This is a genomic window from Pantoea sp. At-9b (genome assembly GCF_000175935.2).
In the GTDB taxonomy this organism is placed as follows: Bacteria; Pseudomonadota; Gammaproteobacteria; order Enterobacterales; family Enterobacteriaceae; genus Pantoea.
On the sequence record NC_014838.1, the window covers coordinates 620,942 to 678,612 of the forward strand.

Genomic DNA, 57,671 nt, shown 5'->3' on the forward strand with positions numbered 1-57,671 from the left:
ATTCGCACCCCGGGTTTAGGTGGACTGGTGAGCGAAGATCAACGCCAGGGACTGTTTGATGCTCTGGCCGCGCAGGTGCCATTGGGCCGTCTCGGTGAGCCAGAAGAGATTGGTAAAGTGGTGGCGTTCCTGGCCTCCGACGACGCCAGCTTCATCAACGCCACCGAACTGTTTGTTGATGGCGGTATGGCGCAGATCTAGTCACTGACTGCGGGCTATGCGGTGAGGTACCCGCCGTCTACCGGTAAAATAATCCCGGTAATAAATGATGCCGCCGGACTGCACAGGAAAGTCACCGCCTGTGCCACATCGTCCGGCTGGCCCCAGCGTTTTAGCGGTGTGCGTGACAAAATCGGTTGGGCGCGTTGGGGATCATCCTGCAACGCCTGGGTCAACGCCGTCGCGATCCAGCCCGGCGCAACGGCATTCACACGAATCCCCTGCTCCGCCCAGGCAATTGCCAGCGATTTGGTGAGCTGCATGATCCCTCCTTTACTGGCGCTGTATCCCGGCACCAGACCGCCACCAAAGAAACTCAGCATTGACGCGGTATTCACGATACAGCCCTTGCTCTGCGCCAGCTTTTCACGGGCAGCGCGACAGCAACGCATCGTGCCGGTAAGGTTAATATCCAGCACTTTTTCAAACACATCCACGTCGTGCTCCGCACCCCGGCTAATGATTCCGGCACAATTCACCAGCAAATCGAGCTGCGGCAAGGTGTTGATCAGCGCCATAATCGCCTGATTGTCCTGCACATCCAGTTCCTGCACGCGGATACGTGTGTTGACGGGGAACTGATGCGGGTCACTGCCGACGCCAGCCGCGATCACCTGCGCACCGAGACGGGCAAGCTGGTTGACGATACCCGCACCGATGCCACTGGTGCCACCGGTGACCAGCGCGGTTTTCCCGGCGAACAGCGCCGGATGAAAAGTCATCATGCTGCTTCTCCCTGCCTAGCGAATAAACTGGTCGACAAAATCGCTGCCCAGCCCTACCGCGGCATAATGCTTGCGGCACATCTCAATCTTGGTAAACACATCTTCGAACCCGATATGCTCGCCCCAGGGATCGACGTAATACATACAGCCGTGCACCTGGAACAGGGTAATCATCTCCTCGACATCCGGGTCGACCACCAGCGTATGCGTCTCACCCGGTGGTTCAAAAACATAGCCCCCTTCCACCGCCTCCCAGTCATGTTCGAGATAGCGCCAGCGACCTTTCAGTACAAAGGCATGAACCGGTGCCGGATGGCGATGACGGCTCAATACACCGGACTTGCGCACTTTCAATAAATTCATCCAGTAACCAGCAGAACGGTTGAGACAGAGCGGGCGAAACCACACGTTTTCCGCCTGGGGTACCCAAATCCGATCGTCGAGTGGCACCGCATTGGCGACCACCAGGTCCGGCACCATTTCGGCGGGCTGACTGAACTGATACGGCATCCGACGCAGGGTTTCTGCATCGGGTGGGTTGTGATGCTGGCTCATCGTGGACCTCATCAGTAATTAACAATTGAGTAACCTTGATGTAGTCCAGACACCCCTGATCTGACAACTACTCAGCGCCTTAAATGTGGTCAATATCACGAAATCTGACATGTTATAATTAAAAATCAAATTCAAGATAGCCGACCAACCCACACGTGAACCACTGCGACAAATCCGGCATTTGTGATCGATATCTAAACAATGCAAGCGACCTGTTGCTGATTTTTATCTGATCATGCCTATTATTCTGACATGTCAGTTAATCACATTTCAGGATATCACTATGCCATCGCATCAGGTTGTGGGTAAGCAACGTTGGTTTGTTGCATTCGTGTTACTTATAGGCGGTTTTATCAACTATCTCGATCGTGCCAGTCTGGCCGTGGCAGCGCCCTCAATGATGAGTGACCTGCATCTCACCAATACCGATATCGGCCTGATGGGATCGGTTTTTTCGCTGTTTTTTGCCTTTAGCCAGTTCCCGGCGGGTTGGCTGGCGGATCGTTTTGGCCCACGGAAGGTTTACGCTTCTGCCGCGTCTTTGTGGGGCGTGTCGACGATGATCACCGGGCTGTGCAGCACCCTGCCCGCTCTGCTGTGCGCCCGCGCCTTATTGGGCATGACCGAAGCCCCCGGCTGGCCGACCTCTGCCAAAATCACCTCGATTTGGTTTCCGCGTAAAGAGCGGGCGCTGGCCAGCTCCATCTGGGATGCTTCGTCACGCTGGGGGCTGGCATTCGCTCCGCCGTTGCTGGTGTTGATGAGCGTGCATTTTGGCTGGGGGGCGTTGTTTTATCTGGCAGGTAGCCTCGGGGTGATTTTCGGCCTGATTTTCTTCTGCATCTATCGCCATCCGGAACAACACCAAGGTCTGGGTGAGGCAGAGAAGCAATACATTCTCGCCGGTGGCGGTGGCAGCATTTCCGCTATACCCAGCGGTAAACGGGTCAAGTGGCGCGAGCTGTTTCGCTATCAATCCATGTGGGGCATGATGCTCGGCTGGTTCTGCTACATCTGGCTGTTCAACATTTTTGTCACCTTTCTGCCGCTGTATCTGATGAAAACCCAACATCTGTCGTTGAGCAGCATGGGGGTCTACGCCAGCATTCCTTATCTCGCGGGCATCGTCGGCGCAGCACTCGGCGGCTATGCGGTCAAATGGTTGATCGATCAACGCCAGGTGGCAGAACCGCTGCAAGCGAAAAAAGTGGTGATTATGGTGGCGGCCCTGATCAGCGGTGCGACCACCATCGCCGTGCCGTTTTGTGATTCGCTGATTGGCGCACTGAGCATGATGACAGTGGCGATGTTCTTCCTTTCGACCGTTTCCTGCACCTGTTGGGCCATTCCCGGTGATGTCGCCAGCAATGATATTGTCGGTTCCGTATGCGGCATCCAGAACTTCGGCGGCTTCTTTGCCGGGGCGCTGTCACCGCTGGTCACTGGTTATATTGCCGATGTCACCGGTTCTTACGCGCTGGCCTTTATCAGTGGCGGCGTCATCGCCGCCCTGACTGGCTTGTGCTACTGGTTGCTGGTACGGAAACCGATTGAACATCGCGATGCGCCTGTCGCACGGGACAGCGTGCCTGCGCGAGGTTAGGGCTGGCCTGTCCCCTTCACCTCATGCACCAGGCCGGGATGCAGATCGCTGATCGCTCGGCATCCCAGTTGCGCCAGGGTACGATCGATTTCGGCGATCATCCCCTGCAACGTCGCGTTGACCAAGGCTTCCCCTCCCGCCGCCACTGCGTACAGCAATGGCCGTCCGAGCAACACCGCATTGGCACCGAGCGCCAGCGCTTTCACCACATCGGTGCCACGGCGGAAACCGCTGTCGATCAGCAGCGAGAAATCTGGCCCTACCGCGGCGCGAATCGCTGGCAGCACTTGCATTGGGCTGAATGTGCCATCCAGTTGACGTCCACCGTGATTGGACAACACGATACCGTCGAAGCCCAGTTGGCGGGCAATCAGCGCATCCTGTTCGGTCATAATGCCTTTGATATACAACGGCCCCGACCATAATTCACGCAACCAGCGCAGCGTTTCCCAGTTGAGGGTGGGATCCATCTGCTGAGCGAAATAGGTGGCGGCGTTCAGCCCTTGCTGATATTCCGGCGGTAAATAGGGTTTGAGGTTACCAAAGCCCGGCATCCCGGCAGGACGCAGCGTGCGCCATACCCAGCCTGGATGGCTGGCGACATCGGCCAGGGCTTTTACTGAAAGTTTCAGCGGTCGCCGATAGTGTGATTTATCACGTTCGCGGTTGCCGAAATGCACCGCATCCACCGATACCACCAGCGCGGAACATCCTGCTGCCTGCGCGCGTTCAATCAGGCTGGCAGTGACCTGACGATCTTTCAGTACGTACAACTGAAACCAGCGTGGCCCCTGACTCACCGCCGCACTCTCTTCCAGCGACGCGGTGGAAACCGTGCTTTGAATATACCCGATGCCCTGTTGTGCTGCGGCACGAGCCAGCATCAGATCGGCCTGATAACGCAACATGCCGTTGTAGCCTGTCGGTGCCACCAGTAACGGTGCCGCCAGTAGGTCATTGGCGAGCGACGTTTGCAGGCTACGTTGGCTGGCATCCTGCAACACCGGTGGTTTAAACATCCAACGGGCGAAGACCTCACGATTGTGGCGCAGCGTCAGCTCATCATCGGCACCACCATCAACATAATCAAAGGCAAATCCCGGCAATGCACGTTGTGCTGCCCGGCGTAAATTTTCCCAGTTAATCACCATATTGGCGGGTTATTCCCTGTTGGTTAGGTGGATGAGACAGAGTAGATGGGGGGTGACGGTTTTGTCGATAGTTTCGATCATCGCACGCCATTGCGTTGCCATCCGGGTCGCACCCGAGTTGACACGCGTGTTAACGCTGGCGCTTACAAATTTTAACAATTCGCCTGAACCTGCTTTCCTGTCGGAAAAAAATCACCCTAACAAGTTGATTCTCATAGCTTAACCACAAAGACGTGATGGACTTCAAAGTTCTGCGCTTCTTGCCAACGTTGGCAAAGAAAAACATAATCGCAACATCTTGTTATCAGTAACGTTGATGTGGGAATGATTTCAGCCAGCAACAATCCGATTACGATTTGGGGATAATCCGTGGCTGCTTTATGCTGTGAGGTTCGATGCTTCTGAACCCTGCGTAATGTGCCCCATGAAAAAAAATAACGACGACAAAAAACCACAGAAAGCCACGGCGGATGACGTTGCCCGCCTGGCCGATGTCTCCAAATGGACGGTGTTGCGAGCCTTTAAAACCGGGGCATCCATCTCCCCCGAGGCACGCGAGAAAGTGATGGCAGCAGCAAATACCCTTGGATTCAGGCCGAATCTGCTGGCGCGTGGTCTGAAACAAAGCAAAACCAATATTATTGGTATCGTGGCCGACGAGTTCAGTAATCCGCATACCCTGCGGATGCTGAAAGAAGCGACCCAGCAGCTTAATGAACGTGGGTATATGTCACTGCTGCTGAATATTGAATCGGCGGAGAACTATCAGTCGGTATTACAGATGGCCGGGCAGTTGCAGGTGGATGGCATCATCTATCTTGCCACCATCGTCAGTGACGAGTTGCTGGTGATCGCCAAATCGCTGCATCACATCCGTGCGGTGCATGTGTTCCGTAACACCGATACCGCCGATGTCGAGGTGGTCAACGTCGATGGCTTCGCGGCCGGACAGACGCTGGGGCAGTTGCTGCTTGATCAGGGCTATCAGCGCTATGGCTATATGAAAGGCCCGGACACCGCATCCAGCCATTTGCTGCGCATGGAAGGTTATGCCACCAGCCTTGACCGTGCCGGACAGTCACTCGACACGCTGCTGATCGCGGGCAGCTATGATCGCGATCTGGCGTATCGCACGATGCGGGATTATCTGCGCAGCACTCCGCCCAGTGCGCGCATCGACGCCCTGTTCTGTGAAAACGATGTGCTCGCGTTTGGCGCGATTGAGGCGATGCGGGATTTTGACCCGCAGCTCCATATCGGGGTGGTTGGCTTCGATGATATCGATGAGGCGCATGCTTCAACCTGGCAGTTAACCAGCTGGGACCAACGCGCCGATCGACAAATTGCCGAAGCCATCAGTCGGCTGCTGGATAATGAGACCCATGAAGAGGGTGACTGGAAATACGGTGAATTGCGTCTGCGCCAGTCACATATAAAACCCGCGTAAGCGATCCGGTCGTCATTAAATCAATGACGACCTTTATTTAAGGAGAATTATTAATCCCAGTCTCGTCATATTCGCATCACATCAAAACCTATAAATAACACTGTCTATTCGATAAACTCGGCTGAATTATTTTCAGTGAGCGTGTTTTCATGTAGTCGGTGACTCTTATTCTATGGAGCATCGTATGGAACGTCGGCATTTTATTAAAGCAGGATTAGTTCTGGCTGCAACAGGGACGGCTGCGTCGGTATTTAAACCCGCAGGCGCAGCAGATAATGTATTAAAAGGTGGCAAATTATGGCGCGCGAAAGAAACCCCGCCGCCCACGCCCGCAGACCCCAGCAAAAGATTATTCCTGACCCAGCGCGAATCTGAGCTGGTCAGCGCGATTTTCGATCGGTTAATTCCAGCAGATGAACTGAGTATCAGCGCATCGCAGGCCGGTTGCGTGGTGTTCCTTGATAACCAACTGGCCGGTCCATACGGCAAAGGCAGTTGGCGTTACAGCGCAGGGCCATTCGAAAAGGGCAGCGCCGCGCAGGGTAATCAGTCTCCGCTCACGCCAGCAGAGATCTATCGCACCGGTCTGGCTGACATCGATAGCCATTGCCAAAAACTGTTCGGCAAATTGTTTACCGATCTGGATGAACATGCGCAGGACAGTTATCTGGAAAAGATGGAAGCCGACCAATTTAATTATCCCTCCATCGCCGCCAGGGATTTATTTAATCAGTTTTTAGCCAATGTTCAGGAAGGTTTTCTCGCTGACCCGATCTATGGTGGCAACCGTAACATGGTTGGCTGGAAAATGATTGGCTTCCCGGGTGCACGTTACGATTATCGTGATTATGCGCAGCTCAAGGGGCAAAAATTAAATATTGAACCCATCAGCATTATTGACCTCCTGAAAGCATAAAAAAGGCAAAAAATGAATTACACCAGACCTAAGGCTGATGCCGTTATTATTGGCCTCGGCTGGGCCGGTTCGCTTATGGCTGAGGAACTGACCCGTGCCGGATTAAATGTGGTGGCGATTGAGCGTGGCCCATGGGAGCAAACACAAAGTAACTTTTCACCGGCGATTGCCGCTGACGAATTGCGCTATGGCGTGCGCCGCGAAATCCTCAAACCGCCGAGTGTGGAAACCCTGACCTTCCGCAACGACAGCAGCCAGAAGGCGTTACCCGCGCGTGACTGGAACGCCTTCCAGATGGGTTTCAGCGTCGGCGGAGCCGGTAAGCACTGGGCAGCCAATGCCTGGCGTTTCAACCCTTCCGATTTTGAGATGGCGACTCGCCTGCGCGACCGCTATCACAACATGAAGCTGGCCGATGGTTTGATCGTGCAGGATTGGGGCATCAGCTATGCCGAGCTGGAGCCGTTCTATGATCGCATCGAAAAAATTGCCGGTATCTCCGGTAAAGCCGGGGTGATCAACGGTGAAAAACAGCCAGGCGGTAACCCGTTTGAGGGCAGCCGATCCGCTGAATACCCCACCCCGCCGCTGATCCGCTCGCACTGGAACGATAAGTTTCATCAAATCACCGAGAAGATGGGTTACCACCCCTTCCCGATCCCGGCGGGTACCATTGGCGCAGCTTACACCAACCCACTGGGTATCAATCTCGCCCCTTGTACCTATTGCGGCTACTGTGGTTTTTACGGTTGCGGCAACTGGTCAAAATCATCCCCCAATATCTGTGTCGTCCCGGCGTTGATGGATCGCACCAACTTCACGCTGTTGACCGAATGCACCGCGCTGTATATCGACAAAGCCGCCGACGGCAAAACCGTCACCGGCGTGACTTTCCGCGACTCGGACGGCAACACCGGTTTTCAGCCGGCTGATATCGTCTGCCTGTCGGCTTACCAACTGGATAACGTGCGCCTGCTGCTGCTGTCGAAAATCGGTAAAGCCTACGACCACGCGACAGGTGAAGGCACGCTGGGCCGCGCCTACAACTATCAAACCATGTCGATGGGTTATCTCTACTACGAAAATGAACAGATGAACCCGTTCATTTCGACCGGTGCGCTGTCGACGCAGATTGATGACTTTAACGGCGACAACTTTGATCACAGCGGACTGGGTTTCCTTGGCGGTGCCGGTATTCAGGCGCTGTCGGACCAGGGAACGCCGCTCAGCATGACCGATCGCCTGCCGCCAGGCAGCAAAATGTGGGGTTCGGCGTGGAAGAAGACGTTCCAGAAAAGTTACCAGAACTACGCCAAAATCCAGGGCCAGGGTACGTCGTACTCACATCGCGACTCTTACCTGTCACTGGACCCGAACTACACCGACGCCAACGGCCAGCCGCTGCTGCGTCTGACGTTTGACTACAACCAGAACGACCGTCTGATGGCCCGCTTTATCCGCGATCGTATCGACGATATCTGTCGTGTTTCGGGTGCCAGTTCGTGGGAAACCGAAGCCTTCCCGGACAAACACAACTCGCCGTTCCGCGCCTATGACAGTTCGCACACCATCGGCGGTGCGGTAATGGGCAACGATCCGGCAACCTCAGTACTGAACCGTTATCAACAGCACTGGGATGCGCACAACCTGTTTGTGCTGGGTGCCTCCTCGTACCCCAACAATGGCGGCTATAACCCGACGATCACGCTCAGCGCGCTGACGTTGTGGACAGCGCACGCCATCGTCAATGACTACCTGAAAAATCCAGGTTCACTGGTACGTTAAGGAGAACATGATGGCTAAAACAGTAAAACGCGTAGCACTGGCGGTCGGCGCAGTGGTGGTCGCGGGTGCGCTGGGCTATGGCGCGCTGGTGGAGTACGGGCTGCATAAAAGCTATCCGCAATCGATGCAACCCGAATCCGGTAGCGCGCTACAGGCACAAATCAAGCGGGGTGAATATGTCGCGCGGTTATCCGACTGTACCGCCTGCCATACCAAAGAGGGGGGGCAACCCTTTGCCGGTGGCTATCAGTTGAATACCCCATTTGGCGCGATCCTGTCGTCAAATATCACCTCCGACAAAGAGACCGGGATTGGCGGCTGGACCCAAGAGCAGTTTGATCGTGCGGTACGCCACGGGGTTGGTTCACACGGTTACCTGTATGCGGCGATGCCCTACAACGCCTATGCAAAGCTGACCGATCAGGATCTGACCGATCTTTGGGCCTATATTCGCACCATTCCGGCGGTGAACAACAAGGTGGTAGAAAACCAACTGCCCTTCCCGTTTAACCAGCGCTGGACGTTGGCAGGCTGGAACCTGCTGTTCTTCCACGATCAGGTGTTCCAGCCATCTGCCCAGCACAGCGCGGAGATCAATCGCGGTGCGTATCTGGTTGATGGGCCAGGCCACTGTGCCTCCTGTCATACGGCCAAAAATCTGCTGGGTGGCGATAGCGCGGCGTACCTGCAAGGCGGCGCATTGCAGGGCTGGTATGCTCCGGACCTGACCCCCAACCCCCATTCCGGGCTGGGCAACTGGAACAAAGAGGATATCGTCAGCTATCTGCGCTCAGGTACGAATCGTGAAACCGCCTCTTCCGGGCCAATGACCGAAGCGATTGAGAACTCGACGCAATATATGAATGATGCCGACCTGCATGCGATTGCCAGCTACCTGCAATCCTTACCGGCCTCTGACAGCCATAAACCTGCGCCAGTAGCCAGCAGCGCTACCGCGATGCTGACAGGTAAAAAGGTCTTTGAATCGCAATGCGGTGCCTGCCACGTCTCCGACGGTTCGGGTATTCGTCAGATGATCCCCCGCTTAGCCGGTAACGCCCAGGTCAATTCCGCGGACCCGTCGAGCCTGCTTAATGTGGTGCTGAATGGCAGCCAGGGGCCGTTTACCCATGCCAATCCCACGGCGGCAGGTATGCCTGCTTTTGACTGGAAATTGTCGGACAGCAATATCGCCGACGTGATGACCTATATCCGCAACAGCTGGGGCAACGCCGCCTCACCGGTATCGGCAGATGATGTCAGCAAGGCCCGCGCGTCCTCTGGCGCGAAACCCTGGTTAGGAGGCGCTGAAAAGTAACCGCGTCCCCGTTCGTATGAACGGGGATTTTTTAGCTGATGGGTAAAAGTATGATCTTTTGTTAGCACCGGTACGTTTTAAGATTTCTTTAAGAACTTCATGGCTTACTGCTGCTGTTATTTAACAGGAGCAGATAATGATGACGTATCCCTTTGTGGCGCTAATTAAAGATAAGACCCGTTATTTGCAGGAATTTATTCACCATCCCCGGGCGACAGGCACCATCGCGCCGTCCTCACACCATCTGTGTCGGGTCATGTCGGATGCGGTTGACTGGCAACATGTCAGCAGGATTGCTGAACTCGGTGCCGGAGACGGGGTGTTGACCCGCTACTTGCTCACACGGATGATGGATCACGCCTCACTAACTGCCTGGGAAACCAACCCACGTCTGGTGAGAAAATTGGCAGCGTTGGATGATCATCGCCTGACGGTCCTTGCTGACTCGGCGGAAAAAATTGAACCCGGCTATGACGCGATTTTTTCTGGTCTGCCCTTGCTGTCGCTGCCGGAATCGGTGCGTCATGGCGTGCTAGAACGTGCCGCTGCGGCGCTGAATCCCGGCGGCGTTTTTATTCAGTTCCAGTACACGTCACTGTCTGAACCTTTGTTATCGCGCTACTTCCGCTGGACGCGCGCCAGGGTGCTCTGCAACCTGCCACCCGCGCTGGTTTACCGCTGTTACAACGATGCCATCTATACCGCATAAGCTCAGCTTCCCTCGTGTAGCGGCGTGATGTATCGCACCGCTACACATGGACAGGATCAGAACCTCAGTTGCACCCGATCATTGTAAAAGCGCCGATAGGCCAGATACACCGCAATGATGGTGGAGAGGCTGGCGGTACCGATCAGCATAAAGGTCACCATAATTTGGTACTTGATGGCTTTCACCGGATCGATACCGGCGAAGATTAAACCCGACATCATCCCGGGCAAGCTCACCAGCCCCACGGTTTTTGCCGCATCCACCGTCGGGATCATCGCGGCACGGATGCTATCGCGAATCAGTGATGCCGAGGCCAATTTCACCGAAGCGCCCAAGCTCAACATCTCCAGAATTTTTTGCCGGTTGTCGGCAAAGCGCTGGTTCAGGTTGCTGTAGCATAAGCCCACCGCCACCATGGCATTGCCAGCAATCATCCCGGAAATCGGGATCACCTGCATGGGCATAAATTCGATCGCCCCACTCAGCACCAGAATCACTAATGTCAGCGCCGTGCCGCTGGTAATGGCGATAAACGAAATCACAAAAGCATGATCGATATTGCGGCTGCGTTTGCGGGCGTTCGCGGCAGCATTAACGCAGATAAACAGCACCATCAACACCGTCAGCCAGTCATTATTGACGTCAAAAATCGATTTCAATACATAACCGACGATGACGAGCTGCACAATGGCGCGGCACACACTCCAGATGATGTCTTTACTCAGGCCCAACTTCTCTTTCTGGCTAATCAGCAGCGCGATCAGCACCAGAACCAGCGCCATAACCAGCGACGAGTTGGTAATATTATGCTGGCTCATGGTCGTTCCTCTCTGGGGCGTGCAGCTTCAGCACGCGTGAAGCCTGGCGGATTTCCTCCGCGTCATGACTAATCCAGATCACCGCGACTCCCTTGTCAGTGACCATCTCGCTGATCAGGCGATGAATCAGCGCCTTATTGTCTTCATCGAGTGCGCTGGTGACTTCATCCAACAACAATACATCCGGCAGAAACTGCAAATTGCGCAGCAAGCCCACTCGCTGCTTTTCACCACCGGAAAGTTGATCGATTTTTTTATCCAGCGTGTCAGCGGGCAAATTGACTTTTGCCAGGTCAGCAATGAAAGCATCACGGTTGGGTTTCTTCAGTCGCACCTGCCACGGCAATGCCAGATTGTCATAAACCGTGTTGCCAAACAGCACCGGGGTCTGGAAGCAGTACGACACCTGTTGCCGATACGCTTCGGCTTGAAGCTGCGTGATATCCTGGTTTTGCCATCGAATCTGCCCGCCGCTGGGGGCCAGTAACGAGGCGATGATTTTCAGCAACGTGCTTTTTCCACTGCCCGACGGACCGGTCAGCAGCAAAAAGTCGCCGGGGTTGAGTTGCAATGATACAGGCGCCAGTAACTCGCAACCGTCCTGAGAAAACGTAACCCCTTGCACATCAAGCAAGGGAAAATCGGTGGCCATAGTAATCCATCCCTAACAGTAAGCATTCGCCAGCATTGGCCGCCGATCTCTGGTCAGCGGCCCTGCGCATGTTAGCAGAAAGGTGATGAAGATAAGCTTAAGGTTAACTTAACCCTAATCAGTGAGCATAGACGCATCTGATCAAGAGGCTCGCTATGAAATCCATGTTTACCCGTCCTGCCAGCGAATACGCTGCTGTGTTACTCAGCGTGTTCAGTGTGGTTAGTTTTCTGCTTATCTGGTTTACGCACTAATCAGCCAGCAACGTGCCTGGCGTGATCATTAAGCTGCGCGCCAGCTCGCTCCCGCTTACCCGTCCCCCCTCACCGGTTTGACCCGCGAGGATTTCCAGCTGTCCGCTGCCACAGGCAATAATGAAAGGCATTACGCTGAGCACCGTTCCCGGTTTAACCTCGGCGCGATCGACGCTGAAACGACTGTGCCATACCACAAAGCGTTGCCCCTGCACCGTGCTGTACGCACCCGGCCAGGGGCTGGCGAGGCCCCGTACCAGATTGTGAACTTCCTGCGCGGATCGCTGCCAGTCAATCGCGCCATCCTCCGGCTTACGACGACCAAAGGAGCTGGCCTGCGTCTCATCCTGTGTACGCTCCCGCAGTTGGTTGGCCATCAGTGCCGGTAACCATACGGCCAGCATCCTGCCACTGGTTTGTACCAGTTTGTTATGCAGACTGAACGCATCGTCTTCGGGCAAGATGCTGACTTTTTCCTGTGCGAGGATCGGGCCACAATCGGGCCGCGTGGTCATTCGGAACAGGGTAACCCCGGTTTCCGTCTCACCTTTAATTAAGACCCAATTCAGGTGCGCACGGCCACGATGCGCTGGCAACAGCGACGCCTGCACGCCAAAAGCCCCGAGGCGGGCGCAAGCCAGGATGTCGCGACTCAGTATCTGGCGGAAAGAGAGGCTGAACAGCATATCGGGAGCCAGTGCGGTGAGCCGCTCAACCCATGTCGGCTGGTTGATATCTTCCGGCATAAATACCGGGATATTGTGGGCTTGTGCCAACTGCGCGACGGAACCGTGGAAATGGTTTTCCCCCGCCGCATCGGCGTGGGTAAAGACGGCACCGATGTCAAAACCGGCATTGAGCAATGCGTTCAGACCGGTGCAGCCCATATCGTGATAAGCAAAGATGACCGCTTTCATTATTTTCCTTTGAATCGATGGCTACAGATGAGTGATTGGATTCCTGTGACGCTTTATACCATCTCTGCGTCCCGAAGATCGCAGATGACAAATTTGTCATCTTTCACCCGCCCTTTTTGTTCGGTGTGCTCAGATAAACTGGCAAAAATTTCCGCACTTACTGAGGCTACATGTTTTTTCATCGCAAAGGCGTATGGCTGGCAACATGCACAATTCTGGCTGGCTGCGGCATTGGGTACTTTTGGCCAAAACCGGCCGCCGAAGCGGCACTGAAGCCGCTACCGGCACCTGCTCTGGTAAGCATGGTCACCGCCACGGTACAGGCATTGCCCGTGGTACTGACCACCCAGGGTCATGTGGTACCGCTGAACCAGGTTGATATCCAGTCGCAAATCACCGGCACAGTGAAAACTGTCGCATTCAAAGAGGGTGATTTTGTGAAAAAAGGGCAATTGCTGTTTACCCTTGACGACGCCAGCCAACGCGCGGCTTATAACCACGCGCTGGCGGCGGTCGGGGAGTCGCAAGCCTTATTGGTCAAGGCACAACACGACCTGGACCGCTCACGCGCACTGAAAGCGAAAAATTACATCTCGATGTCCGATTGGGACACCCTGCAAAGTGCTCTCCAGCAGTACCAGGCGCAGCTCAAGGCGGCGCAGGAAGATGTGCGAACGGCTGACGTTAACCTGGGTTATACCCGTATCTACGCCCCGGTGGATGGCAAAACCGGCGCGCTGAATATTCACCCGGGCAGTCTGGTGCAGCCGGGTAGCACCCTGCCCCTGGTCACGCTGATCCAGTTTGATCCCATCGGTATGTCATTCACATTACCGGAGCAAGATCTCAGTCCGGTACTCCGTGCTCAGATGAAAAGTCAGGTCACGATCTGGGTGCAGAATGCCAGCGGTAAGCGCGTTGCCGGAACGCTCGATTTCATCGACAACAGCGTCAGCACGGATAGCGGGACCATTGCGTTAAAAGCCCGCTTCAATAATGTCGACATGCAGCTGTGGCCGGGTATGTATCAGTCAATTACCGTGGACGCAGGCACCACCCCCGATGCGGTGGTATTGCCGCCCCAGGCGGTGCAGAACGGGCCAGACGGACATTTTGTTTATGTGATCGGGTCACAAAACCACGCCAGCGTACAGCCGGTGAATTTGTTACGCGTGCAACAGCAACTGGCGGTGGTCAGCGGCCTGCAACAGGGTACTCAGGTGATCAATGAGGGTGCCAACAATCTGCGTCCCGGTATGACGGTCAAAATCGCCAACCACTCGCCGACCGGGGTGGCGCACTGATGAATCTCGCTGAACGCTGTATACAACGCCCGATTGCCGTGATGTTGCTATGGCTGGCGGTCATGGTGACCGGCTTCGTCTGCTGGAAAAATTTGCCAGTGGCCGCACTGCCAACCTTCGACACCCCCACCATCAAGGTCAATGCGTCGCTGTCCGGTGCCAGTCCGGAAACCATGGCGTCGTCCGTTGCTACGCCACTGGAGAAGAACCTTTCCACCATTCCCGGCGTTGCCACTATGACCTCCACCAGTCTGGAGGGCGCGACCACCATCGTGCTGGAATTCGACCCGTCGGTGAATATTGATTCCGCCTCGGTCGATGTACAATCCGCGCTGTACCAAACGCTGAAAAAATTACCGGCGCAGATGACCACCCCGCCAACCTTCAAAAAGGTCAACCCGGCGGACGCCCCGATTGCGCAAATCAGTCTCGACTCACCGTCGATGACCCTGTCCGACCTGAACCGCTTCTCCGATGATCTGATCTCACCGGCGCTGTCGATGCTGAACGGGGTAGCCGAGGTGGATGTCATCGGTCAGAAACGTTATGCCGTGCGGATTGAGGTCGACCCGGCCAAACTGGCGGCAACCAATATGACGCTGGAGGAGCTGCAAACTGCCCTCAAAGCGGCCAATGATAATTCGCCGGTTGGTGAACTGGACGGTAAACGTCAGATGATGATGTTGCAAACCGGTGGCGATCTGCGCAATGCCGCTGACTTCAAAAACGTCGTCATTGCCAGCCGCAACGGCCAACCGGTACGCTTATCCGACGTCGCCACGGTGCAGGACAGTATCGAAAACACGCTCAGCCATAGCGCCGTCAACAATCACACCGCCATCGTGCTCAGTATCAGCCGCCAACCCGGCGCGAATCTGGTTGCCACGCTGGATGCCATCAAACAGTTATTACCGCAGTTGCAGCAACAGATGCCCGCCTCGGTACATATGCAACTGTTGAATGACCGATCCATTTCCGTGCGCAATGCGATTCATGACGTCAACCTCACCTTGCTGCTCACCATTGCGCTGGTGATTATGGTGATCCTGCTGTTTTTGCGCCATGTGCGTGCCACCCTGATCCCCGCTCTTAGCGTGCCGATCTCGCTGTTGGGTTCGTTCGCGCTGATGTACGCCTTTGGCCTGAGTCTCGATAACATTTCACTGATGGGACTGACCATCGCCGTCGGGTTAGTGGTGGATGATGCCATTGTGGTGCTGGAAAACATCATGCGCTATATCGAGCAAGGGATGGCCCCCAGACAGGCGGCGGTAAAAGGGGCTAAAGAGGTCGGTTTTACCGTCATCTCCATCTCCCTGTCGCTGGTGGCCGTGTTTATCCCGATCTTTTTTATGCCCGGCACCATGGGCTTGCTGTTTCACGAATTTGCCTGGGTGGTTTCCCTTGCTATCGCGGTATCCGCCGCGGCCTCTCTGACCCTGATTCCCTTGCTGGTGCCGATGCTGATTCGTCATGACAACGATCCTGCACAGCCCGATCCCGCCTGGAATCGCATGTTTGAACGTCTGTTCGAGGCGCTGCGTCAGCGCTATGGCCAGGCATTACATTGGGCCGTTGAACATCAGGCGGTCACCTTATCCGTGGCCCTCGCGACGGTGGCGCTGACCGGTTATCTCTACACCTCCGCCCCCAAGGGGTTCTTTCCCCAGGAAGATACCGGCCAGGTAACGGCCAATATCGATACGCCGCAGGACATGTCGTTTGCGGCGCGAAAACAGGTGGCGTATCAACTGGCCGCTACCTTGCTCAACGATCCGGCCGTCACCACCATCGTGACCAAGGTTGACCACGACACCACGCAACTCAACTTGACCTTGCAGGATCAGACACAGCGCCCGTCCATGTCACAGGTATTAACCCAAATGCGTGCCGAAACGCATTATCTGCCCGGTATCAGCGTTTACTTCAGTCCGGTGCAGAATTTCAAAGTCGGCGGGCGCAGCGCCAAAAGTAGCTGGCAATATACGCTGCAATCCGTGAGCAGCAACGGTGGCCCCAGCCTGAATGATTACGCCAATCAGTTGATGGATGAGATGAAAAAAAGCGGCGTGTTCGTGGGGGTGAACAGCGATGCGCAACTGAATGGCTTGCAGGCCGAGCTGACTATCGACCGCAACAAAGCCTCCTTATTAGGGGTGGACCTCGATCAAATCCGCAGCAACCTGTATGCGGCCTATGGCACGTTACAGGCCTCGACCATTTATGCGCCGGAAGACAGCTATGAAGTCATCATGGAGGTGCAACAGCCGTTCCGCCAGAATGAGAGCGATTTGTCGCAAATCTATGTCCGTTCTGCGTCAAATACGCTGCTGCCTCTGTCGACGTTTACCCATATCAGCCGGGTGCAGGGCGTTACCGCCGTCAATCACCAGGGTCAATTACCGGCAATCACGATTTCCTTTGACCTTGCGCCGGGGAAATCGCTATCTGATGCCACGCAGGCTATTCAGCAGGCTGGGCAGGCGATACATTTGCCCCCTACCGTCTTCGGCACTTACGCGGGACAGGCCGCATTGTATCAACAATCACAATCCACCCAGGTCTGGTTAATCGTGCTGGCGCTGGCGGTCATTTATGTGATTTTGGGTATGTTGTATGAAAGCTGGATTCACCCGATTACCATCCTGCTGGGCCTGCCATCGGCTGCCGTCGGTGCGCTGTTGGCGCTACGTCTGCTGGGGCTGGACCTGACCTTTATCGCCATGATTGGCATACTTTTACTGATCGGCATTGTCAAAAAGAATGCCATTATGATGATTGATTTTGCGCTGTCTGCGCAGCGGGAACAGGGCATGAGCGCGCATGACGCGATCATTCAGGCCTGTCTGCAACGTTTTCGCCCCATCATGATGACCACATTATGCGCCATCATGGGGGCGTTACCGATTGCCTGCGGTTGGGGCGCGGGAGCAGAACTGCGGCAACCGATGGGCGTCGCGGTGGTCGGTGGCCTGGTGTTTTCACAATTTATTACCCTGTTTATTACCCCGGTGCTGTATCTGCTGTTTGATCGCGCCAGTGGGCGACTGGATACCCTGACTCACGCCCTGGAGGAATCATGAGATTATTGTTGGTGGAAGATCAAACCACGGCGGCGGACTACATCGCCAAAGGCTTGCGGGAGAATGATTTTGTCGTCGACGTTGCCGCGAATGGCGTCGATGGACTGCATTTGTTGCTGACTCATGAGTATGATCTGGCGATTCTCGACGTGATGTTACCCGGCATTAATGGCTGGAAACTGCTGGAAATGGCCCGCCAGGCGGACAGAAAAACCCCGGTGATGTTTTTAACCGCGCGCGATGATGTTGAGGACCGCGTGCGTGGGCTGGAACTGGGTGCCGAAGATTACCTGATCAAACCCTTTTCCTTCAGCGAGCTGCTGGCGCGAACCCGGGTTATTTTACGTCGTCAGACGCCGGGAAATGTCACTGTCAGCGACGAATCCCAGTTGCAGATTGGCGATCTGTTGCTGGACTTCGTCAAGCATAAAGTCACCCGTGCGGGTAACCGTATCGACCTGACACAAAAAGAGTTTCTGCTGCTGAGCCTGCTGATGCGCCGTAGCGGCGAAGTGCTGTCGCGCACCGTGATTGCGGAACAGGTGTGGGACATGAATTTCGACCCGGAAACCAATGTGATCGATGTCGCCATCCGCCGTCTGCGCAGTAAAATTGATGACAACTACGAGATGAAACTGCTGCACACCATTCGGGGTGCCGGATATGTGCTGGAAGAAAAAGAGCATGCTGATACCCCGTAATGTACCGATAACTGTCCGACTCACGCTGTTTTTTTCCGTGGTGATGGCCGTGGTGTTATACAGCGTCTCCGGGCTGTTATATCAGACCTTACGCGACCAACTGAACGCCAAAGATGTCGACGAACTGCGTAACACGCTGCAATTTCAGAAAGAGATCGCCAGCACCATCAGTGAGCGTCAGGGGCCGGATGAGCAGTGGCAAAATGAATTATTTGAATTTATTGCCGAACAGGATCGGCTATCGCTGCGCATTATCAGCCCGGATGGCAAAATCTGGTCGCAGTCTAAAAACATGCGCGTACCGCAAAAAGATTACCCTGCCCCTGGCGCCAGCTTTAACTACACCAGCTGGCGCAATCAGGAGGGGGACGACCATGAAAAATATCTGATCACCGCCACCACCTTTGCCATGAAAGACCACCAGCTCTGGTCGGTACAGGCAGCGTTGAACGTCTCACGCAACAATGAAATCATTGAAAACTATTGGGCGCGGATGCAGATCGCCGCCGCACTGGCGATGTTACTGTTTGCAGGTTGTGGTTTCTGGCTGGCACGGCGAGGTCTGCGCCCTTTACGTCATATGAGCCAGCAAATCGAAAAAATTAATGTGGAAGAGTTACATACCCGACTCACCGTCGAGCGCTGGCCATCAGAACTGATCGCGTTGGCCTCCTCCTTCGATACCATGATGCATCGGCTGGAAACCTCTTTTACCCAATTGACGCGCTTCTCCTCCGATCTGGCACATGAGTTAAGAGGTCCGATTAATAACCTGATCTCTGCCGCCAGCGTGACGCTCAACCAACAACGTAGCGTGGCGGAGTACCGTGAAACTCTGGCGGTGATTGTGGAGGAAGGCGAGCAACTGTCACGCACCATTTCTTCCATGTTATTTCTGGCCCGGGCCGATAATAGCCGTGAACCTTTGCACCTTGAAACGCTGGACAGCGAAACCGAATTTCGCCGCCTGCTGGGGTTTTACGAAATCCTCGCGGAGGAGAAAAACATCACGCTCACGCAGCAGGGTAAATTTCACTTCACAGCCGATCCCCTGCATTTCCAACGCGCGCTCTCCAATCTGTTAGCTAACGCCATTCGCTATACGCCTGCTGGCGGCCATATTACCCTCAGTGCCAGTCGGCAACAGCAGATGCTGCATTTTAGCGTTGCCGACGATGGCGAAGGCATCAGTGCTGAACATGTGCCGCACTTATTTGAACGCTTCTATCGCGCGGATGCGGCACGCACTAACCTGGAAAACACCGGTCTGGGATTGGCAATTGTTAAAACCATCGCGGAATTACATGGCGGAAAAGTGACGGTGGTCAGTACACCGGGTAAAGGCAGTATATTTACCCTCGTCCTTCCCTGTCAGAATTGTAATCTGTAGGTTTGCGTCTGGTCACCGTCAGAATGAGAAAATAACCCGGTCGAAATGACAATATTATTTACTCACAAGGTGACCAGCATGAATAAAAAACTGATTCTGACCCTGTTAGGCGCGATTTCACTGTTTGCCATGACGCAATTTGAAGCCAAAGCCGAAAATGGTGTGGAGCGCACTGCAAATACCTGGATGTTGACGCCAGCGAGCTGGCATCCTAATCCATCCAAAACCCATGAGAATTATCCCTTCGATCTCAATGAAGGCCGAATTAATACTGACTCAACCGATAATGACCCACAGATAAATGCAATAAAAAACCACCTGCAAAGCAATGAGGCAACGGAGTCCTCTCCTGTTTATCATCAACAACCGTAATCAGCTTGCCATTACCTGCCATACGATATGGCAGGTAATTTTATGCCCCTCACTGCTTTAAACGACGCCCTTTCATCACACCCAACACATAATCATTCAGTCGCAAGATGCGCTGAAAGAGCGGAGTCAGACGGGCCTCGGACTTTTTCACCGCCCAGGCGCAGAAAAGCGCCACCAGCATTGAACCCACCATATCCGCCGGGAAGTGAACCCCCATATAGATTCGCCCCCACGCAATTGCCAGGCCGATGATCAACAGCCCCACACCCACACGCATCTTCTGCCCGAGGATCAGGCTAAAACTGATGGCACACGCCAGCGTCATATGGTCGCTGGGGAACGATGAGTCAGCGACATGGCTGAGAAAAGTATGACCGATCGGCACCACAAACGGACGTGGGTGTTGCCACAGCAGACCGATGATCACATTCACCGTCAGCGCCAGCAACGATGTGGTGGTCGCCAGCAACACCTGGTGCTGATTTCTACGGTTAAACGAGAACCAATAGCCGACCAACAGCAGCGGGAAAAGAACAATTAAATACGATGCGCACCCTTTACCGATCTCCAGCATCAGTGGCGAGGCCTGTGCGGGCGCGTTAAGTAAGAGAAACAGCTGGTTATTGATATTATCCGCTGCATTGGCCGTCAAAAACATGGCGTAATCCTCATTAATAATTTGGCTGGCTTTTGCCTGAACGCAGGCTGGCTACGGTGACCAGCACCGCCATGGTGAATAAAAAGCTGACATTGACCGGCGTGGTGCCATAGCCCAGCCCGCCCTGTTGCAAAGGTTGTGAGAAGAGATCGGCCATTGCCGCACCTAATGGTCGGGTCAGCACATAAGTGAGCCAAAAACCGGTCACGCTACTTAACCAGGCGACACGCCAGAACAGCCCGGTCAGGAGAATCAACCCGGCAAACAAGGCGGTGGTGGCGACATACCCCAGCCCCAGTCTCTCTGCGAGGGCATCGCCGAGCGCGGTGCCAAACGCAAAGGTCAGCATGATCGCCAGCCAGTAAAACAGCTCACGTCCGCGGGTATTGATGGTACTGAATTCCAACGTTCCTTCCGTGCGATGCCAGAACATCAGCACCATCACCAGTGCCGAACCAAACATCGCGACCGAATAAAGCAGCGGGACCTGGAGTTGGTCGGTGAGATAATCAGTCAGCAGCGTGCCGGAAATACTGACGAGCAGAACCGTTAGCCAGTAGAGCCACGGAATATAGCGTGACGATTTCAATTGAAAAAATAGCGTTAGCAGAAATAATGCCGCAGCAAATAGCGACGTTTTGGTCAGACCCAGACCCAGATCGAAATTAATCCAGTCAGCACTGGTTTCGCCGACCGTGGTCGACATCATTTTCAGCAGCCAAAATAATAGCGTCGCCTGGGGAACTTTGGTTTTGTCTAAAGCCAGCATATCAGTCATCGTCGTCTTCCTCAGCGGAATAATGCAGACATGATGACGAGGAAAACTTAAAATATGCTTAAATCCTGCAAAAGATAGCCACAATTAATGGTTGATGACAAATTTGTCATCTTCGTGAAAGGTTGAATAGCGTTTTCTATTATTATCGGCAGAATATGATTAAAATGACCTGCGATGGCCGCAATTAAATTATGATGCGCTGTCAGCGCCAGGTGACATGCTTAATCTAAACACCACAATCGCCACCACCACGCCAATCAGCGTGTCCAGTGCTCTGGCCGCGAACAGGGAACTCACCGCGCTAAAATCCCGACCTCCGGCAGCAATCGTCAAGGCATTGGCGGTGATAAACACGGTGGCAGCGGCGTATTGCAGCACCACCCCGATCTCAATGGCAAACTGCAGCATCCCGACCGTCAAGGCGATCCATAATCCTTGCGGATTGAGCGTCAGAATGCTCCACGCCAGCACCAGTCCAACCAGCGTGCCCAACAGCCGATTAAAGGCACGTCGTGTCGTGCCCGGCAAACCGTCCGGCTGGTTAAGTACCACCACCACGGCCGCCATCCCCCAATACGCATGTTCCAGTCCAAGGATGACCCCGATCGTTCCGGCCACCAGCGTGCCAAACGCCACCCGTGCAGCGGTGCGTCTGGCGTGCTCTTTGATCACCCGATCCGCTACCGTGCGAGGTTTGGCGGCGGTCCGTTCAAACAGGCATCCCAGCATATGCGCCAGCCACGAGATCGCGCCACCGCACAACACCCATAACCCACTTTGCCAGGGATCAACGCTGCTGGCCGCCATCCCGGTGCCGCTGGCACAGGCCAACGCAAACATATACGCTCCGGGCGGTCCCAGCTGCTGTCTGTTACAGATCAAGGTGGCAAGCGAGGCGATGCAGGTCACGGTCACCACGCCAAGCCACGGATAAGGCGCGACGAGAATGCCGAGGGTGACGATCACCGCCAATGTCACCGCGATGATGGCCAGCAAACGCGCACGTCTGCCAACGGGCAGACCATCACCGTACAACGCCGTAAACGCCCCAATGGTTGCCAGCAGACCCGACTGTATATGCCCGGCATAGAAACCCAGCACCACTGGTAAACCGCAGCACAGACCCGCGCGCACCGCAAACGGCAGACGTTGCCGCACGGCAGCTGGGATTGATGTATTCATCCTTTTCTCCGCGAACCCGCGATTCTAACCTGTTGATTAATGGTAGCCCGTTGCACTTTACCTGCCATGTTAATTTTTTGTTGTTATTCTTGTTACCCGTATCACATAAAGTAAAAAACATAAAACCTGAAACAGATCCCGCAATTGTCTCATCCCGGCCCGCTTCCTATAACTAACCGTCGATTGACCCTTAGCGATACCCAGACAGGCGGGAGTCTTTATGCAAACAAGCTTAACGATAAAAGAAAAAATCAGTTACGGACTGGGCGATATGGCCAGTCATATCGCCATCGATAACGTGATTATTTTTCTCACGTTTTATTACACCGATGTCGTGGGGCTACCGGCGATATTTGTCGGAACGCTCTTTTTGCTGGCGCGCGTCGCCGATGCGGTGATCGACCCGGCAATGGGCATGGTGGCAGATCGCACGCGTTCGCGCTGGGGGCGTTTTCGTCCGTGGCTGCTGATGCTGGCCGTGCCGTTTGGCGTGAGCTGCATGTTGATTTATGCCGTCCCGGAAAGCCTGTCGCTGACCGGAAAAATGATCTATGCGGCAGCCACCTACAGCCTGATGATGCTGATGTACACCGCCATCAATATTCCCTACTGCTCAATGGGCGCAATTATCACCGCCGATGATACCCAGCGTATCTCGTTGCAGTCGTGGCGCTTCTTTCTTGCAACGCTGGGAGGGGCGATGTCCACCTTCCTGATGATACCGCTGGCGACCTGGCTCGGGGGTGGTAACAAGCTGGAAGGGTATTTCGCCGCCATGTCGATTATGGCGACGCTGGCGACCCTGATGTTTTTTATCTGCTTCCTCAATACGCGCGAACGTGTGAATGCCCCTGCCAGCCACGGCCACTTTCTGGCCGATCTGCGTGATTTGTTATGTAACGATCAGTGGCGCATCGTGGCGCTATTGGTGTTCTGCAACATCTCATTTGGGGTGGTACGACTGGGTGCCATGATGTACTACGTCACCTATTTCCTTGGCAATGCCAGCCTGTTTATGTGGCTGTTGGCCGCGCATATCGTCGGCAAAAGCGTGGGCAGTGTGCTGGCGAAATTGCTGACGCTTCACTTAAGCAAAATCACCGCTTTCACTCTCAGCGCTATCGTTACCGGCGTGTTGAGTATCAGCATCGTGTTTCTCCCCGGTAACCTCGTGTTGCTGGTGGGGATGACCTTTATCGTCTCCAGTTTCTATCAGGTCACCACCACGCTGATGTGGGTGATGATGTCGGACGTGGTCGATTACGGTGAATATCGCCAGGGCAAACGCCTCGATGGCACCGTGTTCTCCACGCTGCTGGCCGTGTTGAAAATGGGTATGGCGATCAGTGGTGCCATTGTCGGCTGGACCCTCGGTCTGAGCGGCTATGTTGCCCAGGCGGCACACCAGCAGCCCGCCGCCATGATGGCTATCGTTGCGCTGTTTTCGGTGATCCCCGGCGTGCTGGCGCTGCTCAGTGCGCTGGCGATGCGTGGTTACAAACTTAACGACGCCACCATGCGTACCATCAATCAAAACAAACTGGCGGCACAGCCTGCCACCACTGGCCCCACCGTATTACAACCACAGGAGTTGTCATGAGCGAATTACGCGCCGAATCCCAGCGTATCGTCTGGACCTTTGACCGTCAGACCCTGGTTATCGAACCCTGGGGGGCGAACAGCCTGCGGGTGCGCGCCACCTGCCAGACGGCACTGATTGACAGCGATTGGGCGCTGTTACCGCCAACGCCTTGTGAAGTCGATATCCAACGTGAGCCTGAACTGCTGCGCATACGCAACGGCAACATCACCGCGACGCTGAATATGCGTGGACAACTGGCCTTCTACAACCAACACGGTGAATTGTTGCTTGAGGAGTTCTGGCGGCAACGCAGCACAGTCGGTATTGGTGCCACAGAAAAGAGCCAGGATAAGTACATCAGCGCGCTGAAACTGGATGCCCGCACCTTTCGCCCGATTCCCGGCGGGAAATATCAGCTCAGCGTGCGTTTTGAAGCGCGACGCGAAGAGAAAATTTATGGCATGGGGCAATACCAGCAGGATTGCCTCGATTTGAAAGGCTGTACGCTGGAACTGGCGCAGCGAAATTCGCAAGCCAGCGTGCCGTTTATGGTGTCCAGTCTCGGTTACGGTCTGCTGTGGCACAACCCGGCAATCGGTGAAGTGACCTTCGGTAAGAACGGCACGCGCTGGCAGGCCGAGGTCACCGACCAGATGGATTACTGGATCACTGCGGGCGACACCCCGGCGGAGATCGTGCGCCAGTATGGCCGCGCCACCGGCACTGCGCCGATGATGCCTGCCTTCGCCACCGGTTTTTGGCAATGCAAACTGCGCTATCGTACCCAGCAGGAGGTGCTGGAAGTGGCACGCGAGTATCGCCGTCGGCAATTGCCTCTCTCGGTGATTGTCATCGACTTTTTCCACTGGCCGAATCAGGGAACCTGGTGCTTTGATGCCCGTGACTGGCCCGATCCCAAAGCCATGGTCGAGGAACTGAAAGCGATGGGGATTGAAACCATGGTCTCGGTCTGGCCGACCGTGGATAGCCGCAGCGATAACTATCGGCTGATGAAATCCAAAGGGTTGCTGGTCAACAGCGAGCGCGGCGTCTCGGTCAATCTGGACTTTATGGGCAACACCACCTTCTTTGATGCCACCCATCCTGCGGCACGCGAGTTTGTCTGGCAGGAGGTGAAGCGCAATTATTATGACCACGGCATTCGCACCTTCTGGCTGGATGAAGCCGAGCCGGAGTATCGCGCCTACGATTTTGATAACTACCGCTATCATCTTGGCCCGGTGCAGGAAGTGGGTAACATTTATCCACAACTGTTTGCCCGTGGCTTTTATGAAGGGCTGCAACAACAGGGCGAAAGCGACATCGTCAATCTGGTGCGATGCGCCTGGGCGGGCAGCCAGCGTTACGGCGTGCTGGCCTGGTCGGGCGATGTGCACTCCTCCTTCCACGCGCTGCGCAACCAGTTCACCGCCGGGCTGAATATGGCGATGGCCGGGATTCCGTGGTGGACCACCGATATCGGTGGTTTCCAGGGTGGCAACATCCATGATCCGGCGTTTCATGAATTGCTGATCCGCTGGTTCCAGTGGGCGGTGTTCTGCCCGGTGATGCGATTACATGGCTACCGGGAACCGCAGATTGAGCCGACAGAAGCCTGGCGCGATGGTATTGCGCAATGCAATAGCGGCTCGCCCAATGAAGTGTGGAGCTATGGCGAGGAGAATTTTGCCTTGATGAAAAGTTGCCTGCTGCAACGTGAACGGCTGCGTCCCTACATTGACGGGCTGATGCGCGAGGCACATGAGCTGGGCGATCCGGTGATGCGACCGCTGTTTTATCACTACCCCGAGCAAACTGAAAGCTGGCAGGTGGAAGATCAGTATCTGCTGGGGCGCGACCTGTTGGTCGCCCCGGTACTGCACGCCGGTCAGCGTGAACGGGAGGTGTGGTTACCGGCGGGTGATCAGTGGCTGGCACGTAATGGCGAGTGCTACCAGGGCGGACAACGCCTCGTTGTCGCGGCCCCGCTGAGTGCCATTCCGGTGTTCAGCCGTGTCGGCGGCAGTGCCGAGGTGCTCGACAGTTAATCATTGCCTCTTCTTGCGCGATAAATCGCGCCGCTACGTTTAGGAACAGATTTGTAGCGGCGTGATTTATCACGCAGGTTTTACCAGCATCGTGTAGCGAAGAAAGCAGAATATGTGGTGATCCACAAAAATGATTTGCTAAAAAGTTATCTTCTTAACAGAGGAAAGCCCCAGCAGATAAGGCCGAGGCCTTCACTTTTGAATCGTGCATCTGTCAAAAGTTGACAGATACGCGGCTAATTAATAACCTCTTGTTATTAAAAATTATCAGCAACGCATATATGGGGTTCACGCCATGCCGGAAAGAGTTCAGGCAATCCATTGATATTCAATGTAAAACCTGCATCCAGATACCCCCATCGCCTGAAATGGGTCCGGGTTCTAAGTCTCGTGCATTCCAGATAACATGGATAATTATCTTCATCAGCCATAGAGTGCAGTGCATTAAATAAATTCGTCATCACACTGCCGCCTCGAGATGAATGTTGTATTGCAATAAGAGGAATGTAATAGTGTGGTGGCGTTCGGGGATGATAATACTCAAGACCGTGCGTATATGCAGCAACAACCGCAGAATATGAACCGCAAACTTTACGTATATGCGCATCGATTATGGCGACATCTTCGTCAGCTGTATCTATAGCTTCTGGACGAAAATAAACCAATGCGCCAGCATTATTTTCGGCGATCAGCGTACCCCCACGTTTTTTCGCAAGTTCAATGTAAATATAAAAATATTCATATAGCATATGTATTCTTACCTCTGGGTCAGGGATCAGAACCTCATGTAAAGGATCTTCATTAAAAGCTTCAGCCATAAGAATACATACTGCATCCAGCTCTGAGTCTTTAGCATGTCTACATTTCATATATATGTCCTTTTATTTTACAAATAAAAATCCGTATGCATTGCGTACACCTTCCGCGCCTTAATATTTTTTAAAGGTGAAAGGTGAATTGCAAATATATATGGCGGATATTAATTAACAAGCCAACCTTACCGGCAAAGATAACCAAATATCACCGCAGACTAGTATAATCACTCTGTTTTATCAGAAAAAATTATTTTATTATTATTTTTTATAATCAATCTTAACATCAATAAATTATATATGTATTACAAGAGATTGTTTTTTAATGTTCAGGAAATCATCACAAGAAACCTAAGATAAACCTTTATTCTTGCCAGGCAACGAGATCATTTTTAGTTCAATGCCTAGACTAATGGCATGTTTTGCATTTTTTACACCCATTTTTTTAACAACTTTTCCCATATGGAATTTTATCGTGCTAACAGTAATGTTCAGCATCTCCGCCACTTGAGAATAAGTATATCCTTTGCTACACCAGTAAAGTATTTCAGACTCACGGGCAGAAAATACATCTTCCTTAACTTCTTCACCTTCGCTATATACACTGAGCAACATTTCGTGCGTGTCAATTAACACCCCCTGTAACTCATCTCTATTTTTATTGAAAACATCATCAATATCAGATGTTAAAAACTTATCTATGTAAAATAATAACATTGCCAGATTATTGTTATTCTCATGAAGTACAAAAGCGTGTCCTCGTATAATGTTATGGCTTTTTATTTTTTCGAATATCCTTTTCACTGTCCACATGGAGTTTATTTTTAAATTTTCATCCCAGGAGAAATGCGTAAATCTACTTAGGGCATTTATAATCACAGGATCTACATATTGATATTTATTATTTAGATAGTTATCAGATATTTCATCTGGAAAATCGCTTATAAATATCATGTCATCCATGTTATTTTTATTCATTACCAAATAGATATAATTCAGATCAGAGTATTTCCCCAACCGATTATCCAAGTATTTCTTTATGTATTCATTTTTATCATGATTTGAAAAAAAACCTTTTTTCATTGAATCTTTTCCTCAACTTGTCACATCAAACATTACTGAAGTTTTAAGTAACTTATAACTTATTGATATTAAAAATATAGCATAGCTTCTTCATTGTGTATTTTTATCGAATGCACAATACTATACTTTAGAATAGCCAACAAGGTTATTGAGAAAGGTCTTTTATATCAGTTAAATGTACGGTCTGAGTGCAAGAAGCACAGCCCGCTTTTTTTGCTTGAGAAACATCGTCATGAGGAAAGGAATTTGATTTTGAAGCCGGCGGTTAAAAGCGCCATCCTAGTGTTTTTGCGTGTCGGCGGCAGCGCTGACGTGCTCGACAGTTAATCATTGCCTCTTCTTGCGCGATAAATCGCGTCGCTACGTTTAGGAACAGATTTGTAGCGGCGTGATTTATCACGCAGGGTCAGTCGCAACGTTACGGTTTTTTTGCCAGCGTCGCCAGCACGGCACGCCAGCGAAACGGCAGCACATCCTGGTAACGCAGCTGATGGAGGCGTAGCTGGGCCGGTAAATCCGCCTGCACATGGTGGATGGCCTGGCTGAGCGTGCCATCCAGCCCGACATCCTGCAGCGTCTTCACCACTTCCTGCATCTCTTCAGCACGACGCACGCCGTGTTCCGCCACCCGGCTGATCAGATAATCGGGCAGTTCGGCCTGCCATCCCAACGACGGGAAACTGGCATGCAACGATTCCAGCACCGCGTCTTCCACCCCATAACGCTGCGCCGCCCCCAGACACTCGGTGGTGAGCGCCTCCAGCCCTTTAATCATGACGCTGCGACACATTTTGATGGCGGAGACGGCACCAATTTCGCTGCTGGCGGCACGCGCCTGGCATCCCAATCCGCACAGTTGTGCGGCAACCCGTTCAGCCTGCTCACCGCCGAGTAACAACGGCGTTCCCAACCGTTTTGGTGGCACCGGAGCCATTACCGCCACATCGAGATAATGTCCGACCCCGTGTGCCACCACACGTGCCGCCGCGCGTTTGGTCTCCGGGGCCACTGAATTGAAATCCAGCAAGGTCTGGTTCGGGCCTAACAGCGGGGCTAGCTGTTCCGCCACCGACAACGCATTACCCGCTGTGACCAGCGACAGTATCAACGTCGCCCCGTCCAGTGCCTGTGCAAGGTTGGCGGCGGGCTGGACGCCCGCCTGTGCTATCCGCGCCTGTAACGCATCGCCCTCGCGGGTAAGAAACTTTTTATCCCACACCCTCACCCGTGCACCTTGGCTGACCAGATCCTGCGCGTAAATCCCTCCGGCTTCACCGCAGCCGATAATCGCAATGTTAATCATGGCCGTTTCCTCGCCACAGCGAACCGGGTACCGCCACGGCGCCGATAAACAGCAGTCGCGCCGTGCGAACCAACCCGCTCTGGATCACGTTGCCCGCCGGATCACGCTGCAACATCACGCTGAACTCGCCGCTCGGATGTTCCACCACCAGCCGTTGTTCAGCCCCCGCATCCACCCGGGCGATTCCTTCGGTGACTGAACCGGGGATCAGGCAGGCGGTGGCGACACTGACCGCGCCCAGCACCCCGATTGAGGCATGGCAGCGATGGGGGATAAAGGTGCGCGTGGAGAGGGTGCCGCCCTGGGTCGGCTCAGCAATCAACGTCATCTTTGGCACGGTGCGCTGGGCTACATCGCCCAGATTCATGCGCGGTCCGGCCAGCAAGCGGATCGCTTCCAGCCGCGCTTTGAGTTCTTCATCATTATCCAGTTGTTCCCGGCTCTCACGCCCGCTACGTCCGAGGTCGGCCGCGCGCACCACCACCACCGGCATCCCGTTATCGATGCAGGTTACCGCTACGCCAGCAAAACGGTCCTGTGCCTGGCCGGTGGGCAGCAATGCGCCACAACTGGAACCGGCGATATCAGCAAAATTCAACACCTGTTGCGCCGCGTAACCTGGCACACCGTCAATGCGCACATCGCCCTCATACTCCACCGCACCGTCTGGCGTCGGCAACTGCGCCTCGGCAATCTGCCCGGTATTCACCATAAAAATGCGTACCCGCGTCACCGCCCCCTGAATCGCCACCAACCCTTTTTCGATGGCAAAAGGGGCAACCGCCGCCAGAATGTTGCCGCAATTCTGCCCATAATCGACCAGCGCTTTGTCGACATTCACCTGAGCAAACAGGTAATCCACATCGGCATCCGCCCGGTTGGAAGGCGCAATGATCGCCACCTTACTGGTCAGCGGATCGGCACCGCCAATACCATCAATCTGGCGGGCATCGGGTGAGCCCATCACCGCCAGCAACACCCGATCGCGCAGCGCCGGATCAACGGGTAGATCCTGCGCCAGAAAGCAGGCCGCTTTAGAGGTGCCGCCACGCATTAACACACAGGGGATCAGCGTCTGTTTCATCGTTAGCTATTCTTCAGTTCTGCCAGAGAATCGACATAGCGCAGCCCTTTCGCTGCCAGCTTCTGCCGCATCTGATAAATATCCAGCCCCAGTTCACCGGCGGCCAGTCGCTGGCGTTTGCTCTCTTCCAGCTCGACACGCTGTGCCGCCGCCTGCGCCACTGTCCGCACCTCAGTACGCGGCACAATCACCACGCCATCGTCATCCGCCACCACCAGATCGCCAGGATTGATTAACTGACCGGCACAGATCACCGGGACATTCACCGAACCCAGCGTCTCTTTGACCGTACCCTGGGCGTAAACCGCGCGCGACCAAACCGGGAACGACATTTCACGCAAGGTTTGGCTGTCGCGGATTCCGATATCGCCCACCAGGGCCACCACGCCGCGTGCCTGCAACGAGGTCGCCAGCAGATCGCCAAAGAAGCCGTCATGACAATCCGACGTGGGTGCCACCAGCAGAACATCACCGGGCTGACACTGCTCGACTGCCACGTGGAACATCCAGTTATCGCCCGGCGACACCAGCACCGTCACCGCGCTGCCAGCAATCGTCGTACCCTGCTGCACCGGACGAATGCGCGCATCCAGTAATCCCTGACGCTGCTGCGCTTCATGCACCGTCGCCACGCCGAAGCGGGCGAACTGCGCGATCAACGCCGCATCGGCACGCTCGATGTGCCGCACCACCACCCCTTTCTGATTGACATGGCTCATGACAGATCCTCCGTCACCCGGGGGAACAGGCTTTGATAACCTTCACCGTGGCTGAGTAGCCGGGAGGTGGCGATACCCACATTGCGTTTCGCCTGCACACCACGTTGCAACGCCACGCGGGTGTAGTACTCCCACAGATGCTCTTGCCCGGCCATGCACTGAATGGCGGCGTATTTCTTTTCCCACACCGAGGTGATATCCAGCAGTACATCAGGTTTCCACTGGCATTGTTCCGGCTGATGCGGTTCAAAGCAGTACACCGGCGGAGCACCAATGATCGGTTCACCCGGACGGTAACCCTCAGCCTGGGCGATGATGCGCGCTTCCTGAGTGAGGTTGGCGGCCAGTGGGTGATCATAGTTGTAGGGATCGGCAATCGAATGGGTGAGCACAAAGTGCGGCTGCACCTTGCGGAAGACATCAGCGAGGCGGAAAAGGGTTTCTTTGTCGGCACGCAGCGGGTAATCACCAAGGTCAAAAAACTCAATTGAAGCACCGAGGATCTCAGCGGCTGACTGTGCCTCGCTGCGACGGTTGGCTTTGACGATCTCCTCGGTCATATTGCCTTTGCGCCACAGCTTGGCAGATTCGCCACGCTCGCCAAAGGAGAGGCACACCACGTGGACGTCATAGCCACGTTCAGCATGTAAGGCGATCGCACCACCCGCCCGCCAGACGAAATCGGCGGAATGAGCACTCACGACCAGGGCACTTTTTTTAGCGGTGTTTTCCATCTTGTATTCCTGCTGTTGCGTTTTTTTTCATCCTGACATGTCGCCCGCCAGGCGAATAATGCCTTTCATTGCGCGAGCTATGATTTTTATTTATGTTGTGATTTTGATCGCCGATAGACACGGAGCTGAGCCGGAAATAATGCAAGAAGATAATGATATTAAAATCATGCAACTACGTGCTTTTTGCATGATTGCAGAGCGCGGTACAGTTTCTGAGGCTGCGGAGAAATTATTTCGTACCCAGTCGGCGATCACCCGTTCCATTCGTGATCTTGAGCACACTTTGGCCACGCCGTTGTTTGAACGCCATGCCAGCGGTATGTTGCTGACCGAAATGGGAAAATGCGTGTTGCCGCGCGCCAGACGCGCGATCAACGAATTGCAGCACATACCGGCGACGCTGGCGCGCTTAAAGCAGCGCGATCACCACCGGGAAGAGGCCGAACCGATCTGGTTGTTTAACGTGCGACGGCTACAGGTTTTTCTCCGGCTGTATCGCCTGCACCACACGCAAAGCGTGGCGAACTCACTCAACATCAGCCAGCCTGCGGTGAGCGCCGCCCTTAAGGTGCTGGAAAAAGGGGCCGGACTGGCGCTGTTTCAACGCACGCCCAAAGGGATGATGCCTTCAGCGGCAGCCCGAGAGATGGCCCCGTTTATCAGCCGCGCCCTGAATGAGATCCGCCATATCCCGGAAGATCTCGCGGCGGCAACCGGCATCGTGCACGGCACCGTGCACGTTGGCGCGCTGCCGCTGTGTCGCAGCAGCCTGTTGCCGCTGGCGATAACCAAACTGGTGGCGGCACATCCGGGGATTAAAGTGGTGACCAATGAAAGTGCCTTCGACGCCTTAATTACCGAGCTGCGAGCCGGAGATATTGATTTCATCCTTGGGGCGTTGCGTCAGGGCGAGCAGGTGCTGGATATCCACAATCAGGTGTTGTTTGCCGAATCGCTGGTGTTGTTGGTACGGCCACAGCATCCCCTTGCCGGACGCAGATTGACAGCCAGCGATTTAGCGCACGTGCAGTGGATATTGCCGCGCGATAACACCCCTTCGCGTCATCTGCTGGATGCCGCCTTTCATAAGCTGGGGATGACGGCGCCCACCCCGGTTGTGGAGAGCGGCGATTTGGCGATTGTGCGTGGCCTGCTGCTGAATTCGGACATGGTTGCTGCGGTCTCCTCGCACCAACTGGAGTACGAACTGCGCGCGGGTATCCTGCAACCGCTGGAGCTGACCTTGCCGGACACCCGTCGTGAGATTGGCTTAACCCTGCGGCAGGGGGCGCTGCATGCACCCGCTGCCGAGGCTTTACTGCGCTACATTGTTGAGGTTGCAGCGCACGCCGCGTAGCGTTACGACTCCACCTTATTAATCCCCAGACGCTTCATGCGCGAGAGCAAGGTGGTGCGCTTGATACCAAGACGCTGAGCCGCACCGCGCGGCCCGGCCACCACACCGTTGGTCTCACGCAGTACCCGCATAATCAGCTGGTACTCGTCCTCGCCGGCGCGCGGTTCCGTAACCGGTGCTGCAACTTTCCTGACAGGCGACGCGTCCGCCATTTCCGGCAAGGAAAGATGCAGCACGTTGCCACGCGTCATCAGCACCGCCCTCTCAATCACATTCTCCAGCTCACGCACGTTGCCCGGCCACTCCATGCGCCGCAGCATGCTCAGCGTTTCAGCGGGAATGCTGTCGATCTTCCGATTCAGACGGTGGGCGATTTTAAAGGTCAGCGCTTTCACTAACAGCGGAATATCTTCGGGACGTTCGCGCAGCGGGGGTAGCCGGATAGGAAACACATTCAGACGGTAATACAGATCATTACGAAATTCCCGGTCGGCCACCATTTGCCGTAGGTCGCGGTTCGTGGCGGCAATTAAGCGCACATCGACAGTTTGTAATTTGTTGCTGCCAAGGCGTTCAAACTCCTTTTCCTGTAACACGCGCAGCAGTTTAGGCTGCAACTCCAGCGGCATATCCCCCACTTCATCCAGGAACAGCGAGCTTTTATCTGCCAGTTCAAAACGGCCAATGCGCTGGGTGTTGGCACCGGTAAAGGCCCCCCGTTCATGACCAAACAGATCGCTTTCCAGCAACCCGGCAGGCATGGCGGCGCAGTTCATTTTTACCATGCGGTGACGATTACGCTGGCTCTGGCTGTGAATGGCGCGGGCAATCAACTCTTTTCCCGTGCCGGTTTCGCCAAGGATCAACACGGTGCTGTCACTGGCGGCCACAATGTCGACCTGTTTCAGCACATTCATCATCACTTCGCTGCGGCCAATAATCTCCCCCGCCTCACTGCCTCCGGCGTTGATCGACTCCGTCACCCACGGATTTCTGTCGGTCAGGCTTTCCTTCAGCCGGTTGATCTCCTGCCATGCCAGCGCGTTATCCAGCGCAATCGCAATGCGTTCGGCAATTTGTTGCAGCAGTTCAAGATTGGCCGCGCTGAATCCCCGTTCCCCGCACTGCGCCAGTTTCATCACCCCCAACATATTGTCACCAAATTTCAGCGGCATCAGGCACAGCGTCTGAATTTGATTATCCCAAAGCTCCAGTAACCGGCGCTCATAGGAGGCCGCCTGAGCGTCGGGATACAGATTAAGCAACAGCGTTTCGCCACTGGCAAAAACCTGTTCAGACAGCGTGCCTGCTTCGGGCACGTCACTCAGATCATGGATCGGCGACGTTTCATCAACAAAATGGGTTGAGTAGATCGTCAGCCACGCTTTACGGCTGCTGCGCACCACAATGCTGATAGAATCGATGGCAAAATGGCGGTGGATTTCCCGCGCCGTTTCCTGCATCACCTCGTCGAGATCGAGTTTTGACAGCACCGCATTGGTTACCGCCACCAGAATGCGAAAATCATCGCGCTCACGGCTCAGCACCTGACAGTGGTGATCGATATCTTGCGTGCTGCGAATCTGCTGCGCGCACAACCCCGCCACCTGGGTCAGCGTATGCAGACGCTCCAGCTCTTGCTCGCTCCAGCCCGTATCGCGGTTGCGAATGAACTCACAGCCGCCGAAAATCTCGCCACTGACAACCAGCGGCAGCAGACAGTAACGACCAAAAGCGGGGTAAAGCGGCAGTCTGGCCACCTGCGGCCAGCTCTCTCCGAACTCATGCCACTGACAAATCAGCGCCTCTGGACGGGAAAGAATACGTTGCATTGGCCCGGTGGCCAGTATCTTCTCCTGTTCCAGGTTCTGCTCATTTGCCGGATTATCCATGCCATAAAAACTGACCTGCGTATGCAATGGATGATAAAGCAGTACATTTACGCGATCCGCTAATGCCCCTTGTTTGGCCAGTTTTGTCAGGCAATTAGCGAGCGCACCTAAATCGGGCTGTTGCAGCAGTGTTTGTGTTATTTCAAACAATCCCTGCTGCCCGATATCGCTCATCGGGGTATATGCCATTTTTGTCGTCCATTGAAAGACCTCCAGCTAAATATGGAGGCGGTAACATCGTCCAATATTGATGAGAATTAAAGTTTATGTGGTTTTCTTTCGGGGAGACCAGGCATAGATCAACAAATACGCGGTAGCGGTTCCGCGTGCGGGAGTTCCAGGCGACGTTTGATGCCATAGAGTCCGGTGATGCTGACGCCGGGCTTCTCCGTTACCACGCCGATTATCGCAGCCTGTTTTCCCAAAGGATGCTGCTGCAACGCCGCGACGACGGTAGCGGCGGCTGCCGCTGCAACCGCGATCACCACCTTTCCTTCATTAGCAAAATTTAGCACGTCCAGCCCCAATAGCTCGCAGACGCCCCGTACTGCCGGATTCAGCGGTAGCTGGCTTTCCATGATTTCCATACCACAGCGGCTGGCGGCGGCAAATTCATGCAGTACCGCATTCACGCCGCCGCGCGTGGCATCACGCAACGCCTTCACGCCGTGGATGCCGACCAGCGGTGCGATAAGCGACGTCAGTGGCGCGCAATCGCTGGTCAAATCACCGTCCAGCCCCAGTTGTTCGCGCATATTGAGGATGGTCGCACCATGGTCACCGAGGGTGCCGCTGACGATCAGCACATCGCCCACACCAATTTGCGCTGCACCCCAGTTCAGGCCGCCGGGAATTGCGCCGATACCTGCCGTATTGATAAACAGCTTATCCGCAGCACCGCGCGGCACCACTTTGGTATCGCCGGTGACGAGGGCGACTCCGGCTTCTCTGGCCGCCTGCGCCATGCTGGTAACCGTTCGTTCCAGCGTCGTCAGCGCCAGCCCTTCTTCGAGGATAAACCCGCAGGACAGCCAGCGCGGCTGCGCGCCACTGACCGCTATGTCGTTGACCGTGCCGCACACCGCGAGCTTGCCAATGTCGCCACCGGGAAAAAATAGCGGGTCGATAACGTAACTGTCGGTAGAAAATGCCAGCCGATCGCCGCGGCTGGTCAGATCGCTGAGCGCCAGTCGGGCCTGATCTTCCTGTTCCGCCAGCCAGGGGTTATCAAATGCCTGCAAAAACAGGCTGGAGATCAGTTGCTGCATCATCCTGCCGCCGCTGCCATGTGCCAACTCAATTGATTTCATCATTCACTTCCTGACTTCTGTAATGATACCAGGCCGCACAGGCTCCTTCTGAGGAGACCATCAGCGCCCCAAACGCATTTTCTGGATTGCAGCCGGTCCCGAACATCGGGCACTGATGCGGCTTACAACGTCCGGTGAGCACGTCGCCGCAGCGGGCGCGCGGATCGTCACAAACCCGCTGGCGCTGTGGCCGGAAATGCGCCTCGGCATCAAAGGCTTGATAAGCCTCGGTCAGAACGACCCCGGAATCCGCAATCACCCCCAGACCGCGCCACTCAGACGCACCGTTGAGGCAAAAAACCTCGCGCATGGCCTGCTGTGCCAGCGCGTTCCCCGCATCGGGTACGACGCGTTTGTATTGATTCTCAACCTGACTTTGCTGCTTAATTTTTTGCTCCACCAGCATCAGCACGCCTTGCAATAAATCCATCGGCTCAAAACCCGCCACCACCAGCGGTCGCCGGAATTGCTGGGTGATGAATTGATAGGCGTGGGTGCCAATCACCATACTGACGTGGCCGGGTGCCAGAAATGCGTCGATACCGTTATCCGGCTGCGACAGCAGACTGTGCAACGTGGGGAGCAGCGTGATGTGCTGACAAAAGAACCAGAAATTGGTGATCTGTTGCGCTTTGGCCTGTTGCAGGGTGATCGCCGTGGCAGGCATGGTGGTTTCAAAGCCCAGCCCGAAAAACACCACTTTCCGCTGTGGATGCCGCTGCGCCAGCGCCAGTGCATCCAGCGGCGAGTACACCACCCGCACATCCGCGCCCCGGGCTTTGGCCTGCATCAGCGAGCCATTTTTGCCCGGCACGCGCAGGGCATCGCCAAAGGTGCAGAAAATCACCTCCGCATGGCTGGCAATCTCAATGCAACTGTCGATGCGCCCCATCGGTAACACGCACACCGGGCAGCCCGGACCGTGGATAAACTCAATATTCTCTGGCAGCAGTTGATCGAGACCAAACTTGAAGATGGCGTGGGTATGCCCGCCGCAGACCTCCATGATCCGCAAGGGACGCTGCGCGTCATAATCCAGCAGCGGCGCGCGTTTCTTCAGGGTGTCAATTAACTGCATGACGCGCGCGGGGTCTCGGTATTCATCGACGTAACGCATCAGCCACGTTCCTCGCCATACAGCAACGCGCCCACATCAGGCTCCAGCTCGAACATGTTTTGCAGCGCGTCGAGCGTGTCCCGGGCCTCCGCTTCATCGATGATGCTCATAGCAAAGCCGACGTGCACCAGCACCCATTGCCCGACAGCAGCATCACCCACCAAGGTCAAATTGACCTCACGCTGTACACCACAGACGTCAACTTTCGCGTTTCCATCAGCCAGACGCGCCACAATCTGGCCCGGAATGCCTATGCACATCGTTCGGCCTCCAGCCAGTTGATCCACGCGTCCATCCCGGCCCCCGTAGTGGCGGACACCAACAGGATCTGGATATCCGGGTTTACCTCGCGGGCATAAGCCAGGCAGCGGTCAACATCGAATTGCAGATAGGGCAGCAGATCGATCTTGTTCAGTAACATCAGCGAGGCCGCCGCAAACATATATTTATATTTTAATGGCTTATCCTCGCCTTCTGTCACCGACAGCAGCGCCACTTTATGCCGTTCACCCAAATCAAACCCCGCCGGGCACACCAGATTGCCGACGTTCTCAATAAACAACATGCCGTGTGGTGCCAGTGGCAGACGCTGCATGGCATCCTGCACCATTTGTGCATCCAGATGGCAACCCTTGCCGGTGTTGACCTGAATGGCAGGCGTGCCCGTGGCACGGATACGCGCCGCATCGTTCACCGTTTGTTGATCGCCTTCGATCACCGCACAGGGCACCTTGCCCTGTAACCGTTGTAAGGTTTCGGTCAGCAAGGTGGTTTTACCGGAGCCCGGGCTGGATACCAGATTCAGCACCAACTGTCGGTTTGCGGCAAAGCGGGCACGATTACCCTGTGCCAGCTGGTTATTTTTATCCAGCACATCCAGTTCCAGCTCCAGCATCTTACGCTGGGTGATGCCCGGCGCATGGGCTTGCGCTACGCCGTGCCCATAATGCAGATCGCCATGCGCGTCGGTACGCGGGGAAAATTGCATCCCGGAAATTTGTTGTAACCGACGCGGAGCCGGTGCAAAGGGTGCGCTGCGAAAGGCCGAGTGCGGGTTGCGCTCATCACCTTCGATATACCGGTTGCCTTCACCGCAACCACAGGTACTACACATGATTGATCTCCTAATCGATTTCCAGCCGCTTAATCTGCACGCCATCATCCGCCACGATACGCAGTTGATTGCCGCCACAATCCGGGCAGCGCCTGACGCGCTGCGTCAGCAACGTGACATAGTGCTGGCAGTCGTGGCACCAGCACTCCGCTTCCTGCTGTTTCAGATGCAACTCACAGCCTTCCGCCAACGTGCCCCGGCACGTCAGTTCAAAACAAAACTGCATCGCGCTGACCTCCACACAGGAAAACGCCCCGACCTCAAGCCAGACACCGGTGACACGGCGTGCGCCATGTTGCCGGGCGTGACGTTCAATCAATTCGACTGCACGTTGGCAGAGGGTAATTTCGTGCATGCTGCCTCCTGGGTTAACTAAGGGCTGCTAATGCAAAGACGATGCCAGCCAGGCGTCATCTTTGATGTCAAAGATGACGAAATGACATGTCAATGACGGGGTTACAAACGCACGCGTCGCTTAATTTATGTTTGAATTCAATACGATAAAAACATGGCACGAAACGTGCCTGAGGGGGAGTATCCGTACAAAACAGAGTGATTTAATGATGGACATTAGGGAACTGAGTGAAAAAGCAACATACATCGCCGAACAGCAACAACGTCTACAGGCCCAGTGGAAGCAGTACGGTAACGCCTTAGTTCAGGGAATTACGCTGGCAAAAGCCCGGCTGCATCACACCATCGACTGCACGCCAGGCGAGGGGCTGCGCTTCTTCCTGTTTGAACACTTCGTCATTGGTATTCAGCCGGGCGCGGGCTTTAACAACCACCGCATTGAGTATTATCTCGAACTGGCTGACGGCAGCGATAAGTTGTTGATTGGCAGCGCCAATATGGATAACGACGGGCGCATTGACAACGCTTTCAGCAATCGCGACCGCGAGCAAGTCCTCACCCACTATCTGGCACTGATCCAGCCGATTTACGACAGCCTCTATCTGGCCGTCCACGAGAACACCCCGGTGTCGATGGAACGGTTACAACAAGCCGCCGTGGCGTAGAGATTGAGGGTGTCGAAAACTGTCGAAACGACAGGGTATCGGCATGGTTTCGTCATTAATGACGACAGTCACCAGAGGAATCCGTTGGTGAATCGTTTTGTAATCGCTGATTCAAAATTATGCATCGGCTGCCATACCTGTGAAGCCGCCTGCGCCGAAACGCACCGGCAACAAGGTTTACAGTCAATGCCGCGTTTAACCGTCACGCGCAGCCGGGACGAATCCGCACCGCAGCTGTGCCGCCACTGTGAAGATGCGCCTTGTGCCAGTGTCTGTCCGGTGAATGCCATCACCCGCGTTGATGGCGCAGTCCAGCTGAACGCTAACCTGTGCGTCAGTTGCAAACTGTGCGGCATCGCCTGCCCGTTTGGTGCCATTGAGTTTTCCGGTAGCCGACCGCTGCATATTCCGGCTGACGTGAATACCCCCAAAGCGCCCGCCGCCCCGCCCGATCCCCTCCACGTCAGCACCCTGCTGGATTGGATACCCGGCGTTCGGGCGGTCGCGGTGAAGTGCGATCTGTGCAGTTTCGATCCTAACGGCCCGGCCTGTGTCCGTACTTGCCCGACGAAAGCGCTGCAACTGATCGACAACACCGATATCGCCAAAGCCAGCAAACGGAAGCGTGAATTAACGCTGGCGGGCGCGCTCGGTGATTTGAGTCTGTTTAGCCAGCCAGAGGCACGAAAATGAATGCATATCTTTTGATTCCGTGGGCATTGTCAGGATTGATGCTCAGCGCGCTGGTGGCGGGCATTACCGCGTTTAACCGGCCCGTCAGTGGTTTTATCGCTGGCCTGGGCGGGGCGATAAGTTGTGGTTTGTTACTGGTAGCGAGCATTCAGGGGCTGCTGGGGCTTAACGCCGCCCTGCCTCACTGGCGCTGGCAGTTACAGCTGAATAGTTTTAACAGCATCTGGTTAGTGACAGTGTCACTCTGCGGGCTATTTATTTGCCTGTTTAACGTGAGCTGGCATCGCCACCCTCAGGTGAAAGCTAACGGCTGGCTGGTCAATCTGACCCTTGCCGCCAGCGTTGCGGCCTTGCTGGCTGATAACCTTGTCACACTGGTCGCGATGGCCGAAATCGTCGCGCTTTGCGGCTACTTTCTCACTGGCTGCCGCAAGTCCGGCCAGTTGTGGTTTGTGCTTGGTCGCCTCGGCACGTTGCTGCTGATTGCCGCCTGCTGGCTGCTGTGGCAGCAATACGGCACGCTCAGCTACGACGGCTTGCGGCTTATGTTGCATGGCGCGGCACTGCCGCCACTGGTATTGCTGTTAAGTTTGCTCGGCTTTGGTCTGCTGGCGGGGATTATTCCCCTGCACGGCTGGGTACCGCAGGCCCATGCCAATGCTGCCGCCCCGGCAGCCGCGCTGTTCTCAGCGGTGGTGCTGAAAATCGGCCTGTGGGGCATCATCAGTGTCTCCCTGATCGCCGGGGTGGTGCCGCTGTGGTGGGGGGTGCTGATGGTGGTGTTGGGTCTGGTGACGGCCTTTACCGGCGGTCTGTATGCCCTGATGGAGCACAACATCAATCGTCTGCTGGCGTATCACTCGCTGGAAAACAGCGGCATTATCCTGCTCGGCGTGGGGTGCGGGTTTATCGGTATCGCACTGCATCAACCGGCAGTGGTGGCACTGGGGATGATCGGCGGCCTGTACCATCTGTTTAACCACAGCCTGTTTAAAACCACGCTGTTCCTCGGGGCCGGGGCGGTATGGTTCCGTACCGGTCATTATGATATCGAGAAATTAGGCGGCATCGGCAAACGTATGCCACTGATATCACTGGCGATGCTGATCGGTTTGATGGCCATGGCCGCACTGCCGCCGCTCAATGGTTTTGCCGGTGAGTGGGTGATCTATCAGTCGTTCTTCCAGCTTGGTCGTCTGGAGCCGTTGATCGCCCAGATTATCGGACCGCTGCTGGCGGTCGGGCTGGCCATTACCGGCGCACTGGCCGTGATGTGTATGGCAAAGGTGTACGGCGTCACCTTTCTCGGTGCCCCCCGCACGCCGGAAGCGGCACAGGCCGCCAACCCGCCCGGACTGATGAATGCGATTGTTGCCCTGCTGGCCCTTGCCTGCATTAGCGCCGGTGTGGCAACCCCCTGGTTGTTACCCCTGTTTCAGCATGCCGTCCCGCTGCCGTTGCAAACCGCCGATACCCTGGTATCGCAACCGATGATCACCCTGTTGCTGCTGCTAACGCCGTTGTTACCGCTGGTGTTGCTGGCGCTGTTCCGTGGCGATCGCCTGCCGCAGCGCACGCGTGGCCCGGCTTGGGTGTGCGGCTACGACCACGAAACAGCCATGGTGATCACCGCAAGCGGTTTTGCCCAGCCCGTCAGAGCTGCCTTTGCCCCCATCCTGGCATTACGCCACCGACTCAATCCTGCACGCTGGGTGCCTGGCTGGCGCGGTGACTGGCTCGCCGTGGCCTTTCGCCGCCTGGCATTTATTGAACTGGCGATTCTGCTGGTCGCGGTCATCGCCTGAGGAGCCACTATGACGACTTTCTTTATTGCTCTGCTTCAGGCGCTGCTGCTGTTTGCTATCGCGCCGCTGCTCTCCGGCATCACCCGTATGGCCCGTGCCCGGTTGCATAACCGTCGCGGCCCCGGCGTGTTGCAGGAGTATCGCGATTTGTTCAAGTTGCTTGGCCGTCAGAGCGTGGCCCCTGCCGCCGCCGGTTGGGTGTTCCGCCTGATGCCGCTGGTGATGGTTGGCGTGATGTTGACCATTGCCACGGCGCTGCCGGTGGTCAGTCTCGCCTCGCCCCTGCCGGCGTTAGGCGATGTGATCACCTTAATTTATCTGTTTGCCATTGCGCGTTTCTTTTTCGCGATTGCCGGCCTGGATACCGGTAGCCCGTTCACCGGGATCGGTGCCAGCCGTGAGGCGATGCTCGGCGTGCTGGTGGAACCGATTTTGCTGCTCAGTCTGTGGGTTGCGGCGCAGGTGGCAGGCAGTACCCATATCAGTCACATCGTCCGTACCGTCCATGCATGGCCGCTCAACCACAGTCTGACGCTGCTACTGGCTCTCGCCGCGTGCGCCTTCGCCACCTTTATCGAAATGGGCAAACTGCCTTTTGACCTCGCGGAAGCCGAGCAGGAATTGCAGGAAGGCCCGCTTTCCGAGTACAGCGGCGCAGGTTTCGCGGTACTCAAATGGGGCATTGCGCTGAAACAACTGGTGGTGCTGCAAATGTTTGTCGGGGTGTTTGTGCCCTGGGGGCAGATGCTGTCCTTCAGTTGGGGCGGGCTGGCGCTCGCCACGGTACTGGCTGTCGTCAAACTGGTGGCGGGCGTGCTGCTGATCGCACTGTTTGAAAACAGCATGGCACGCCTGCGGATGCTTGAAACGTCACGTATTACCTGGGCCGGTTTTGGTCTGGCCTTTTTAGCCTTCGTCTCCTTGCTGGCGGCGTAATTGCAGAGAACTTATTTCATGTCTGAAGAGAAAATCGGTCAACACTACCTTGCCGCGCTGCATCTCAAGTTCCCCCACGCGGTGCTGGAGGAGAGCTGGCAGACCAAAGATCAAATCACCGTTACCGTCAAAACCGATATGCTGCCGGACGTTGTCGAATGGTTGTATTACCAGCAGGGTGGCTGGTTATCGGTGCTGTTCGGCAATGACGAGCGGCAGCTATGTGGTAGCTACGCGGTGTACTACGTACTGTCGATGGAGCGCGACAGCAAATGCTGGATCACCGTTCGCGTCGCGGTCGATGCCCATCGGCCAGAGTTCCCGTCGGTTACGCCGCGTGTCCCGGCCGCGGTCTGGGGCGAGCGCGAAGTCCGTGATATGTATGGCTTGCAGCCGATTGGACTGCCGGACGAGCGCCGTCTGGTGCTTCCTGACGACTGGCCGGACGATCTGTACCCATTGCGTAAAGACAGCATGGATTATCGCCAGCGTCCGGCCCCGACCAGCGACAGCGAAACCTACGAATTTATCAATGAACTGGGCAGCAGTAAAAACAACGTGGTGCCCATCGGCCCGCTGCACGTCACGTCTGATGAACCCGGCCATTTCCGTCTGTTTGTGGACGGTGAAAATATCATTGATGCCGATTATCGCCTGTTCTACGTCCACCGTGGCATGGAAAAACTGGCGGAAACCCGCATGGGTTATAACGAAGTCACGTTTCTCTCTGACCGCGTGTGTGGCATCTGCGGCTTCGCCCACAGCACCGCCTACACCTCCTCGGTTGAGAACGCGATGGGCATTGTGGTGCCCGAGCGCGCCCAAATGATCCGCTCCATTCTGCTGGAAGTGGAACGGTTGCACAGCCATCTGCTCAATCTTGGCCTGGCCTGCCACTTTGTCGGTTTCGACTCCGGCTTTATGCAATTTTTCCGCGTGCGCGAGCTGTCGATGAAGATGGCGGAGATCCTCACCGGCGCACGCAAAACCTACGGCCTGAATCTGATCGGCGGTATTCGCCGCGATCTGATGAAAGACGACATGCTACAAACCCGTCAGTTGGCCCAGCAGATGCGTCGCGAGCTGTTTACCCTGACGGACATTTTGTTGAGTACGCCGAATATTGAATCACGCACCGTCGGCATTGGCCGTCTCGATCCGGCTATCGCCCGCGATTTCAGTAACGTTGGTCCGATGGTCCGAGCCAGCGGCCACGCCCGCGACACCCGCGTTGACCACCCGTTTGCCGGTTACGGCCTGCTACCGCTGGAGGTACATACCCTGGCGGGTTGTGATGTGCTTTCGCGGCTTAAGGTACGTATCAATGAGGTGTTCACTGCGCTCAACCTGATTGATTTCGGCCTCGATAATCTCCCCGGCGGCGCGCTGATGGTGGAAGGGTTTACCTACATTCCTCACCGTTTTGCGCTGGGTTTTTCTGAAGCACCGCGTGGTGATGACATCCACTGGAGCATGACCGGCGACAACCAGAAACTTTTCCGCTGGCGCTGCCGTGCTGCGACCTACGCCAACTGGCCGACCCTGCGTTATATGTTGCGCGGCAATACCGTCTCGGACGCACCGCTGATCATCGGCAGCCTCGACCCCTGCTACTCCTGTACCGACCGCATGACCGTGGTGGATGTGCGCAAGAAGAAAAGCCAGGTGGTGCCGTACAAAGAGCTGGAGCGCTACAGCATTGAGCGCACCCATTCGCCGCTGAAATAGTCGGGAGAAGATCATGTTTAGCTTTATCAAAAACGCGCTCAAAGGCGGGGTGGCTACCCAGTCTTACCCCCTGCAACCCATTGATGTCGATGCCAACTTCCGTGGTAAGCCTGAACATAATGCGCAGCAGTGCATCGGCTGCGCTGCCTGCGTGAATGCCTGTCCTTCCAACGCCTTAAGCGTGGCAACCGATCTGACAGCGGGACAGCTGGCGTGGACCTTCAACCTTGGCCGCTGCATTTTCTGCGCCCGCTGTGAAGAAGTCTGCCCAACTGCGGCGATCACCCTGTCGCAGCAGTTCGAGTTGGCGGTATGGAACAAGGCCGATTTCCTGCAACAGGCCCGTTTCCCACTGTGTCACTGCCGGGAATGTGGTCATCCCTTCGCGGTGCAAAAGGAGATTGATTACGCCATTGCGTTGTTGCGCCACAACGGTGACCCGAGTGCGGAAAACCGGCGCGCGGCATTCGAAACCTGCCCGGCCTGTAAACGCCAGCACAGCCTGGCCTCATCAGCCAGTGCCGTGTTCCATCGTCAGCTAACAGGAGCCAATGGATGAATAACTTATTAGGCCCACGCGACGCTAACGGCCTGCCCGTGCCGGTGTCGGTGGAAGAATCGATTGCCAGCCTGAAAGCATCGCTGTTGAAAAAGATCAAACGATCCGCCTACGTATATCGGGTGGATTGTGGCGGTTGCAACGGCTGTGAGATCGAGATTTTCGCTGCACTTACCCCACTTTTTGATGCTGAACGCTTCGGTATCAAAGTGGTTCCCTCACCCCGCCATGCCGATATTTTGTTGTTTACCGGTGCGGTAACCCGCGCGATGCGCTCCCCGGCGCTACGGGCCTGGCAATCCGCACCTGATCCAAAAATCTGTATCTCCTACGGTGCCTGCGGCAACAGTGGCGGCATCTTCCACGATCTCTACTGCGTATGGGGCGGCACCGACAAAATCGTGCCGGTGGACGTCTATATTCCCGGTTGTCCACCGACACCGGCTGCCACCCTGTACGGTTTTGCCATGGCGCTCGGTCTGCTGGAGCAGAAAATCCATGCTCGTCCGGCAAGCGAACAGGACCTGCAACCCGCGCGTATCCTGCATTCGACCATGGTGCAGCCGCTGCGTGTGCGTATTGATCGCGCCGCCCGCCGTCTGGCGGGCTACCGCTACGGGCGGCAAATTGCCGACAGCTACATGGACAAGTTGACGTCAGGCAGTGGCGCAGTCCAGCAATGGCTGCTGGAGGAGAACGATCCACGCCTCACCGAGATCGTCACGCATTTGGAAAACCTGGTGCAGATGGAGCGTGTGTAATGAGCGCGTCCGTGGTGTTTTGCCAGCTCAGCCGCAAGTTTATCGATGAAAACGATCACACCCCGGCCGAAGCGCAACAGGTGATGTACTACAGCCTGGCCATTGGTCATCACCTTGGGGTGATCGACTGCCTCGAAGAGAGCCTGGTGTGTCCCTGGGCGGGTTACCTGGCGTGGATCGCCACCCTGTCCGACGCCAGCGAGGCCAGCCGGAAAATGGCCGGGGTGCCGCGTTACGGTGAAATCGTCATCGACCACAGCCATGTGGTGATGCTGGCACAGGCATTTGATGCCGCCAGAACCCGCCAGACCTCGCAGCAACAGCAATGGAGCCAGGCATTACTGGCGATGTTACAGGCCATTCAACAGGAACCGGCCATCTATCTGATGGTCAGGAGGCACGATGACTAAGGTTTTATTGTGTGTCGGCAACGCCATGATGGGCGATGACGGCGCAGGCCCGCTGCTGGCGGAAAAATGCCGCGTTGCGCCACGCGGTGACTGGACGGTGATCGACGGGGGCAGTGCGCCTGAAAATGATGTAGTAGCCATTCGCGCACAACGCCCGGATGTGTTGCTGATTGTCGATGCGACCGACATGCTGCTGCCACCCGGGGAAATTCGCGTGATCGACCCGGATGACATCGCCGACATGCTGCTGATGACCACCCACAACATGCCGCTTAATTATCTGATTGATCAACTGAAAGAGGATGTGGGTGAGGTGGTGTTCCTCGGCATTCAGCCGGATATTGTTGGCTTCTGCTATCCCATGACTGAACCGATAAAAAATGCCGTGGAGGAGGTGTATCAGCGGCTGGACGGCTGGATCGGTGACGGCGGGTTTACAGCGCTCACCAGCGAAGCGTGATGGTGCAACCGTCGCGGCGCGATTTATCGCGCCGCGACGACATGTGCCGACAGATGTCATCGTCAAAAGTGTCAATCCTAACATGACACCAATATAACCTGTTGTTTTACATCATATAAAAAACTGGCACGGTTTATGTATAGCTCCCTGACAATAACAAGTTCAATGCAGGAGTTTATGATGAACCGCTTCATCATTGCTGATTCAAGCAAGTGTATCGGCTGCCGCACGTGCGAGGTAGCCTGTGTCGTGTCCCATCAGGAAAACCAGGATTGCTCCGCGCTTACCCCGCAGACCTTTCTGCCACGCATTCACGTTATTAAAGGGGTGAATGTCTCCACGGCCACCATGTGCCGTCAGTGTGAAGATGCCCCTTGCGCCAATGTCTGCCCGAACGGGGCAATCAGTCGCGATAAGGGATTTGTCCATGTGATGCAAGAACGTTGTATTGGCTGCAAAACCTGTGTCGTTGCCTGCCCCTACGGCGCGATGGAGGTGGTGGTTCGCCCGGTGACGCGTAACAGCGGGGCCGGACTGAACGTGCTGGCGGAAAAAGCCGAGGCCAATAAATGTGACCTTTGCCACCAGCGCGCATCCGGTCCGGCGTGTATCGACGCCTGCCCGACCAACGCCATCATGTGCGTTGATCGCAACAAACTCGAACAGATGAGTGCCGAAAAACGCCGCCGTGCCGCGTTGGATGCGCCCTCATCGCTGACGTTTTAATCCCGGCATTTCACATTCTTACAGGTTGGCTACTGATGAAAAAAATTACCACCGTTTGCCCCTATTGCGGGGCAGGCTGCAAACTGAAACTGGTCGTCGAAAACAACAGAATCCTGCGTGCCGAAGCGGCCGACGGGGTGACGAACCAGAACGAATTGTGTCTGAAAGGCTACTATGGCTGGGATTTCCTCAACGACACCAAATTGCTCACGCCGCGTCTGACTCAGCCCATGATCCGCTATCAGAAAGGCGGCAAATTTCAGCCTGTCAGTTGGGAAGAGGCCATTCGGTATACGGCAAAACGCCTGAGCGAAATCAAGCAGCAGTTCGGACCACGCGCCATTATGACCACCGGATCGTCGCGTGGCACCGGCAACGAAACCAACTATGTAATGCAAAAGTTTGCCCGTGGTGTGCTGAACACCAACAACGTCGATTGCTGCGCCCGCGTATGCCATGGCCCTTCCGTTGCCGGGTTGCAGGTGACGCTGGGTAATGGCGCGATGAGCAACTCCATCGGCGATATTGAGAACTCCAAATGCCTGTTGGTGGTGGGCTACAACTGTGCCGACTCACACCCGATCGTGGCGCGCCGCGTGATCAAAGCCAAAAGCAATGGTGCGAAAATCATTGTCTGCGATCCACGCCGCATCGAAACCGCCCGTATCGCCGATCAACATTTGCAAATCAAAAACGGCTGCAACATGGCACTGGTTAACGCCTTCGGCTATGTCCTGTTGGAAGAGCAGCTTTATGACAAAGAGTATGTCGCGCAATACACCGAAGGGCTGGATGCTTATCGTGAAACCGTGAAAGGCTACGCCCCGGAGGATGTCGAGCATTTGACCGGCGTCCCTGCACAACAGATTCGCCAGGCCATGCGTACCTTCGCGGCGGCACCTTCCGCCACCATTATGTGGGGCATGGGGGTGACGCAATTTGGCCAGGCGGTAGATGTGGTTAAAGGATTGTCCAGCCTGGCGCTGTTGACCGGCAACCTTGGCCGGGAAAATGTCGGCGTTGGTCCGGTTCGTGGGCAAAACAATGTCCAGGGAGCCTGCGACATGGGCGTCATCCCCAACCAGTTTCCGGGTTACCAGGATGTGGTCGATCCTGCGGTCCGCGCGAAATTCGCGGCGGCGTGGGGCATCAATGCCGCACTGATGGATGACAAAGTGGGTGTGCGTATCACCGAAGTGCCACATCTGGCCCTGGAAGGCGAGATGAAGGCGTACTACATCATGGGGGAAGATCCCCTTCAGACCGAGGCGGATTTAGGCCTGGTACGTCAGGGCTTTGAGGCGCTCGACTTCGTGGTGGTTCAGGACATCTTTATGACCAAAACCGCTGAAGTGGCCGACGTGCTGCTACCCGCCACCTCATGGGGTGAACACGGTGGCGTGTTTACCTGCGCTGACCGGGGTTTCCAGCGTTTTGAGAAAGCCATCGAACCGCAATATAACGTGAAACGTGACTGGGAAATCATCAGCCTGATCGCCACCGAGATGGGCTACCCGATGCACTACGACAATAACCAGCAGATCTGGGATGAGCTGCGCGAATTGTGCCCGCTGTTCTACGGCGTCACCTATGAAAAAATGGGTGAAATGGGACATGTGCAGTGGCCCTGTCCGACGCTGGACCACCCCGGCACCCCCTATCTCTACAAGGGCAGCAAGTTCGATACGCCAACCGGCAAGGGACAGTTGTTCGCGGCGGAGTGGCGCGCACCGGCAGAAGTACCGGATGAAGATTATCCGTTGGTGCTCTGTACCGTGCGCGAGGTGGGTCACTACTCCTGCCGTTCGATGACCGGCAACTGCGCCGCACTGCAAACCCTCGCTGACGAGCCGGGTTATATGCAAATCAACCCGCTGGATGCCGACGCACTGGGGATTAAAGATCAACAACTGGTATGGGTCAGTTCACGACGCGGCAAGGTCATCAGCCGCGCCGATGTCAATGAACGTATCAACCAGGGTTCGGTGTATATGACTTACCAGTGGTGGATTGGTGCCTGTAATGAACTGACCCAGGACAATCTCGACCCGATTTCCAAAACGCCGGAAACCAAATATTGCGCGGTGAATGTCAGCGCCATTGCAGATCAGGCGTGGGCCGAGTTGTATGCGCAGACCACCTACAACCAGATGAAAGCGCGCCTGCGCGCCGCCGCAGAGGCGTAAAAAACCCGTAGCGGCGCGATTGATTGCGCTATTCCGTGCGCGATGAATCGCGCCGCTACGACCAAAGAACCTATGAACAACAACGGTATCGCATTACGTATTCGCGGCAAGGTTCAGGGGGTCGGCTTCCGCCCGTGGATCTGGCAGCTGGCGCAGCAACTCCAGCTTAAAGGTGACGTCTGCAATGATGGCGCGGGCGTGTTGGTACGTCTGACTACCCTGCCGGAGGCTTTTCTCGCGACATTGCGTCAGCACTGCCCACCGCTGGCGCGCATTGACAGTGTGGAACAACAGGCTCTGCACTGGACGGCCCTGCCGGACAGTTTTACCATTCGCCACAGTCGCACCGGCGCGATGACGACCCAGATTGTCCCGGATGCCGCGACCTGCCCGGCCTGCCTGCGTGAACTGCATGATCCCACTGACCGACGCTATCGCTACCCCTTTATTAACTGTACCCACTGCGGCCCGCGCTACACCATCATTCGCGCCATGCCTTACGATCGTCCCGCCACGGTGATGGCCGCTTTTCCCCTGTGTCCGGACTGTGAGCAGGAGTACCGCAACCCGCACGACCGGCGTTTTCATGCACAGCCGCTGGCCTGTGCACAGTGTGGTCCGCAGATCTGCTGGTACAGCCCGGAGCACAGCGTGACGGGAGAGGCGGCATTACAACAGGCGGTGGCCGTGCTGAAAAATGGCGGGATTGTCGCGGTGAAAGGACTGGGCGGTTTTCATCTGGCGGTGGATGCGCGCAATCCGGCGGCGGTAGAGCGGCTGCGGCAACGCAAACGACGCCCCAGCAAACCCTTTGCCGTGATGCTGGCGGATAGCCACGGCTTACCGGCGGGGACCATACGGTTACTCAGCTCACCGGCCGCCCCGATTGTGCTGGTTGATCGTCTCCTGGTGAGAGGGCTGAGTGACAACATTGCGCCGGGTCTGAATGAAATCGGGGTGATGCTGCCAGCCAATCCGCTCCAGCATCTGTTAATAGAGGATTTTGCTGGCCCGCTGGTGATGACATCCGGCAATCAGAGCGGCCTGCCACCCGCGCTGAGCAATGATCAGGCGCGAGATCAACTGGCCGGGATTGCCGACGGCTGGCTGTTGCATAATCGTCCGATCCTGCAACGTTTGGATGACTCCGTGCTGCGCGTCAGCGGTGAAATGCTGCGGCGCGCCCGTGGGTTTGTACCGGACGCCCTGCCCCTGCCCCCCGGATTTCCCCCTCTGCCCGCGATACTGGCACTGGGTGGCGATCTGAAAAATACCTTCTGCCTGCTACGGGATGACCAGGCGGTGCTGAGTCAGTACCTCGGTGATTTAGCGCAACCGGGCGTGGAAAATCAGTGGCGGCAGGCATTGCAGCTGATGTGCGAAATCTACCGCTTCTCTCCGCAGCAGGTCGCGATCGATGCCCATCCCACCATGCGCAGCGCACAGCTGGGTCGCGCCATGGCGTTACCCCTCACCGAGGTGCTGCATCACCACGCCCACGTTGCCGCCACCCTTGCCGAACATCACTGGCCACTGGACGGCGGCAAAGTGCTGGCGCTGGCACTGGATGGCATCGGCTATGGCGCGAACGGCCAGCTCTGGGGCGGTGAATGCCTGCGGGCAGATTATCGGGAGTGTTCCCACCTCGGCGGCCTGCCTGCCGTGGCGCTACCCGGCGGTGACCTGGCAGCCAGACAACCGTGGCGGAATCTGCTGGCGCAGTGCGAAGCCTTTGTGCCGCACTGGCAGGACTATGCGGAAACCACGGTGATACGCGAACAGAACTGGCAACCGCTGGCCCGGGCCATGCAACGCGGTATCAATGCGCCGCTGGCCTCCTCATGTGGCCGCCTGTTTGATGCCGTGGCAGCAGCCCTCGGCTGCGCACCACTCCAGCAAAGCTATGAGGGCGAAGCCGCCTGCCTGCTGGAGACGCTGGCGCTGGATCATGGCCCCTGTTGCCACCCCGTGACCTTGCCGCTGGTGCAGGGGTGTCCCGATATGATCACCTTCTGGCAGCAATGGCTGAGCTGGCAGGCCAGCGCCCCGGCCAAAGCATGGGCGTTTCATGATGCGCTGGCCCAGGGGCTGGCCGGGCTGGTTCGCCATCATGCCGCGCAACACGGTATTACCACCGTCGTTTGCTGTGGCGGCGTAATGCACAACCGCCTGCTGCGTGAACGCCTGTGCTGGTGGCTGGCTGATTTACAGGTTTTGTTGCCGTCCCGGCTGCCGGCGGGTGACGGTGCGCTTTCACTCGGCCAGGCATTGATTGCCGCCGCGCGTTTTATACCTCTTACACAAGGAAAAAAATGATGTTTTTGCGTGTTATTCGTGCCACCCCGCGCGCTGGCGCGTTGCTGGCTGGGTTAGTGGCCATGAATCTTGCCGCCTGGATTTGGGCGTTGGTGGTATTCCAGCAAAGTACCGCGCTGCTGGCGACCTGCCTGTTGGCATGGTGTTATGGCCTGCGCCATGCGGTGGATGCTGACCATATTGCCGCCATTGATATTGTCACGCGCAAAATGATGCAGCAGGGCAAACGCCCGGTTGGTATTGGCGCATGGTTTTCACTCGGTCACTCGACCATCGTTATTCTGGCGTCCATCGCCATCGCCGCCACGGCTGCCGCTTTTCAGCAAAATATGGACTGGTTCCATGAGGTGGGTAGCGTGATCGGCACCGCAGTGTCTGCCTGTTTCCTGCTGGCGATGGGGTTGGTTAATCTGGTGATTTTACGCAGTATCTGGCGCAACTTCCGCCAGTGGAAACGCGGTGCCGCCCTCACCCCTGAGGTGATGGAAACCCGTGGGGGTGGCCTGATGAGCCGGTTATTCAACGCTACCTTTCGCATGGTGGATAAAAGCTGGCATATGTATCTGGTGGGATTTTTATTTGGCTTAGGTTTTGATACCGCAACGGAGATTGGCGTGTTGGGGATCTCAGCCGCTACCGCGTCTTACGGCATTTCAATCTGGTCGATTCTTGTGTTTCCGGTGTTATTTGCCAGCGGCATGATGTTGGTGGATACCCTCGATAACCTGGTGATGCTCAATGCTTACGGTTGGGCGTTTAACAAACCGCAGCGCAAACTGTATTACAACATGACGATTACCGGCACCTCGGTCGTGGTCGCGCTATTTATCGGCGGTCTTGAAGCGCTGGGCCTGCTGATTGATAAGCTCGGCTTACAGGGCGGCATCTGGCGCTGGATTGGCGGGCTGAACGATAATCTCGGCAATGCGGGCTTTGCGGTGGTCGGGCTGTTTATCGCCTGTTGGGGCGTCTCGATGCTCAATTATCGCTGGAAGAACTATGATGCGTTGTAATCAATTGACCGCTTAATCCGCTCTATCTCAGGCAGCCGACCAGGTAACAATTTGTTAGCTGCCATGTTCATTCATTACAAAACCTTCTCTTTTCCGCTCATTTTTTGACAAAAAATGCATTTTTTCTCCTGCCAAAGCCCGCTTTAGCCAAAAGCCCTTACATTTAACATTTATAAAATGTTAATGATACAAACGTGAAACATAAAAATAACTGACCAGTTTCCATGTGCTGAAAAAGACCTTTATTTCAAATTTGTGCAACTTAATTAGGAAGCAATATGAAAAAAAGAGCCAAAACGCTGCCGGGCGTGACGCGACGGCAGGTGTTGACGTGGACGACGTTAGGTGTCGCTGCCACGGTGACACAAGCAGCTGATGCCGTCTCTCTCAAAGGTGCACCGGGCTGGACGCCCTTTTCTGACAATCCCCCCGAATCCTTCGACCAACAAGGTTGGTTGTTCTTTACCCCTGAAGAAGCGCAAACCGTGGAAGCGATCGTTGATCGTTTGATCCCCGCTGATGAACTCAGCATGGGTGGCAAAGAAGCGGGTTGTGCCGTGTTTATTGACCGCCAACTGCACGGTTTTTACGGCACCGCTGAACGGTTGTATATGCAAGGCCCCTTCCACCAGGGCACACCGGAACAAGGTGACCAGTCTCCGCTGATACCGCAACAGCGCTATCGCCAGGGCATTGCCGCGCTTAACCGCTACGTGCAAAAGAGCGCACAAAAGAACTTCGCCGATCTTCCGCCGGAACAGCAGGACCATTTGTTGCAGGCGATGGAGGCAGGCCAGGTGCATTTCGACGGCTACAATGCGCAATCCCTGTTTAACGACATGCTGACTAACACCATGGAAGGCTTTTTTGCCGATCCAATTTATGGCGGCAATAAAGACATGGTTTCGTGGAAAATGCTGGGATTCCCTGGGGCACGTTACGACTATCGCGACTATATCGATCGCCATAACGAGAATCTGGGATTAGCGCCCATCAGCATGATGCAATGGAAAGCCAGGGGATAACAATATGAAAAAATTACCAAAAACGGATGTCGTGGTCATTGGCCTCGGCTGGGCTGGGTCGATCATTGCCAAAGAACTGGCCGATGAAGGCCTGGAGGTGATCGGCATTGAACGTGGTCCCTGGCGCGATACTGCGCGTGACTTCAATGTCGCCACCGTGACCGATGAACTGCGCTATGTGATGCGCGAAGAACTGATGCTTCGCACCCGTCAAAATACCTGCACCATGCGTAACAATCCCTCGCAAACCGCCTTGCCGATGCGCACCTGGGGATCATTCCACCCCGGTAACGGCACGGGTGGCGCAGGAAACCACTGGGCGGGTATCACCTTCCGTTTCCAGCCGGAGGAGTTCCGTCTTAAAAGCCATCTTACCGAGCGCTATGGCGCAAATGCTATCCCCGAAGAACTGGTTCTCCAGGATTGGGGGACGAGCTGGGAGGAGATGGAACCCCATTATATGCAGTTTGAGCGGGTGGCGGGGACATCGGGTTATGCCGCCAATCTTAATGGTGAAAAACGTGCTGGCGGTAACCCATTTGAAGGCATGCGTTCCGGTGATTACCCCACGCCGCCACTGCGCCAGCCTTACGGTCCGACGCTGTTTGCCGAAGCCGCAAAGAATATGGGTTATCACCCTTTTCCGGTTCCCTCGTCGTTGGTCTCCGAGGCCTATACCAATCCCTACGGCGTGACGATGGGTCCCTGTACGTTCTGCGGGTTTTGTACCAACTACGGTTGCGCCAACTATTCCAAAGCCAGTGCCATCACCACGGTATTACCGGCGTTGATGCGTAAAGAAAATTTCACCGCTTACACCCACTGCGAGGTGTTGGAGGTGCTGACCGATTCATCAGGTAAAAGAGCCACAGGCGTGACCTATGTCGACTCCTCGGGCGATAAATGGGAACAACCCGCCGACCTGGTGATTGTCGCCGCCTTCACGTTTGAGAACGTGCGCCTGATGCTGCTGTCGAATATCGGCGAAGCCTACGATCCCGTCACGAATCGCGGCACCACGGGCCGCAATTATGCCTATCAGACCGCCAATGGCGTGACGTTGTTTTTTGACAACAAAAACTTCAATCCTTTTATCGGCGCGGGTGCCGTCGGCATGGGTATTGACGAATTCAACAACGACAATTTCGACCATAGCGGCCTGGGCTTTCTTGGCGGTGGCAGTATTCGCGTGACGCCGATAGGCTCGGCGCCGATTGGTTACCGGCCACTACCGCCGAATACCCCAAAATGGGGTTCCCAATGGAAACGTGCGGTAAAAGATAACTACCTCAGCACCATGTCGATTGGGTGTGAGGCGAGCAGTTACACCACGCGTACCAACTATCTCTCGCTCGACCCGAATTACAAAGATCCCCACGGGCGTCCTCTACTGCGTATCACCTTTGACTTCGCAGAGAATGATCTGAAGATGGCGCAATACTGCACGGGTAAGGTGGCGGAAATTGCCAAATCAATGAACCCGCGTGAAATAGTCGCCAAACCGATGACGGGTCACTGGAATAGTGTTCCGTACCAATCATCTCATGTGGTGGGCGGTTTCATTATGGGGGCCGACCCCAGCACCAGTTCGGTGAACAAACATTTGCAAGTCTGGAATGTGCCCAACTTGTTTGTCGTCGGTGCATCAGCCTTCCCGCAAAACCCTGGCTATAACCCAACCGGTACGGTCGGTGCGCTGGCATTTAAAGCGGCGCACGCCATTCGTCATTACTATCTCAAACGTCCAGGGGAGATGATCACTGCATGAAAACGTTCACCACTCTCTCACTCGCGGCGTTACTGACGGCGGCCAGCTGTGCTGCGCAGGCACAGCCGGAATATGATCAAATCACTCGTGGCAGCTACATCGCCACGCTCGGCGATTGCTCGGCATGCCACACCAGCGATGCCAAACAGCCATTCGCGGGTGGTGTCAAACTCCAGACGCCTTTCGGCACACTGGTCGGTGCCAACATCACGCCGGACCCCGCAACCGGTATTGGCAACTGGAACTATGACGACTTTAAACGCGCCATGACAACAGGCATCGGTCACGGAGGCAAACGGCTGTATGGGGCGATGCCGTTTACGGCTTACACCAAAATGTCTGATGCAGATCTGCACGACCTGTGGGCATGGATGCAAACCTTGCAGCCGGTTCACCATGAGGTAGAAACCAATCAACTGCCGTTCCCTTTCAACATTCGCACCAGCCTGATGGCGTGGAACTGGATAAATTTCGACCAGGGTGAATTCCAACCCCGTCCAGACAAATCGGCGCAATGGAATCGCGGGGCATATTTAGTTGAAGGCCTCGGCCACTGCGGCACCTGCCACACCCCGAAAAATCTACTTGGTGGCGATAAAAGCGGTCAGTTCCTCACTGGCGAAGTGGTTGAAGGCTGGTATGCCCCCAACCTGACTAACAACGATCACAGTGGGTTGGGTAAATGGACTGCGGAAGACATTGTCAGCTACCTGCGCACCGGGGTAAACCGCTTCGACATTGCCTCCGGACCGATGGCCGATGCGGTTCGTCATTCAACACAATATTGGCGTGATGACGATTTGCAGGCCGTCGCAACCTATTTAAAAGGTGGCGATAAACAAAGCGAAAAAGTACCGCAACCGTTGCCTGCCAGCGATGCGCGTATGCAACTCGGCGCACAAATTTATGCGTCCAAATGTTCGGCCTGCCATAGCCCGGGTGGACGTGGTGAGCAAAACATCTTCCCGCAATTGAAAGATAACCCATTGCTTAACCAGCCAGATGCAACTTCCTTAATTCGCGTGGTCGCAGCGGGGAGTCGTGGCGTAGACACCGACATCCGCCCGACAGCACCCGCGATGCCCGCGTTTGCCGGGGTGTTGGGTGATGATCAGATCGCGGCGGTGGTGACTTACATCCGCAACAGCTGGGGTAACGCCGCGGCACCCGTTGATGCCAGCGCGGTTCAGCAGGTGAAAGACAACCTGCAATAACCTGTTTGAGTGGCAGGGAAGCCACCTGTTTCGCGTCAAGATGACTGGCAAAATTGCGCCAAATCAATTCCCTTGCACATCACGTAAAAATCTTCTGGTTGGTTTTCATCAGCGGGCTTAGCCTTAAGTTGCATTTAAAATACAACTTATAGCAAGGACCTTGATTATGTTCTGTGTGCAATGTGAGCAAACCATTCGAACCCCGGCAGCCAACGGCTGCTCGTATGCGCAAGGGATGTGTGGCAAAACCGCCGAAACCTCTGATTTACAGGATCTGCTGATCGCCGCATTGCAGGGGCTATCCGCCTGGGCGAGCAAAGCGCGCGAATATGATCTGATCGATCACCACATCGACAGCTT

53 protein-coding genes (2 of these 53 running past the window's edge) are annotated in these 57,671 nt (G+C 55.6%); 32 read left to right on the forward strand and 21 right to left on the reverse strand.

The genetic code is table 11. From position 1 onward, the window contains the following. A protein-coding gene (locus tag PAT9B_RS23220; RefSeq protein ID WP_013511732.1) for an SDR family NAD(P)-dependent oxidoreductase crosses the window boundary here: on the forward strand, positions 1-201 show its final stretch. Its footprint begins 549 nt before the window's first position; only the last 201 of its 750 coding nucleotides appear in the window; its start codon lies beyond the left edge, outside the window; the stop codon is at positions 199-201. 14 nt (positions 202-215) lie between these two features. Here PAT9B_RS23220 and PAT9B_RS23225 read toward each other — a convergent pair whose 3' ends face one another. Further along, positions 216-941 carry an SDR family NAD(P)-dependent oxidoreductase gene (locus tag PAT9B_RS23225; protein ID WP_041526119.1) on the reverse strand — a complete coding sequence of 242 codons (726 nt, stop codon included), beginning with the start codon at positions 939-941 and terminating at the stop codon, positions 216-218. An 18-nt stretch (positions 942-959) separates the two neighbouring features. Further along, entirely contained in the window at positions 960-1,499 is a 540-nt protein-coding gene (locus PAT9B_RS23230; protein ID WP_013511734.1) for a 2,4'-dihydroxyacetophenone dioxygenase family protein, read from the reverse strand. A gap of 283 nt (positions 1,500-1,782) precedes the next feature. On the opposite strand from PAT9B_RS23230, the gene PAT9B_RS23235 reads away from it, so the two are divergent. Beyond that, positions 1,783-3,102, forward strand: coding sequence for an MFS transporter (locus tag PAT9B_RS23235; RefSeq protein ID WP_013511735.1), 1,320 nt, complete (start codon positions 1,783-1,785; stop codon positions 3,100-3,102). On the opposite strand, the gene PAT9B_RS23240 is transcribed toward PAT9B_RS23235, so the two are convergent. Continuing rightward, a complete protein-coding gene (locus tag PAT9B_RS23240) occupies positions 3,099-4,253 on the reverse strand; it encodes an alpha-hydroxy acid oxidase (RefSeq protein ID WP_013511736.1) in 1,155 nt (384 codons plus the stop codon). The genes PAT9B_RS23235 and PAT9B_RS23240 overlap by 4 nt on opposite strands. Positions 4,254-4,677: 424 nt before the next feature. On the opposite strand from PAT9B_RS23240, the gene PAT9B_RS23245 reads away from it, so the two are divergent. The 5 genes from PAT9B_RS23245 (at position 4,678) to PAT9B_RS23265 (ending at position 10,428) form a co-directional block, all read left to right on the forward strand. Continuing rightward, the gene (locus PAT9B_RS23245; protein ID WP_013511737.1) at positions 4,678-5,700 is read left to right on the forward strand and encodes a LacI family DNA-binding transcriptional regulator; all 1,023 of its coding nucleotides are present in this window, start codon (positions 4,678-4,680) and stop codon (positions 5,698-5,700) included. Positions 5,701-5,884: 184 nt separating this feature from the next. Then, positions 5,885-6,616 carry a gluconate 2-dehydrogenase subunit 3 family protein gene (locus tag PAT9B_RS23250; RefSeq protein ID WP_013511738.1) on the forward strand — a complete coding sequence of 244 codons (732 nt, stop codon included), beginning with the start codon at positions 5,885-5,887 and terminating at the stop codon, positions 6,614-6,616. A 12-nt stretch (positions 6,617-6,628) separates the two neighbouring features. Beyond that, complete coding sequence (locus tag PAT9B_RS23255; protein WP_013511739.1) at positions 6,629-8,401, forward strand: GMC family oxidoreductase; 1,773 nt, start codon at positions 6,629-6,631, stop codon at positions 8,399-8,401. 10 nt (positions 8,402-8,411) lie between these two features. Then, entirely contained in the window at positions 8,412-9,719 is a 1,308-nt protein-coding gene (locus PAT9B_RS23260; RefSeq protein ID WP_013511740.1) for a c-type cytochrome, read from the forward strand. Positions 9,720-9,855: 136 nt separating this feature from the next. After that, entirely contained in the window at positions 9,856-10,428 is a 573-nt protein-coding gene (locus PAT9B_RS23265) for a class I SAM-dependent methyltransferase (protein ID WP_013511741.1), read from the forward strand. 56 nt (positions 10,429-10,484) lie between these two features. On the opposite strand, the gene fetB is transcribed toward PAT9B_RS23265, so the two are convergent. From fetB to PAT9B_RS23280, 3 genes are all read right to left on the reverse strand, one after another. Next, complete coding sequence (fetB, locus tag PAT9B_RS23270; RefSeq protein WP_013511742.1) at positions 10,485-11,246, reverse strand: iron export ABC transporter permease subunit FetB; 762 nt, start codon at positions 11,244-11,246, stop codon at positions 10,485-10,487. Beyond that, entirely contained in the window at positions 11,233-11,898 is a 666-nt protein-coding gene (gene fetA / locus PAT9B_RS23275; protein WP_013511743.1) for an iron ABC transporter ATP-binding protein FetA, read from the reverse strand. The genes fetB and fetA overlap by 14 nt, the downstream gene beginning before the upstream one ends. Before the next feature lie 250 nt (positions 11,899-12,148). Next, positions 12,149-13,069 carry a formyltransferase family protein gene (locus PAT9B_RS23280; protein ID WP_013511745.1) on the reverse strand — a complete coding sequence of 307 codons (921 nt, stop codon included), beginning with the start codon at positions 13,067-13,069 and terminating at the stop codon, positions 12,149-12,151. Positions 13,070-13,239: 170 nt separating this feature from the next. Here PAT9B_RS23280 and PAT9B_RS23285 point away from each other — a divergent pair, with 170 nt between their 5' ends. From PAT9B_RS23285 to PAT9B_RS23305, 5 genes are all read left to right on the forward strand, one after another. Continuing rightward, positions 13,240-14,373, forward strand: coding sequence for an efflux RND transporter periplasmic adaptor subunit (locus tag PAT9B_RS23285; RefSeq protein ID WP_013511746.1), 1,134 nt, complete (start codon positions 13,240-13,242; stop codon positions 14,371-14,373). Continuing rightward, complete coding sequence (locus tag PAT9B_RS23290) at positions 14,373-17,456, forward strand: efflux RND transporter permease subunit (RefSeq protein WP_013511747.1); 3,084 nt, start codon at positions 14,373-14,375, stop codon at positions 17,454-17,456. Before PAT9B_RS23285 ends, PAT9B_RS23290 begins: the two co-directional genes overlap by 1 nt. Beyond that, on the forward strand, positions 17,453-18,157 hold the full coding sequence (locus tag PAT9B_RS23295; protein WP_013511748.1) for a heavy metal response regulator transcription factor: 705 nt from the start codon (positions 17,453-17,455) through the stop codon (positions 18,155-18,157). The genes PAT9B_RS23290 and PAT9B_RS23295 overlap by 4 nt, the downstream gene beginning before the upstream one ends. Further along, on the forward strand, positions 18,141-19,547 hold the full coding sequence (locus PAT9B_RS23300) for a heavy metal sensor histidine kinase (RefSeq protein WP_013511749.1): 1,407 nt from the start codon (positions 18,141-18,143) through the stop codon (positions 19,545-19,547). The genes PAT9B_RS23295 and PAT9B_RS23300 overlap by 17 nt, the downstream gene beginning before the upstream one ends. 78 nt (positions 19,548-19,625) lie before the next feature. Beyond that, positions 19,626-19,919 (forward strand): hypothetical protein, encoded by a 294-nt coding sequence (locus tag PAT9B_RS23305; RefSeq protein ID WP_013511750.1) that lies wholly within the window; start codon positions 19,626-19,628, stop codon positions 19,917-19,919. A gap of 49 nt (positions 19,920-19,968) precedes the next feature. Here the strand turns inward: PAT9B_RS23305 and PAT9B_RS23310 are convergent, their stop codons facing one another. From PAT9B_RS23310 to PAT9B_RS23320, 3 genes are all read right to left on the reverse strand, one after another. Beyond that, the gene (locus PAT9B_RS23310) at positions 19,969-20,577 is read right to left on the reverse strand and encodes an undecaprenyl-diphosphatase (RefSeq protein ID WP_013511751.1); all 609 of its coding nucleotides are present in this window, start codon (positions 20,575-20,577) and stop codon (positions 19,969-19,971) included. Positions 20,578-20,590: 13 nt separating this feature from the next. Further along, a complete protein-coding gene (locus tag PAT9B_RS23315; protein WP_013511752.1) occupies positions 20,591-21,355 on the reverse strand; it encodes a membrane protein in 765 nt (254 codons plus the stop codon). A gap of 189 nt (positions 21,356-21,544) precedes the next feature. After that, positions 21,545-22,537 carry an FUSC family protein gene (locus PAT9B_RS23320; RefSeq protein WP_013511753.1) on the reverse strand — a complete coding sequence of 331 codons (993 nt, stop codon included), beginning with the start codon at positions 22,535-22,537 and terminating at the stop codon, positions 21,545-21,547. A gap of 220 nt (positions 22,538-22,757) precedes the next feature. On the opposite strand from PAT9B_RS23320, the gene PAT9B_RS23325 reads away from it, so the two are divergent. Both PAT9B_RS23325 and PAT9B_RS23330 read left to right on the forward strand, forming a co-directional pair. Next, positions 22,758-24,137, forward strand: coding sequence for a glycoside-pentoside-hexuronide (GPH):cation symporter (locus PAT9B_RS23325; protein ID WP_013511754.1), 1,380 nt, complete (start codon positions 22,758-22,760; stop codon positions 24,135-24,137). Next, on the forward strand, positions 24,134-26,167 hold the full coding sequence (locus PAT9B_RS23330) for a TIM-barrel domain-containing protein (RefSeq protein ID WP_013511755.1): 2,034 nt from the start codon (positions 24,134-24,136) through the stop codon (positions 26,165-26,167). Before PAT9B_RS23325 ends, PAT9B_RS23330 begins: the two co-directional genes overlap by 4 nt. 257 nt (positions 26,168-26,424) lie before the next feature. On the opposite strand, the gene PAT9B_RS30325 is transcribed toward PAT9B_RS23330, so the two are convergent. From PAT9B_RS30325 to galB, 6 genes are all read right to left on the reverse strand, one after another. Further along, complete coding sequence (locus PAT9B_RS30325) at positions 26,425-27,036, reverse strand: hypothetical protein (protein ID WP_013511756.1); 612 nt, start codon at positions 27,034-27,036, stop codon at positions 26,425-26,427. A gap of 294 nt (positions 27,037-27,330) precedes the next feature. Continuing rightward, positions 27,331-28,062: a LuxR family transcriptional regulator gene (locus PAT9B_RS23335; protein ID WP_013511757.1), complete on the reverse strand. Its 732-nt coding sequence runs from the start codon at positions 28,060-28,062 to the stop codon at positions 27,331-27,333. A gap of 418 nt (positions 28,063-28,480) precedes the next feature. Next, on the reverse strand, positions 28,481-29,365 hold the full coding sequence (locus PAT9B_RS23340; RefSeq protein ID WP_013511758.1) for an NAD(P)-dependent oxidoreductase: 885 nt from the start codon (positions 29,363-29,365) through the stop codon (positions 28,481-28,483). Beyond that, the gene (locus PAT9B_RS23345; protein ID WP_013511759.1) at positions 29,358-30,449 is read right to left on the reverse strand and encodes a 4-oxalomesaconate tautomerase; all 1,092 of its coding nucleotides are present in this window, start codon (positions 30,447-30,449) and stop codon (positions 29,358-29,360) included. The genes PAT9B_RS23340 and PAT9B_RS23345 overlap by 8 nt, the downstream gene beginning before the upstream one ends. Before the next feature lie 2 nt (positions 30,450-30,451). Beyond that, complete coding sequence (locus PAT9B_RS23350) at positions 30,452-31,168, reverse strand: 4-carboxy-4-hydroxy-2-oxoadipate aldolase/oxaloacetate decarboxylase (protein ID WP_013511760.1); 717 nt, start codon at positions 31,166-31,168, stop codon at positions 30,452-30,454. After that, positions 31,165-31,902 (reverse strand): 4-oxalmesaconate hydratase, encoded by a 738-nt coding sequence (galB, locus tag PAT9B_RS23355; RefSeq protein WP_013511761.1) that lies wholly within the window; start codon positions 31,900-31,902, stop codon positions 31,165-31,167. Before galB ends, PAT9B_RS23350 begins: the two co-directional genes overlap by 4 nt. Positions 31,903-32,041: 139 nt before the next feature. On the opposite strand from galB, the gene PAT9B_RS23360 reads away from it, so the two are divergent. Then, positions 32,042-33,259 (forward strand): LysR family transcriptional regulator, encoded by a 1,218-nt coding sequence (locus PAT9B_RS23360; RefSeq protein WP_041526127.1) that lies wholly within the window; start codon positions 32,042-32,044, stop codon positions 33,257-33,259. Between the two features lie 2 nt (positions 33,260-33,261). Here the strand turns inward: PAT9B_RS23360 and flhA are convergent, their stop codons facing one another. From flhA to hypA, 6 genes are all read right to left on the reverse strand, one after another. Beyond that, on the reverse strand, positions 33,262-35,340 hold the full coding sequence (flhA, locus tag PAT9B_RS23365) for a formate hydrogenlyase transcriptional activator FlhA (RefSeq protein WP_013511763.1): 2,079 nt from the start codon (positions 35,338-35,340) through the stop codon (positions 33,262-33,264). Between the two features lie 110 nt (positions 35,341-35,450). Continuing rightward, complete coding sequence (gene hypE / locus PAT9B_RS23370) at positions 35,451-36,461, reverse strand: hydrogenase expression/formation protein HypE (RefSeq protein WP_013511764.1); 1,011 nt, start codon at positions 36,459-36,461, stop codon at positions 35,451-35,453. Next, positions 36,448-37,578 carry a hydrogenase formation protein HypD gene (gene hypD / locus PAT9B_RS23375; protein ID WP_013511765.1) on the reverse strand — a complete coding sequence of 377 codons (1,131 nt, stop codon included), beginning with the start codon at positions 37,576-37,578 and terminating at the stop codon, positions 36,448-36,450. The genes hypE and hypD overlap by 14 nt, the downstream gene beginning before the upstream one ends. Then, complete coding sequence (locus PAT9B_RS23380; RefSeq protein WP_013511766.1) at positions 37,578-37,838, reverse strand: HypC/HybG/HupF family hydrogenase formation chaperone; 261 nt, start codon at positions 37,836-37,838, stop codon at positions 37,578-37,580. The genes hypD and PAT9B_RS23380 overlap by 1 nt, the downstream gene beginning before the upstream one ends. Continuing rightward, a complete protein-coding gene (hypB, locus tag PAT9B_RS23385) occupies positions 37,829-38,692 on the reverse strand; it encodes a hydrogenase nickel incorporation protein HypB (RefSeq protein WP_013511767.1) in 864 nt (287 codons plus the stop codon). The genes PAT9B_RS23380 and hypB overlap by 10 nt, the downstream gene beginning before the upstream one ends. Positions 38,693-38,702: 10 nt before the next feature. Then, positions 38,703-39,047, reverse strand: a complete 345-nt coding sequence (gene hypA / locus PAT9B_RS23390) for a hydrogenase maturation nickel metallochaperone HypA (protein ID WP_013511768.1) — start codon at positions 39,045-39,047, stop codon at positions 38,703-38,705. A gap of 208 nt (positions 39,048-39,255) precedes the next feature. On the opposite strand from hypA, the gene hycA reads away from it, so the two are divergent. From hycA to hcp, 17 genes are all read left to right on the forward strand, one after another. Continuing rightward, a complete protein-coding gene (gene hycA, locus PAT9B_RS23395) occupies positions 39,256-39,711 on the forward strand; it encodes a formate hydrogenlyase regulator HycA (RefSeq protein WP_041526128.1) in 456 nt (151 codons plus the stop codon). 87 nt (positions 39,712-39,798) lie between these two features. Beyond that, positions 39,799-40,404 (forward strand): 4Fe-4S dicluster domain-containing protein, encoded by a 606-nt coding sequence (locus tag PAT9B_RS23400; protein ID WP_013511770.1) that lies wholly within the window; start codon positions 39,799-39,801, stop codon positions 40,402-40,404. Continuing rightward, positions 40,401-42,209 carry a formate hydrogenlyase subunit 3 gene (gene hycC / locus PAT9B_RS23405; protein WP_013511771.1) on the forward strand — a complete coding sequence of 603 codons (1,809 nt, stop codon included), beginning with the start codon at positions 40,401-40,403 and terminating at the stop codon, positions 42,207-42,209. Before PAT9B_RS23400 ends, hycC begins: the two co-directional genes overlap by 4 nt. Before the next feature lie 9 nt (positions 42,210-42,218). Next, a complete protein-coding gene (locus PAT9B_RS23410; RefSeq protein ID WP_013511772.1) occupies positions 42,219-43,145 on the forward strand; it encodes a respiratory chain complex I subunit 1 family protein in 927 nt (308 codons plus the stop codon). 18 nt (positions 43,146-43,163) lie between these two features. Continuing rightward, entirely contained in the window at positions 43,164-44,873 is a 1,710-nt protein-coding gene (locus tag PAT9B_RS23415; protein ID WP_013511773.1) for an NADH-quinone oxidoreductase subunit C, read from the forward strand. Positions 44,874-44,886: 13 nt separating this feature from the next. Then, on the forward strand, positions 44,887-45,432 hold the full coding sequence (locus PAT9B_RS23420; RefSeq protein ID WP_013511774.1) for a formate hydrogenlyase complex iron-sulfur subunit: 546 nt from the start codon (positions 44,887-44,889) through the stop codon (positions 45,430-45,432). Further along, positions 45,429-46,193: an NADH-quinone oxidoreductase subunit B family protein gene (locus PAT9B_RS23425; RefSeq protein WP_013511775.1), complete on the forward strand. Its 765-nt coding sequence runs from the start codon at positions 45,429-45,431 to the stop codon at positions 46,191-46,193. Before PAT9B_RS23420 ends, PAT9B_RS23425 begins: the two co-directional genes overlap by 4 nt. Next, the gene (locus PAT9B_RS23430) at positions 46,193-46,603 is read left to right on the forward strand and encodes a formate hydrogenlyase maturation HycH family protein (protein ID WP_013511776.1); all 411 of its coding nucleotides are present in this window, start codon (positions 46,193-46,195) and stop codon (positions 46,601-46,603) included. The genes PAT9B_RS23425 and PAT9B_RS23430 overlap by 1 nt, the downstream gene beginning before the upstream one ends. After that, complete coding sequence (gene hycI / locus PAT9B_RS23435) at positions 46,596-47,063, forward strand: hydrogenase maturation peptidase HycI (protein ID WP_013511777.1); 468 nt, start codon at positions 46,596-46,598, stop codon at positions 47,061-47,063. The genes PAT9B_RS23430 and hycI overlap by 8 nt, the downstream gene beginning before the upstream one ends. Before the next feature lie 180 nt (positions 47,064-47,243). Beyond that, entirely contained in the window at positions 47,244-47,789 is a 546-nt protein-coding gene (gene hydN, locus PAT9B_RS23440; RefSeq protein ID WP_013511778.1) for an electron transport protein HydN, read from the forward strand. A gap of 35 nt (positions 47,790-47,824) precedes the next feature. Then, positions 47,825-49,975: a formate dehydrogenase subunit alpha gene (gene fdhF, locus PAT9B_RS23445; protein ID WP_013511779.1), complete on the forward strand. Its 2,151-nt coding sequence runs from the start codon at positions 47,825-47,827 to the stop codon at positions 49,973-49,975. 72 nt (positions 49,976-50,047) lie between these two features. Beyond that, positions 50,048-52,291 carry a carbamoyltransferase HypF gene (hypF, locus tag PAT9B_RS23450; RefSeq protein ID WP_041526057.1) on the forward strand — a complete coding sequence of 748 codons (2,244 nt, stop codon included), beginning with the start codon at positions 50,048-50,050 and terminating at the stop codon, positions 52,289-52,291. Then, positions 52,291-53,304, forward strand: coding sequence for a HoxN/HupN/NixA family nickel/cobalt transporter (locus PAT9B_RS23455; RefSeq protein WP_013511781.1), 1,014 nt, complete (start codon positions 52,291-52,293; stop codon positions 53,302-53,304). Before hypF ends, PAT9B_RS23455 begins: the two co-directional genes overlap by 1 nt. 278 nt (positions 53,305-53,582) lie before the next feature. Next, positions 53,583-54,329 (forward strand): gluconate 2-dehydrogenase subunit 3 family protein, encoded by a 747-nt coding sequence (locus PAT9B_RS23460; protein WP_013511782.1) that lies wholly within the window; start codon positions 53,583-53,585, stop codon positions 54,327-54,329. Between the two features lie 4 nt (positions 54,330-54,333). Then, positions 54,334-56,097: a GMC family oxidoreductase gene (locus tag PAT9B_RS23465; RefSeq protein WP_013511783.1), complete on the forward strand. Its 1,764-nt coding sequence runs from the start codon at positions 54,334-54,336 to the stop codon at positions 56,095-56,097. Further along, a complete protein-coding gene (locus tag PAT9B_RS23470; protein ID WP_013511784.1) occupies positions 56,094-57,311 on the forward strand; it encodes a cytochrome c in 1,218 nt (405 codons plus the stop codon). Before PAT9B_RS23465 ends, PAT9B_RS23470 begins: the two co-directional genes overlap by 4 nt. A gap of 166 nt (positions 57,312-57,477) precedes the next feature. Further along, positions 57,478-57,671, forward strand: partial view of a hydroxylamine reductase gene (gene hcp, locus PAT9B_RS23475; RefSeq protein ID WP_013511785.1) — the 5' portion only. The gene runs 1,459 nt beyond the window's last position; the window shows 194 of its 1,653 coding nt (coding positions 1-194); the start codon lies at positions 57,478-57,480; the stop codon falls past the right edge of the window.

Bases quoted from the DNA above. Each gene is read 5' to 3' on its own strand.
- PAT9B_RS23225 (WP_041526119.1), bottom strand. From the start codon at position 941: ATGACTTTTCATCCGGCGCTGTTCGCCGGGAAAACCGCGCTGGTCACC.
- PAT9B_RS23230 (WP_013511734.1), bottom strand. From the start codon at position 1,499: ATGAGCCAGCATCACAACCCACCCGATGCAGAAACCCTGCGTCGGATG.
- PAT9B_RS23235 (WP_013511735.1), top strand. From the start codon at position 1,783: ATGCCATCGCATCAGGTTGTGGGTAAGCAACGTTGGTTTGTTGCATTC.
- PAT9B_RS23240 (WP_013511736.1), bottom strand. From the start codon at position 4,253: ATGGTGATTAACTGGGAAAATTTACGCCGGGCAGCACAACGTGCATTG.
- PAT9B_RS23245 (WP_013511737.1), top strand. From the start codon at position 4,678: ATGAAAAAAAATAACGACGACAAAAAACCACAGAAAGCCACGGCGGAT.
- PAT9B_RS23250 (WP_013511738.1), top strand. From the start codon at position 5,885: ATGGAACGTCGGCATTTTATTAAAGCAGGATTAGTTCTGGCTGCAACA.
- PAT9B_RS23255 (WP_013511739.1), top strand. From the start codon at position 6,629: ATGAATTACACCAGACCTAAGGCTGATGCCGTTATTATTGGCCTCGGC.
- PAT9B_RS23260 (WP_013511740.1), top strand. From the start codon at position 8,412: ATGGCTAAAACAGTAAAACGCGTAGCACTGGCGGTCGGCGCAGTGGTG.
- PAT9B_RS23265 (WP_013511741.1), top strand. From the start codon at position 9,856: ATGATGACGTATCCCTTTGTGGCGCTAATTAAAGATAAGACCCGTTAT.
- fetB (WP_013511742.1), bottom strand. From the start codon at position 11,246: ATGAGCCAGCATAATATTACCAACTCGTCGCTGGTTATGGCGCTGGTT.
- fetA (WP_013511743.1), bottom strand. From the start codon at position 11,898: ATGGCCACCGATTTTCCCTTGCTTGATGTGCAAGGGGTTACGTTTTCT.
- PAT9B_RS23280 (WP_013511745.1), bottom strand. From the start codon at position 13,069: ATGAAAGCGGTCATCTTTGCTTATCACGATATGGGCTGCACCGGTCTG.
- PAT9B_RS23285 (WP_013511746.1), top strand. From the start codon at position 13,240: ATGTTTTTTCATCGCAAAGGCGTATGGCTGGCAACATGCACAATTCTG.
- PAT9B_RS23290 (WP_013511747.1), top strand. From the start codon at position 14,373: ATGAATCTCGCTGAACGCTGTATACAACGCCCGATTGCCGTGATGTTG.
- PAT9B_RS23295 (WP_013511748.1), top strand. From the start codon at position 17,453: ATGAGATTATTGTTGGTGGAAGATCAAACCACGGCGGCGGACTACATC.
- PAT9B_RS23300 (WP_013511749.1), top strand. From the start codon at position 18,141: ATGCTGATACCCCGTAATGTACCGATAACTGTCCGACTCACGCTGTTT.
- PAT9B_RS23305 (WP_013511750.1), top strand. From the start codon at position 19,626: ATGAATAAAAAACTGATTCTGACCCTGTTAGGCGCGATTTCACTGTTT.
- PAT9B_RS23310 (WP_013511751.1), bottom strand. From the start codon at position 20,577: ATGTTTTTGACGGCCAATGCAGCGGATAATATCAATAACCAGCTGTTT.
- PAT9B_RS23315 (WP_013511752.1), bottom strand. From the start codon at position 21,355: ATGACTGATATGCTGGCTTTAGACAAAACCAAAGTTCCCCAGGCGACG.
- PAT9B_RS23320 (WP_013511753.1), bottom strand. From the start codon at position 22,537: ATGAATACATCAATCCCAGCTGCCGTGCGGCAACGTCTGCCGTTTGCG.
- PAT9B_RS23325 (WP_013511754.1), top strand. From the start codon at position 22,758: ATGCAAACAAGCTTAACGATAAAAGAAAAAATCAGTTACGGACTGGGC.
- PAT9B_RS23330 (WP_013511755.1), top strand. From the start codon at position 24,134: ATGAGCGAATTACGCGCCGAATCCCAGCGTATCGTCTGGACCTTTGAC.
- PAT9B_RS30325 (WP_013511756.1), bottom strand. From the start codon at position 27,036: ATGAAATGTAGACATGCTAAAGACTCAGAGCTGGATGCAGTATGTATT.
- PAT9B_RS23335 (WP_013511757.1), bottom strand. From the start codon at position 28,062: ATGAAAAAAGGTTTTTTTTCAAATCATGATAAAAATGAATACATAAAG.
- PAT9B_RS23340 (WP_013511758.1), bottom strand. From the start codon at position 29,365: ATGATTAACATTGCGATTATCGGCTGCGGTGAAGCCGGAGGGATTTAC.
- PAT9B_RS23345 (WP_013511759.1), bottom strand. From the start codon at position 30,449: ATGAAACAGACGCTGATCCCCTGTGTGTTAATGCGTGGCGGCACCTCT.
- PAT9B_RS23350 (WP_013511760.1), bottom strand. From the start codon at position 31,168: ATGAGCCATGTCAATCAGAAAGGGGTGGTGGTGCGGCACATCGAGCGT.
- galB (WP_013511761.1), bottom strand. From the start codon at position 31,902: ATGGAAAACACCGCTAAAAAAAGTGCCCTGGTCGTGAGTGCTCATTCC.
- PAT9B_RS23360 (WP_041526127.1), top strand. From the start codon at position 32,042: ATGCAAGAAGATAATGATATTAAAATCATGCAACTACGTGCTTTTTGC.
- flhA (WP_013511763.1), bottom strand. From the start codon at position 35,340: ATGGCATATACCCCGATGAGCGATATCGGGCAGCAGGGATTGTTTGAA.
- hypE (WP_013511764.1), bottom strand. From the start codon at position 36,461: ATGAAATCAATTGAGTTGGCACATGGCAGCGGCGGCAGGATGATGCAG.
- hypD (WP_013511765.1), bottom strand. From the start codon at position 37,578: ATGCGTTACGTCGATGAATACCGAGACCCCGCGCGCGTCATGCAGTTA.
- PAT9B_RS23380 (WP_013511766.1), bottom strand. From the start codon at position 37,838: ATGTGCATAGGCATTCCGGGCCAGATTGTGGCGCGTCTGGCTGATGGA.
- hypB (WP_013511767.1), bottom strand. From the start codon at position 38,692: ATGTGTAGTACCTGTGGTTGCGGTGAAGGCAACCGGTATATCGAAGGT.
- hypA (WP_013511768.1), bottom strand. From the start codon at position 39,047: ATGCACGAAATTACCCTCTGCCAACGTGCAGTCGAATTGATTGAACGT.
- hycA (WP_041526128.1), top strand. From the start codon at position 39,256: ATGGACATTAGGGAACTGAGTGAAAAAGCAACATACATCGCCGAACAG.
- hycC (WP_013511771.1), top strand. From the start codon at position 40,401: ATGAATGCATATCTTTTGATTCCGTGGGCATTGTCAGGATTGATGCTC.
- PAT9B_RS23410 (WP_013511772.1), top strand. From the start codon at position 42,219: ATGACGACTTTCTTTATTGCTCTGCTTCAGGCGCTGCTGCTGTTTGCT.
- PAT9B_RS23415 (WP_013511773.1), top strand. From the start codon at position 43,164: ATGTCTGAAGAGAAAATCGGTCAACACTACCTTGCCGCGCTGCATCTC.
- PAT9B_RS23420 (WP_013511774.1), top strand. From the start codon at position 44,887: ATGTTTAGCTTTATCAAAAACGCGCTCAAAGGCGGGGTGGCTACCCAG.
- PAT9B_RS23425 (WP_013511775.1), top strand. From the start codon at position 45,429: ATGAATAACTTATTAGGCCCACGCGACGCTAACGGCCTGCCCGTGCCG.
- PAT9B_RS23430 (WP_013511776.1), top strand. From the start codon at position 46,193: ATGAGCGCGTCCGTGGTGTTTTGCCAGCTCAGCCGCAAGTTTATCGAT.
- hycI (WP_013511777.1), top strand. From the start codon at position 46,596: ATGACTAAGGTTTTATTGTGTGTCGGCAACGCCATGATGGGCGATGAC.
- hydN (WP_013511778.1), top strand. From the start codon at position 47,244: ATGAACCGCTTCATCATTGCTGATTCAAGCAAGTGTATCGGCTGCCGC.
- fdhF (WP_013511779.1), top strand. From the start codon at position 47,825: ATGAAAAAAATTACCACCGTTTGCCCCTATTGCGGGGCAGGCTGCAAA.
- hypF (WP_041526057.1), top strand. From the start codon at position 50,048: ATGAACAACAACGGTATCGCATTACGTATTCGCGGCAAGGTTCAGGGG.
- PAT9B_RS23455 (WP_013511781.1), top strand. From the start codon at position 52,291: ATGTTTTTGCGTGTTATTCGTGCCACCCCGCGCGCTGGCGCGTTGCTG.
- PAT9B_RS23460 (WP_013511782.1), top strand. From the start codon at position 53,583: ATGAAAAAAAGAGCCAAAACGCTGCCGGGCGTGACGCGACGGCAGGTG.
- PAT9B_RS23465 (WP_013511783.1), top strand. From the start codon at position 54,334: ATGAAAAAATTACCAAAAACGGATGTCGTGGTCATTGGCCTCGGCTGG.
- PAT9B_RS23470 (WP_013511784.1), top strand. From the start codon at position 56,094: ATGAAAACGTTCACCACTCTCTCACTCGCGGCGTTACTGACGGCGGCC.